The organism is Bradyrhizobium sp. U87765 SZCCT0048, assembly GCF_018131225.1.
Lineage (GTDB): Bacteria > Pseudomonadota > Alphaproteobacteria > Rhizobiales > Xanthobacteraceae > Bradyrhizobium_A.
Genome location: NZ_JAFCMM010000005.1, coordinates 337,776 through 395,446 on the forward strand (window position 1 = coordinate 337,776; position 57,671 = coordinate 395,446).

Annotated in this window: 44 protein-coding genes (2 of these 44 cut by a window edge); 18 read left to right on the plus strand and 26 right to left on the minus strand. The window is 68.8% G+C overall.

Annotated features, from left to right (window positions below):
- Positions 1 to 932, plus strand: partial view of an ABC transporter ATP-binding protein gene (locus tag JQ639_RS28280; RefSeq protein WP_249122827.1) — the 3' portion only. Its footprint begins 142 nt before the window's first position; the window shows 932 of its 1,074 coding nt (coding positions 143-1,074); its start codon lies off the left edge, out of view; its stop codon occupies positions 930 to 932.
- 303 nt (positions 933 to 1,235) lie between these two features.
- A complete protein-coding gene (locus JQ639_RS28285; protein WP_211962676.1) occupies positions 1,236 to 2,087 on the plus strand; it encodes a phosphodiesterase in 852 nt (283 codons plus the stop codon).
- A gap of 183 nt (positions 2,088 to 2,270) precedes the next feature.
- Here JQ639_RS28285 and JQ639_RS28290 read toward each other — a convergent pair whose 3' ends face one another.
- Positions 2,271 to 2,903, minus strand: coding sequence for an HAD family hydrolase (locus JQ639_RS28290; RefSeq protein ID WP_249122828.1), 633 nt, complete (start codon positions 2,901 to 2,903; stop codon positions 2,271 to 2,273).
- A 184-nt stretch (positions 2,904 to 3,087) separates the two neighbouring features.
- Between JQ639_RS28290 and htpG the strand changes: the two genes are divergently transcribed.
- Positions 3,088 to 4,992, plus strand: coding sequence for a molecular chaperone HtpG (gene htpG / locus JQ639_RS28295; RefSeq protein WP_211962677.1), 1,905 nt, complete (start codon positions 3,088 to 3,090; stop codon positions 4,990 to 4,992).
- Between the two features lie 283 nt (positions 4,993 to 5,275).
- Here the strand turns inward: htpG and JQ639_RS28300 are convergent, their stop codons facing one another.
- A complete protein-coding gene (locus JQ639_RS28300; protein WP_211962678.1) occupies positions 5,276 to 6,754 on the minus strand; it encodes a purine-cytosine permease family protein in 1,479 nt (492 codons plus the stop codon).
- A 666-nt stretch (positions 6,755 to 7,420) separates the two neighbouring features.
- On the opposite strand from JQ639_RS28300, the gene JQ639_RS28305 reads away from it, so the two are divergent.
- Both JQ639_RS28305 and JQ639_RS28310 read left to right on the plus strand, forming a co-directional pair.
- Complete coding sequence (locus JQ639_RS28305; protein ID WP_211962679.1) at positions 7,421 to 8,092, plus strand: FMN-dependent NADH-azoreductase; 672 nt, start codon at positions 7,421 to 7,423, stop codon at positions 8,090 to 8,092.
- A 39-nt stretch (positions 8,093 to 8,131) separates the two neighbouring features.
- Complete coding sequence (locus JQ639_RS28310) at positions 8,132 to 9,019, plus strand: polysaccharide deacetylase family protein (RefSeq protein ID WP_211962680.1); 888 nt, start codon at positions 8,132 to 8,134, stop codon at positions 9,017 to 9,019.
- Here the strand turns inward: JQ639_RS28310 and JQ639_RS28315 are convergent.
- The gene (locus JQ639_RS28315) at positions 9,009 to 9,917 is read right to left on the minus strand and encodes a LysR family transcriptional regulator (protein WP_211962681.1); all 909 of its coding nucleotides are present in this window, start codon (positions 9,915 to 9,917) and stop codon (positions 9,009 to 9,011) included. The genes JQ639_RS28310 and JQ639_RS28315 overlap by 11 nt on opposite strands.
- Positions 9,918 to 9,932: 15 nt before the next feature.
- Complete coding sequence (locus tag JQ639_RS28320; RefSeq protein ID WP_211962682.1) at positions 9,933 to 10,574, minus strand: DUF1989 domain-containing protein; 642 nt, start codon at positions 10,572 to 10,574, stop codon at positions 9,933 to 9,935.
- 113 nt (positions 10,575 to 10,687) lie between these two features.
- Here JQ639_RS28320 and JQ639_RS28325 point away from each other — a divergent pair, with 113 nt between their 5' ends.
- The 4 genes from JQ639_RS28325 to JQ639_RS28340 all read left to right on the plus strand — a co-directional run bounded on the left by JQ639_RS28325 (position 10,688) and on the right by JQ639_RS28340 (position 16,830).
- Positions 10,688 to 11,563 carry a LysR family transcriptional regulator gene (locus JQ639_RS28325; protein ID WP_211962684.1) on the plus strand — a complete coding sequence of 292 codons (876 nt, stop codon included), beginning with the start codon at positions 10,688 to 10,690 and terminating at the stop codon, positions 11,561 to 11,563.
- 310 nt (positions 11,564 to 11,873) lie between these two features.
- The gene (locus tag JQ639_RS28330; protein WP_211962685.1) at positions 11,874 to 12,314 is read left to right on the plus strand and encodes a hypothetical protein; all 441 of its coding nucleotides are present in this window, start codon (positions 11,874 to 11,876) and stop codon (positions 12,312 to 12,314) included.
- Between the two features lie 17 nt (positions 12,315 to 12,331).
- Entirely contained in the window at positions 12,332 to 13,693 is a 1,362-nt protein-coding gene (locus JQ639_RS28335) for a lanthionine synthetase C family protein (RefSeq protein WP_211962686.1), read from the plus strand.
- Entirely contained in the window at positions 13,690 to 16,830 is a 3,141-nt protein-coding gene (locus tag JQ639_RS28340) for a lantibiotic dehydratase (RefSeq protein ID WP_211962687.1), read from the plus strand. The genes JQ639_RS28335 and JQ639_RS28340 overlap by 4 nt, the downstream gene beginning before the upstream one ends.
- A gap of 52 nt (positions 16,831 to 16,882) precedes the next feature.
- On the opposite strand, the gene JQ639_RS28345 is transcribed toward JQ639_RS28340, so the two are convergent.
- The 8 genes from JQ639_RS28345 to JQ639_RS28380 form a co-directional block, all read right to left on the minus strand.
- Positions 16,883 to 17,356, minus strand: a complete 474-nt coding sequence (locus JQ639_RS28345) for a hypothetical protein (RefSeq protein ID WP_249122829.1) — start codon at positions 17,354 to 17,356, stop codon at positions 16,883 to 16,885.
- A 286-nt stretch (positions 17,357 to 17,642) separates the two neighbouring features.
- Positions 17,643 to 17,960 carry a hypothetical protein gene (locus JQ639_RS28350; protein ID WP_249122830.1) on the minus strand — a complete coding sequence of 106 codons (318 nt, stop codon included), beginning with the start codon at positions 17,958 to 17,960 and terminating at the stop codon, positions 17,643 to 17,645.
- Between the two features lie 320 nt (positions 17,961 to 18,280).
- Complete coding sequence (locus JQ639_RS28355; protein ID WP_211962688.1) at positions 18,281 to 18,526, minus strand: hypothetical protein; 246 nt, start codon at positions 18,524 to 18,526, stop codon at positions 18,281 to 18,283.
- Between the two features lie 168 nt (positions 18,527 to 18,694).
- Entirely contained in the window at positions 18,695 to 20,521 is a 1,827-nt protein-coding gene (locus JQ639_RS28360; protein WP_211964912.1) for a sensor domain-containing diguanylate cyclase, read from the minus strand.
- 324 nt (positions 20,522 to 20,845) lie between these two features.
- Positions 20,846 to 21,325: a hypothetical protein gene (locus JQ639_RS28365; protein ID WP_211962689.1), complete on the minus strand. Its 480-nt coding sequence runs from the start codon at positions 21,323 to 21,325 to the stop codon at positions 20,846 to 20,848.
- A 356-nt stretch (positions 21,326 to 21,681) separates the two neighbouring features.
- Positions 21,682 to 22,629, minus strand: a complete 948-nt coding sequence (locus JQ639_RS28370; RefSeq protein WP_211962690.1) for a lytic transglycosylase domain-containing protein — start codon at positions 22,627 to 22,629, stop codon at positions 21,682 to 21,684.
- Between the two features lie 220 nt (positions 22,630 to 22,849).
- Positions 22,850 to 24,001 (minus strand): tetratricopeptide repeat protein, encoded by a 1,152-nt coding sequence (locus JQ639_RS28375; protein ID WP_211962692.1) that lies wholly within the window; start codon positions 23,999 to 24,001, stop codon positions 22,850 to 22,852.
- Between the two features lie 129 nt (positions 24,002 to 24,130).
- Entirely contained in the window at positions 24,131 to 24,532 is a 402-nt protein-coding gene (locus JQ639_RS28380; RefSeq protein ID WP_211962694.1) for a hypothetical protein, read from the minus strand.
- 261 nt (positions 24,533 to 24,793) lie between these two features.
- Here JQ639_RS28380 and JQ639_RS28385 point away from each other — a divergent pair, with 261 nt between their 5' ends.
- The 3 genes from JQ639_RS28385 to JQ639_RS28395 all read left to right on the plus strand — a co-directional run bounded on the left by JQ639_RS28385 (position 24,794) and on the right by JQ639_RS28395 (position 32,769).
- On the plus strand, positions 24,794 to 30,211 hold the full coding sequence (locus tag JQ639_RS28385; protein WP_211962696.1) for an autotransporter domain-containing protein: 5,418 nt from the start codon (positions 24,794 to 24,796) through the stop codon (positions 30,209 to 30,211).
- Positions 30,212 to 30,542: 331 nt separating this feature from the next.
- The gene (locus JQ639_RS28390; protein WP_211962698.1) at positions 30,543 to 32,339 is read left to right on the plus strand and encodes a peptidoglycan DD-metalloendopeptidase family protein; all 1,797 of its coding nucleotides are present in this window, start codon (positions 30,543 to 30,545) and stop codon (positions 32,337 to 32,339) included.
- A 214-nt stretch (positions 32,340 to 32,553) separates the two neighbouring features.
- The gene (locus tag JQ639_RS28395) at positions 32,554 to 32,769 is read left to right on the plus strand and encodes a hypothetical protein (protein ID WP_211962700.1); all 216 of its coding nucleotides are present in this window, start codon (positions 32,554 to 32,556) and stop codon (positions 32,767 to 32,769) included.
- A gap of 101 nt (positions 32,770 to 32,870) precedes the next feature.
- Here JQ639_RS28395 and JQ639_RS28400 read toward each other — a convergent pair whose 3' ends face one another.
- Entirely contained in the window at positions 32,871 to 33,545 is a 675-nt protein-coding gene (locus JQ639_RS28400; RefSeq protein ID WP_211962702.1) for a YybH family protein, read from the minus strand.
- A gap of 81 nt (positions 33,546 to 33,626) precedes the next feature.
- Positions 33,627 to 34,382 carry an XRE family transcriptional regulator gene (locus JQ639_RS28405; protein ID WP_211962704.1) on the minus strand — a complete coding sequence of 252 codons (756 nt, stop codon included), beginning with the start codon at positions 34,380 to 34,382 and terminating at the stop codon, positions 33,627 to 33,629.
- A gap of 141 nt (positions 34,383 to 34,523) precedes the next feature.
- Here JQ639_RS28405 and JQ639_RS28410 point away from each other — a divergent pair, with 141 nt between their 5' ends.
- From JQ639_RS28410 to JQ639_RS28425, 4 genes are all read left to right on the plus strand, one after another.
- A complete protein-coding gene (locus JQ639_RS28410) occupies positions 34,524 to 34,862 on the plus strand; it encodes a YdaS family helix-turn-helix protein (protein WP_211962706.1) in 339 nt (112 codons plus the stop codon).
- Entirely contained in the window at positions 34,838 to 35,602 is a 765-nt protein-coding gene (locus JQ639_RS28415) for a helix-turn-helix domain-containing protein (protein WP_211962708.1), read from the plus strand. The genes JQ639_RS28410 and JQ639_RS28415 overlap by 25 nt, the downstream gene beginning before the upstream one ends.
- A gap of 129 nt (positions 35,603 to 35,731) precedes the next feature.
- Entirely contained in the window at positions 35,732 to 36,592 is an 861-nt protein-coding gene (locus JQ639_RS28420; RefSeq protein ID WP_211962710.1) for a hypothetical protein, read from the plus strand.
- Positions 36,589 to 37,185 (plus strand): DUF6456 domain-containing protein, encoded by a 597-nt coding sequence (locus tag JQ639_RS28425; protein ID WP_211962712.1) that lies wholly within the window; start codon positions 36,589 to 36,591, stop codon positions 37,183 to 37,185. Before JQ639_RS28420 ends, JQ639_RS28425 begins: the two co-directional genes overlap by 4 nt.
- Before the next feature lie 582 nt (positions 37,186 to 37,767).
- Here the strand turns inward: JQ639_RS28425 and JQ639_RS28430 are convergent.
- The 4 genes from JQ639_RS28430 to JQ639_RS28445 all read right to left on the minus strand — a co-directional run bounded on the left by JQ639_RS28430 (position 37,768) and on the right by JQ639_RS28445 (position 43,374).
- Positions 37,768 to 38,736, minus strand: a complete 969-nt coding sequence (locus JQ639_RS28430; protein ID WP_211962714.1) for an Ldh family oxidoreductase — start codon at positions 38,734 to 38,736, stop codon at positions 37,768 to 37,770.
- Positions 38,737 to 38,845: 109 nt separating this feature from the next.
- The gene (locus JQ639_RS28435) at positions 38,846 to 39,583 is read right to left on the minus strand and encodes an SDR family oxidoreductase (RefSeq protein ID WP_211962715.1); all 738 of its coding nucleotides are present in this window, start codon (positions 39,581 to 39,583) and stop codon (positions 38,846 to 38,848) included.
- Positions 39,584 to 39,701: 118 nt separating this feature from the next.
- Positions 39,702 to 41,132 (minus strand): aldehyde dehydrogenase family protein, encoded by a 1,431-nt coding sequence (locus JQ639_RS28440; RefSeq protein ID WP_211962716.1) that lies wholly within the window; start codon positions 41,130 to 41,132, stop codon positions 39,702 to 39,704.
- 649 nt (positions 41,133 to 41,781) lie between these two features.
- Complete coding sequence (locus tag JQ639_RS28445) at positions 41,782 to 43,374, minus strand: class I adenylate-forming enzyme family protein (RefSeq protein WP_211962717.1); 1,593 nt, start codon at positions 43,372 to 43,374, stop codon at positions 41,782 to 41,784.
- A gap of 292 nt (positions 43,375 to 43,666) precedes the next feature.
- Between JQ639_RS28445 and JQ639_RS28450 the strand changes: the two genes are divergently transcribed.
- A complete protein-coding gene (locus JQ639_RS28450) occupies positions 43,667 to 44,044 on the plus strand; it encodes a hypothetical protein (RefSeq protein WP_249122831.1) in 378 nt (125 codons plus the stop codon).
- A gap of 144 nt (positions 44,045 to 44,188) precedes the next feature.
- Here the strand turns inward: JQ639_RS28450 and JQ639_RS28455 are convergent, their stop codons facing one another.
- From JQ639_RS28455 to JQ639_RS28475, 5 genes are all read right to left on the minus strand, one after another.
- The gene (locus tag JQ639_RS28455; RefSeq protein WP_211962718.1) at positions 44,189 to 44,590 is read right to left on the minus strand and encodes a DUF930 domain-containing protein; all 402 of its coding nucleotides are present in this window, start codon (positions 44,588 to 44,590) and stop codon (positions 44,189 to 44,191) included.
- Between the two features lie 231 nt (positions 44,591 to 44,821).
- Positions 44,822 to 45,835 (minus strand): hypothetical protein, encoded by a 1,014-nt coding sequence (locus JQ639_RS28460; protein WP_211962720.1) that lies wholly within the window; start codon positions 45,833 to 45,835, stop codon positions 44,822 to 44,824.
- Positions 45,836 to 45,923: 88 nt separating this feature from the next.
- Positions 45,924 to 46,982 carry a ferritin-like domain-containing protein gene (locus tag JQ639_RS28465; protein ID WP_211962722.1) on the minus strand — a complete coding sequence of 353 codons (1,059 nt, stop codon included), beginning with the start codon at positions 46,980 to 46,982 and terminating at the stop codon, positions 45,924 to 45,926.
- Positions 46,979 to 48,886, minus strand: coding sequence for a hypothetical protein (locus JQ639_RS28470; RefSeq protein ID WP_211962725.1), 1,908 nt, complete (start codon positions 48,884 to 48,886; stop codon positions 46,979 to 46,981). Before JQ639_RS28470 ends, JQ639_RS28465 begins: the two co-directional genes overlap by 4 nt.
- A 575-nt stretch (positions 48,887 to 49,461) precedes the next feature.
- Positions 49,462 to 50,613 (minus strand): winged helix-turn-helix domain-containing protein, encoded by a 1,152-nt coding sequence (locus JQ639_RS28475; protein ID WP_211962727.1) that lies wholly within the window; start codon positions 50,611 to 50,613, stop codon positions 49,462 to 49,464.
- A 350-nt stretch (positions 50,614 to 50,963) separates the two neighbouring features.
- On the opposite strand from JQ639_RS28475, the gene JQ639_RS28480 reads away from it, so the two are divergent.
- Positions 50,964 to 51,395, plus strand: a complete 432-nt coding sequence (locus JQ639_RS28480) for a hypothetical protein (protein ID WP_211962729.1) — start codon at positions 50,964 to 50,966, stop codon at positions 51,393 to 51,395.
- Between the two features lie 134 nt (positions 51,396 to 51,529).
- Here JQ639_RS28480 and JQ639_RS28485 read toward each other — a convergent pair whose 3' ends face one another.
- The 3 genes from JQ639_RS28485 to JQ639_RS28495 form a co-directional block, all read right to left on the minus strand.
- The gene (locus JQ639_RS28485) at positions 51,530 to 53,098 is read right to left on the minus strand and encodes an efflux transporter outer membrane subunit (protein ID WP_371744981.1); all 1,569 of its coding nucleotides are present in this window, start codon (positions 53,096 to 53,098) and stop codon (positions 51,530 to 51,532) included.
- 12 nt (positions 53,099 to 53,110) lie between these two features.
- Positions 53,111 to 56,356 carry an efflux RND transporter permease subunit gene (locus tag JQ639_RS28490; protein ID WP_211962731.1) on the minus strand — a complete coding sequence of 1,082 codons (3,246 nt, stop codon included), beginning with the start codon at positions 56,354 to 56,356 and terminating at the stop codon, positions 53,111 to 53,113.
- Between the two features lie 153 nt (positions 56,357 to 56,509).
- On the minus strand, positions 56,510 to 57,671 hold the 3' portion of the coding sequence (locus tag JQ639_RS28495) for an efflux RND transporter periplasmic adaptor subunit (protein ID WP_211962732.1). It continues 41 nt past the right edge of the window; 1,162 of the gene's 1,203 nt are visible here — the last part of the coding sequence; its start codon lies off the right edge, out of view; it ends in the stop codon at positions 56,510 to 56,512.

Consider the following 57,671-nt stretch of genomic DNA (forward strand, 5'->3'; position numbering starts at 1 on the left):
TGGGGCCGTCGGGCTGCGGCAAGACCACCATGCTGCGCATCATCGCCGGGCTCGAGGCGCCGGACGCCGGCGGCCGCGTGCTGTTCGACGGCCGCGACGTCACCGCGATGCCGATCGAGAAGCGCAATGTCGGCATGGTGTTCCAGTCCTACGCGCTGTTTCCCAACATGAGCGTTGCCGACAACATCGCCTACGGCCTCAAGCTGCGCGGTATCGGCCGGGCCGAGCGCGACGCGCGCGTTGCCGAACTGGTGGCGCTGACCAACATCGGCGGGCTCGAAGGCCGCCGCATCGACCAGCTGTCCGGCGGCCAGCGCCAGCGTGTCGCGCTGGCGCGCGCGGTCGCGATCCGGCCCGGCATCCTCTTGCTCGACGAGCCGTTGACCGCGCTCGACGCCGCGCTGCGCGACCGCCTGCGCAGCGAGCTCAATCGTCTGTTGCGAGCGCTCGGCATCACCGCGATCTATGTCACCCACGATCAGGCCGAGGCGATGGAGCTCGGCGACCGCATCGTGGTGATGCGCAAGGGGGCCATCGCGCAGATCGGGACGCCGCGTGACATCTATTTCACGCCGCAGAGCCGCTTCGTCGCCGAGTTCGTCGGCGCCGCCAACATCGTCGAGGCGCCGCTGGAGGGCGTGCATCTGCGTCTGCCCGGCGGCCGTCTCGCGGTCGCCGGCGCGCCCGCCGCCGGCGCCAAGGTGGCGATGATCCGCCCCGAGACCATCCGCATCGTCGGTGCCGCGGACGCCGCGCTCGCCGGCACGGTCGACAGCGTCGCCTTCATCGGCGACCGCCAGCGCATCGTCGTCACGGGTGCAGCGCCGATGCCGCTGACGGTGGACGCGCCCAACACCATCGCCGCCAGGCCTGGCGACCGCGTCGGGCTTGCGGTGGCGCCGGAAGCCGTGCGGCTGCTGCCGGAGGGGTGAGGTAAACTTGACGGAAGAGGCCCGCGATAGCGAACACCAGGCATCAGCATGTGCGCCGGTGCAGCCTGTGCGCTCCGCGCCTTCTCCCTCATGGTGAGGAGCGCGGCATCGCCGCGCGTCTCGAACCATGAGGCCGAGGCGCAGCTTCTGGCTGGTGGGAGCCTCATCCTTCGAGACGCCCGCTGCGCGGGCTCCTCAGGATGAGGAGAAATGCCGGAGTGTGGCGATCCGCCAGCCCTTGCCGGTTCGTGATACAGCTGAACTGATCAATCCCAAGGCCCGTGCAAGCCAAAAGGCCCGTCCATGCCCAAGCCCGTCCTCATCGCCCAGATCTCTGACCTGCACATCAAGCCGCGCGGCACGCGGGCCTATGGCAAGGTCGATACGGCCGCGGCGCTGGCGCGCTGTGTTGACGCGCTGAACGCGCTGCTGCCGCGGCCCGACATCGTCGTCATCTCCGGTGACCTCGTCGATACGCCGCTGAGCGAGGAGTATGAGCTCCTCGCGGAACTGCTGGCACCGCTCAGGATTCCGGTCGTCGGCGTGCCCGGCAACCATGACGGCCGTGCGCTGATGCGCGCCGCGTTTCCGCAGGCGGCCTATGCCCATGTCGAAGGCCCGCTGGACCAGGCGGCTTCGCTCGGCGTGCTCGACCTGCTGCTGCTCGATTCCAGCGTGCCCGGGCAGCCGCATGGTGTGCTCGAGCCGCAGACGCTGCAGTGGCTGGAGGCGCAGCTCGCCGCGGCGCCGCAGCGGCCGGCGATCGTCTTTCTGCATCATCCGCCGTTCGTCGCCGGCATCTGGCACATGGATCGCCAGAACCTCTTCAATGCCGATGCGCTGGCTGCGGTCGTCGCGCGCCATCCGCGCATCCGTCTCGTCGCCGCCGGCCATGTCCATCGCGCAACGCTGACGCTGTTCGCCGGCCGCCCGGCGACCATCTGTCCGGCGCCAAACCATGCCGTCGACCTCGACCTCGGCGAGCTGCGCCCGCCCTCGTTCCGCATCGAGCCGCCGGCGTTTCATCTCCACGCCTGGTTTCCGCCGGTAAATGCGCTCGACGATCCGTTCGGCCATGTCGTGACGCATTGGGTGCCGATCGGCGATTTCGACGGCCCGCATCCGTTCTTCGGGGCAGACGGCAAGCTGCTGTAGGCGGCTGATCGACCGGCGCCGCTGCGGTCGGAGTGTCCTCGCGCCCTTGCTGCCGTCACCATTGTGCTCATCGCCTTGGGGTGTCATCAGCCCCAGGCGTCGCCGCGTTATCAAGGTGCGCCCCCGTCATCGCGGGGTGTGAGCGAGAGAAGGGTAACCTTTCCGGACGCACCGCGGACGGCGCTAGTGGCCCCGCAGCAACCCCAGCGTCACCAACTCCCGCCGCAGCGCGTCGGGGCTGGTGAAATGGATGCCGTGCATGCCGAGAGCGGTGGCGGCCTCAGCGTTACGCTGGTTGTCGTCGATATAGACGAGGTCGGGCGCGACAAGGCCGTAGCGGTCCATCAGCAGGCGGTAGATCGCCGGGTCCGGTTTGACCAGCTTCTCGTGGCCGGACACGACGATGCCCTTGAACGCCTGCATGAAGTCGAACTGCCAGGCATGCTCGAACGTTTCGTGCGACCAGTTGGTGAGTGCATAGAGCGGCGTGCCAGCGTCTTCGAGTTCGCGCAGGATGGTGACCGTCCCGGTGATCGGCCCGGCGATCGTTTCCGGCCAGCGCGCATGGAAGGCGTCGATCATGGCGGCGTCGGCCGGATGAACGGCCTTGAGCGCCGCCGCGCCCTCGGCCCACGGGCGCCCGGCATCCTGCTGCAGCACCCAGTCCATGGTGCAGACGGTGGTCAGGAACCGTTCCATTGCGGCATCGTCGCCGGCGAACAGCTTGCGGTAGAGATGGCGCGGATTCCAGTCGATCAGCACGCCGCCGAGATCGAACACGACGGTGGTCCTGCGCGGGGTGGCGGGGGCGTTCAACGAAGGCTCCAGGGGCGGGGATCGCAACGGCCATTTAAAGAGAAAAGCCGGGGCCGGATCAAGTCGGCGCGGTGACGCGGCCGTGACGGGGGCTTGCGCAACGGAATTCCCGTTCCTAAACAAAGGCAAGCCGCGCTTCACCGCGGCCTCCATCATCATTGCCAACCCAGGGATTTGCCACGCCATGACGACGACTGCGGCCGAGACACAACCCTTCCAGGCGGAGGTGGCCGAGCTGCTGCACCTGATGGTGCACTCGGTCTATTCGGAAACCGACATCTTCCTGCGCGAGTTGATCTCCAACGCCTCCGACGCCTGCGACAAGCTGCGCTATGAGGCGATCGCCCGGCCGGAGCTGATGGCCGACGGCGTCGCGCCCAAGATCAGCATCATGCCCGACAAGACCGCCGGCACGCTGTCGATCGTCGACAACGGCATCGGCATGGAGCGCCAGGAACTGATCGACAACCTCGGCACCATCGCGCGCTCCGGCACCAAGGCGTTCATAGCCCGTCTGCACGCCAGCCAGGAGGCGGCGAAGGACGGCAAGGACGGCGCGAAGGGGACCGGCCTGATCGGCCAGTTCGGCGTCGGCTTCTATGCCGCGTTCATGGTGGCGGACCGCATCGTCGTGACCAGCCGCCGCGCCGGCGAGACCGAGGCGTGGGTGTGGACGTCGACCGGCGGCGCCGGCTTCCAGGTCACGCCGGCAGACGCCGAGGCCGCCGCCCGCGTCTCGCGCGGCACCGAGATCGTGCTGCATCTGAAGGATGATGCCAAAAACTATCTCGAGCCGCACACCATCGAGCGCATCGTGCGTGCCTATTCCGACAACATCCAGTTCCCGATCGAGCTGAAGCCGGAAGAGGGCGAAATCCGCCAGATCAATTCGGCGAGCGCGCTGTGGCAGCGTTCCAGGTCCGAACTCAAGGCCGAAGACTACACCGAAGCGTACCGCACCATCAGCGGCGGCTTCGACGAGCCGGCGATGACGCTGCACTACCGCGCCGAGGGCCGCTATTCCTACGCCGTGCTGCTGTTCGCGCCGTCGATGCGGCCGTTCGACATGTTCGAGGGCGAGCGCAAGGGGCGCGTCAAGCTTTACGTGCGCCGCGTCTTCATCACCGACGAGGCGGAGCTGCTGCCGACCTATCTGCGCTTCATTCGCGGCGTCGTCGACAGCGAGGACCTGCCGCTCAACCTGTCGCGCGAGATGCTGCAGAACAATCCGCAGCTCGCGCAGATCCGCAAGGCCATCACCAGCCGCGTCGTCGGTGAGCTGGAGACGACCGCGGAGAAGGACGCGGACGCCTACATCAAGATCTGGGACGCGTTCGGCCCGGTGCTGAAAGAAGGCATCTGGGAGGACGGCGAGCGCCGCGAGAAGCTGCTGGGCCTGACGCGCTTCACCTCGACCACGGGAGAGAAGCGCTCGCTCAAGCAGTATGTCGACGATCTCAAGCCGAACCAGACCGAGATCTATTATCTCGTCGGCGAGAGCGTCGAGCGTCTCAAGGCCAATCCCAAGTTGGAGGCCGCCGCCGCGCGCGGCATCGAGGTGCTGTTGCTGTCCGATCCGGTCGACGCGCTGTGGACGTCGGCGCCGCTGGAGTTCGGCGGCAAGCCGCTGCGCTCGCTGAGCCAGGGCGACGTCGATTTCGGCCAGATCCCGCTCACGGACGATGCCGACAAGGAGCAGCCGGCGCCGGACAGCGCTGCCGAGGCCACCATCATCGCCGCGATCAAGCAGGCGCTGGGCGAGCGCGTCGCCGACGTGCGGGCGTCGCAGCGCCTCACCACCAGCGCCTCCTGTCTCGTCGCTGCCGGCCAGGGGCCGGACCGCGAACTGGAGCGCCTGCTGGCGAAGCAGAACCGCGGCGCCGGCTTCAAGCCGGTGCTCGAGGTCAACCTGCGCCATGCGCTGGTCGGCACGCTTAGCGGTCTGCCGGGCTCCGACCGGGACAGTGCCGAGCTGTCGCTGCTGCTGTTCGAGCAGGCACAGATCCTCGACGGCGAACTGCCCGACGACCCCGCCGCCTTCGCCAGCCGCGTCAACCGCTTCGTGCTGCGCGGCCTCGGGAAGGCGTGAGGGGCGTTTCCCGCTCCTCGTGGTGAGGAGCGCGGCGACGCCGCGCGTCTCGAACCATGAGGCCGGGGCGCAGCGGCTCCGTGTGGCGGACCCTTCCTGATCACGGCGTCTCGGCGGCGCCTCGGCCTCGCCCTTCGCGATGCCCGCTGCGCGGGCTCCTCAGGGTGAGGAGAGAGTGCGGAGTTGGACGCCGTGTGCAATGCGAAGCATCCTTGGATCCTCATGGTGAGGAGCGCGGCAGTGCCGCGCGTCTCGAACCATGAGGCCACGTATCATCCTCGCCTCACACCGAGGTCGACGGCGCCTCACCGGTAACGGACGTCCGGCTGGTGGCGCCGGCGTCCGCGCCCGCACGCACCGACCCGCATACTGGCTGCAACGCCAGATAGCTCGCACCCGCCGCCACCATGCCGGTCAGCCATGACAGGTCGATGCCGCCGGTCAGCCGCGCCAGCGGGCCTTGCATCGCCGGGATGGTGCCCATCTGGAACGCCCAGGCGGCGATCAGGCCGACGGCAAGCGCGATAAGGCCGGCCCAGTTGAAGTCCGCGAGGCGCGGATCACCGGGCGCGGCATGGAGTGCGGAGACATCGACGCGGCCGCGGCGGACGATGAAGAAGTCGGTCAGGGTCACGCCGGCCCACGGGCTGATCCACACCACCAGCGCCACCATGAAGTTGTCGAAGGCGTGGGCGAAGTCGCCGGACTGCAGGAAGCCATAGAGGATGGCGCTGGCGATCAGCCCGGAGATCACCGACACGATCCAGCGCGGCCAGCGGATGTCGAGGGCGAGGCTCGACAATGCCGCTGAATAGATCACCACGATGTTGGTGGCGATCGGGCCGTGCACCAGCACCAGCAGCACCGGCAGCGCCATCACGCCGAACGCGGCGATGATCAGTTGCGACGGATCCGAGCCGCCGCCGCCGGAGGCGATGGCGGCGCCGAGGAAGGCGAGCCACACCGTCGGCACGAACATGCCAAGGAAGGTCGCGCGGAACACGCGCCCGGCCGGCAGTTCGGGCCTGGTGAAGCGGGTGTAGTCGGAGGCGTAGACCAGCCACGAGATGCCCCAGCCGATGCCGATCGCGGTCATCAGCTGGCTCGCGGCGGCTAGCGGCGAGACCTGCGACGCGCCAACCGTGTGCCAGTGGATGTCGATGCGCAGCGCCGCCAGCACCGTCATCGCCGCCATGATCGCGAGGATCAGCGGCATGGTGTAGCGCTCGAACAGCTTGATCGCGTTGAAGCCCCACGCCGCGATCGCGACCTGCAGCACCATCACCACTGCGGCGATGGCGTATTTCAGCGCGTCGCCGCCATGGATGCCGAGGCGGTCGAGCGCGGCGACGCTGAGGTCGAGCACGATCCAGGTGTTGGTGGCGACCCAGCCCATCGGCATCAGCACCTGGGCGAACGCCGGCAGATACGCGCCGCGGCGGCCGAAGGCGAGGCGTCCGAGCACCATCTGCGGCACGCCGGTGCGATGGCCCATCAGGCAGGCGGCGCCGAACAGCGCGGCGCCCAGCAGGTTGCCGACGACGACCACGGCGAGCGTCTGCGCGAGGCTGAGGCCGAGCTGTATGCCGAGCGCGCCGAGCACCCAGTTGATCGGCGCGATGTTGGCGCCGGTCCAGATCCAGAACTGGTCGAACGGCGAGGACGTGCGGTGGGCTGTCGGCACCGGCGTGATGCCATGCGCATCGAAGGTGACGTCGAAGGCGGCGTCGGCTGCCGCGATGGTCGTGTGGGCGTTGGTCATGTCTCCCCCGTGTCGGCCTGTTTGAGCGTGGCCGAAAGGCGCCATGTCAGGCCGGCAGGCGTGCGAGCGTGAGTGAGAATTGCTCAAGGCGTGATGAGCGCAAGTGGAGAGTGGAGGAGGGGTGAAGTGGGTGGTGGAATGAGAGTTATTAGGTGCTCTTGCAACCGTTGGAATGCGATGTGTCGTCCATAGACTCCGCGTCATCACCAGGCCGGCGCCAACGGGTCCGCGCAAAGCGCGGCCCGATGACAGGCTCCGCGCCGAGACAGCGCAAGCCGGATGTTTCCGGCTTGGGCCATTTAGAGAACGCAACTCGGCACAGCCGAGTTGCTATGGATCCAGCTTGATGAAGCTTGTGCTACGCCGTGAGGAAGCTGGATTGCCGGGTCAAGCCCGGCAAGGACGCCGTGGGGAGGATGCGCTGAGGACATCAGGGACGCTGTCGAGCAGATCCAGCAATGACGCAGAGAAATGATGCAGAGAGGTCGGACGCTTCGAAGACCTGCCGGGCAGCCGTGACGCTGAGCTTCGCCTTCACAGTTGCGAATTTCTCAAGGGCTCTGAGACATTCGTCACTCACGGCAGCACGATGCAATCGGCATCATGGTGGCCGACGCTTTCCTCGCATCCCCGCGATGCTCCTCTCCTTTCGAACGGAATCCCGCGATGACCACGCTCCTCCACATCGATTCCAGTCCGCGCGGCGAGCGCTCGCTCAGCCGCAAGCTGTCGCAGGCCTTTGTCGACCAATGGCGGGCGCGCGAGCCGGCTGCCGACGTGATCGTGCGCGATGTCGGCCGCAACCCGCCGCCGCTGATCACCGAGGCGTGGATCGCCGCTGCCTTCACGCCGCCGGACGCACGCACGCCGGCGCAGCGCGACGAGCTCATGCTGTCGGACGAATTGATCGCCGAACTCGCGCGCGCCGACATCATCGTCATCGGTGCACCGATGCACAATTACGGCATGCCGGCGGCGCTGAAGGCGTGGTTCGACAAGGTCATCCGCATCGGCCAGACCTTCTCCTTCGATCTTGGCCGCGGCGACTTTCCGCTGGAGCCGATCATGGCCGGCAAGACGCTGGTGGTGCTGTCGTCGCGCGGCGAGTTCGGTTTCGGGCCCGGTGGGGTGCGCGAGGGCATGAATCATCTGGAGACCCACATCGCCACCTGCGCACACTATCTCGGCGTGCAGGAGAGCCATCTCATCGCCATCGACTACCAGGAGTTCGGCGACGATCGCCACGAGCGTTCGGTGGCCGAGGCGTTCGCGGCCATTCCGGCGCTGGTCGACCAGTGTCTTGGACTTACGGAGGCTGATAAAGTCGCGGCCGAGTAGGCCGCCGATTCCGGCGCAACGCGAGACGATCGACACGACATGATCCAGAACCCGATTCCCTGGCCGAACGGCGCGCGCTGCGCCTGCGCCATCACCTTCGATGTCGATGCGGACAGCCTGATCCACATCGCGCGGCCGGCCGACAGTTTTGACCGGCTCTATCCCATCACCATGGGGCGCTACGGCCCGACCGTCGGCGTGCCGCGCATCCTCGACACTTATCGCCGGCTCGGCCTGAAGCAATCGTTCTTCATGCCGGGCTGGACCATGGAGCGCTATCCGCAGACGGTCGAAGCCATCCTCAGGGAGGGCCACGAGATCGGCCATCACGGCTACATCCACGAGGACCCAACGGAAATCTCCGCGCCGGCGCAGCGTGCGGCGTTCGAGCGCGCGCTGGCGATCCATGTGGCGCTGACCGGCCGCATGCCGCGCGGCTACCGCGCGCCGGTCTACAACGCCAACCAGGCGACCATCGACCTGCTGATCGAGCATGGCTTCGCCTACGATTCCTCGCTGATGGCCGACGACATTCCCTATCTGATGAAGACTGCGCGCGGCCAGCTCTATGAGGCGCCGCCGCACTGGGGCTCCGACGACTGGCCGCCGTTCGCCCACTATGCCGAGATCGGCTACATGATGCCGGTGAAGGCGCCGAGTGAGGGTCTTGCCGCGTCGTTCGAGGAGTTCGAGGCGCAGTACGAGGCCGGCGGCTTCTGGATGGGGATCTGGCATCCCTTCCTCACCGGGCGGCTGGCGCGCTGGCGCGTCGTCGAGCGCTGGCTGGAGAACGTGCTGGCGACGCGCAGCGTGTGGTTCGCGCCGCTGGAGGAGATCGTCGCCTACGTCGACGGTCTGGTGGCGGCGGGGCGTTATCAGGTGCGGACGGAGACGCTGCCCTACTTCACCGGGCCGGTCATGCCGTGAGCCGTGCGGGGCCGTCGCGGAAGGCGGCGGCCTCGTCGCGCAGCCAGGTGGTGAAGGCATTCACCGCGCGGCGCTTGCCGGATGTGGCCTCGATCAGGCGGAACGAGAAGCCGTCGAGGGCCGGCCCCTCGATCCGCCGCAGGGTGCCGGCGGCGAGCTGATCACCGACCAGGGCGTCGCTGCACAACAGCGGTCCCAGGCCGCGCTCGGCGGCATGCAGCGCCAGCGGCTCCTCGCTGTACCAGGAGATGCGGAAATCGCGCCGGCCGCTGCGCGCGGTGCCGGCGAGCCAGGTCGACCACGCCGGCGAATCCAGCGCTGGATTCTTCCATTTGTAGGCGAGCAGCGGCCGCGCGTGGAAGTCGTCGATCACCGGCGGCGCGTCGCCGGCGCACAGGCCGGCGGCCGCCACCGCGATGTAGCGATCGTCGAACAGCACGCCGGCGCGCTGGTCGCGGCCGTAGCGCACGGCGAGATCGATGCCGTCGACGCCCGGCGTCGCCACCGCCTCGGTGGCGTCGATGTGCACGACGATGTCGGGCATCGCGGCGTGGAACGCGGCAAGGCGCGGCATCAGCCAGCGCTCGGCGAACGCGCGGGTGGTCGAGACGGTGACGGCGTCGCCGCCGCCCGGCGGCCGCAGCGTCGCGAAGGCATCGGCGAGATGGTCGAAGCCGTCGCGCAGCAGCGGGAAGATGGTGCGTCCCTCCGCCGTCAGCACCACGGCGCGGCCCGAGCGCTCGAACAGCCGCACGCCGAGGGTGGCCTCGAGCTGGCGCACCTGGTGGCTGATCGCGGTCACCGTCACGCACAGCTCGCTGGCGGCGGCAGTGAAGCTCTCGTGGCGCGCCGCGGCCTCGAAGGCGCGGATGGCGTTGAGCGGCGGCAGCTTGCGCATGGGCGCGTCTCCGGTTCAGGCGATCAGGAAATGGGCGTCGGTTGGCTGCATGTCGTTCACCGGCATGATGTCCTGCGGGCAGGCGGAGAACGCGACGACGAGGTCCATCTCCGCGCGCAGCGTGATCGACTGGCCGGCCTCGCTGACCGGCGCGACAAAGCGCACCGCGCCATCGGCGCCGACCGGCACGTTCATGAACAGATTGAGCGGCGCCGGCGTCAGCGCCGCGGCGAGGCCGAGCGCCTCCAGCGCATGGGCGAGGTTGTCGGTGCAGTTGTCGTGATGGTCGTGGACGCCGAGCTGGCGATAGCGGTGAATGTCGCAGGCGGCGATCAGGGTGTCGTGCACGCCGGGCGTGGTGTCGGCGGTGACAGTGAGAATGCCGCGGCGGCGGTTGGTGACGAAGGTGTCGCCGACCCTGGGGATCAGTCGCAGCATCGCCGTGCGGCTGTGTTCCATCGACATGAATTCGGTGGTGTCGGCGGCATTGAACGCCCAGGTGTCGACCACCTGCTTGCCATGGGTGTTGATCACGGTGACGGACTGCCCGGCGGCGAGGCGCGCGGCGACGCCGCGGCGCGCGGGGATGAGGTGGAGGCGGGGTTCGCTGTGCGAGGCGGTGAGGTGGGCGGCGAGCGTTGCGGTCTGGGTGGTCACGAGGGGCTCCGGGCGGTGGCGGCGATCAATCCAGCGATCATCCGAGCACCCCGGCCGATGCAATTCCAATAATATAAATTGCAGCCATTATATGATTTACTTATAGTCTGATCATGCGCCTGCGCCAGCTTGAGTGTTTCCGCGCCCTGATGCTCCACGGCACCATGACGCGGGCGGCCGAGCTGCTGGGCATGTCGCAGCCCGGCATCAGCGCCATGATCGCCAATCTCGAACACGCCACCGGGCTGACGCTGTTCGTGCGCCGCGGCGGCCGGCTGCAGCCGACGCCGGAGGCGCGGCTGTTTTATGTGGAGGCGGCGCGGGCGCTGGAGGCGGTGGAGAACACCGCGCGCATCGCCAGCGAGATCCGCTCCGGCCGGCGCGGCCACCTGGCGATTGCCGCCTATCCCAGCGTGTCGATCAGCCTGCTGCCGCGACTGCTCGCCGACTTCGCCGCCAAGCGCCCCGACCTGCAGATCAAGATCATCACCCGCGCCTCGGCGTCGGTGCGCGAACTGATGTCGACCCAGCAGTTCGATATCGCGGTGGCCGAACTGCCGCTCGACTATCCGACCGCGCACATGGAGGTGTTCGCCTACGAATGCCTGTGCATGCTGCCGAAGGGCCATCGCCTCGCGAAACTCAAGCAGGTGACGCCGGCCGATCTCGATGGCGAACCGTTTGTGACGCTGTTTCGCGGCGATCCGATCTACCAGCAACTGGCCTCCGCATTCTCCGAATACGGCGCGCGCTGGAACGTGGTCGCCGAGACCGAGTTCTTCTCCACCGCCTGCGAGCTCGTCGCCGCCGGGCGCGGCGTCGGCCTCGTCGATCCCGTGGTCAGCCGGCCCTTCACGGCCAATGTGGTGCTGCGGCCGTTCAAGCCGGCGATCAACTATCAGGTCGCGCTGCTGTTTCCGGTCAACGAAGCGCTGTCGCAGGTGGCGCAGGAATTCGTCGATGTGCTGCGCCGCCGGCTGCGGCCGTGACGGCGCGGCGGGATTGAACCGTTCGGCGGCAGGCGCAGACACACGGGGAAGCGGCCTTGCGACGGTTGCTGCGCGCCGCGCGGCAATCCATGGATCGCCGCCTTGAATGGTGCGGAGAGCTGTGATTACATTTCCGCACTGTTTTTGATGACGAAGCGTTTTTTGAAACCTGCGGCCATTTGAACGCCGCGTCGACGACCGATCCGCAGTTGTCCGAACCGTGCATGCGGCTCCATGGGCCGTCTGTCGCGCCGACCGGCTGCGGCCGTCCGCCCGTGCGCCGGCGTCCATCGTTTGGGAGCACCAGATCATGGCAAGGAAGGCGAAGAAGACCGTCAAGGCCAAGAAGACCACGGCCAGAGGCCGCAAGCTGATGGACGATTTCGATCTCGACGTGCGCGTCAAGATCGTCAGCCTGAAAGTGCCGTACTTCACCGACGACGATACCGCGAGCTGCGCCAGCACCTGCGGCGACTGCAGCACCAGCAGTTGCGCCAGCACCTGCGAGGGCGGCTGCACCGAGACCTGTGCGACCTGCGAAACCTGCGGCAGCTGCACCTCGGAGTGCAACATGGACGCCACCACCGGGGCGTGCTTCCCGGAACTGACGTTCTACAACGATGTCGTCGAGCTCGAGATCAGCCGCCTCGCGACCGCGGTGCGTCCCGGCGCCGCGCGCAAGGCGATCGGCAAGCCGATCGTGCATCGCGAGGTGATGCGGCGCGTGGTGCGCAATCCGAAGCCGCGCTAGCGCCGGCGATGGAGGCGATGGGCGTGAGCGGAGGCGCGCGAACGCAGGCATTGGCCGGGCGCCCGCGCGCCTGGCCGGCGGCGGTGCGCGACCGTGCGCTGATCGATCGGGTACGGCAGGTTACCGACGAACTCGCGGCGCGGCTCGCCGATGTCGATGGTGTCGAGGCGGCGGCCGCCGCAGCCGTCGCGGCCAACCCCGATCCACGCGCGCCGGTCTGGCATCCGCCGGGGCTGGCGCTCGGCCATGCTGGTCTTGCGCTGGCGTTCGGCTATCTCGACCTCTGCCGCCCCCGCAAGGGCTGGGATTATGTCTCCCATGACTATCTGACACGCGCAGCGCGCCATGCGGAGCAGGGCGGCTTCGGCTCGCTGGCGCTGTTCAGCGGTGCGACGGGCCTTGCGTTCGCCACCCACTATCTCTCGCGTGGCACGGACTATCGCCGTCTGCTGGCCTCGATCGACGAGGCCTTGCTGGACAGCCTGCGCCAGCAACTCGCTGATGCGGGGATGCCGCACGGCCTCGCCAGCGCCGGCTTCGATGTCATCTCCGGCTTCTCGGGCGTCGCGGCCTATCTGCTGCGCCGCCGGGACGAGGCCACGCATCGCGCGCTGTGCGACGACGTGCTGCGCTGGCTGATCGCACTGACCGCCGAGGTCGACGGCGTGCCGCGCTGGCACACGCCGGGCCCGTTGATCGCGGACCGCATGATGGCGGCGCGGCATCCGCAGGGCGTGCTGAATTGCGGGCTCGCCCACGGCATTGCCGGTCCGCTGGCGGTGCTGGCGCTGGCCCGGCTGCAGGGCGTGCGGCTCGCCGGGCTGACCGAGGCGATCCGGCGCAGCGCGATGTGGCTTGCCGCCCGGCATGGCCGCGATGCGTGGGGCGTCGGCTTTCCCGCCGCGGTGCCGCTGGTCGCCGATCCGTCGGCGGAGATCGTTCCGGCGCGCGATGCCTGGTGCTATGGCGCGCCGGGGGTGGCGCGGGCGCTGTGGCTCGCCGGGCGGGCCCTCGACGACCCGACGCTGGGCATGTTCGCCGTCGTCGCCATGGCCGGGGTGATGCTGCGGCCGGTGCCGGCGCGGCGCATCGATGGGCCGGGCTTCTGCCACGGTGTCGCAGGGCTGCTGCAGATCACGCTGCGGTTCTCCTGCGACAGCCGCGAGCGCGTGTTTCGCGACGGCGCACAGCTGCTGACGCAGCAACTGCTCGATCAGTTCGAGCCGCAGGCGCCGCTCGGCTATCGCAGCCTGGAGGTCGGCGGCGTGCGGCTCGACAAGCCCGGCGTGCTGGAGGGCGCGGCCGGCGTGATGCTGGCCCTGCTCGCGGCGGTGTCGCGTGTCGATCCCGCGTGGGACCGGCTGTTCCTGCTGTCATGAGCACCGCCGCCCAGCGCCGCGCGCGGCCGCCGGATGCCGGAGCGGGCGATGAGCCGCTGTTCGATCCGTTCGATGTGCTGATGGTGCGCGCGCCGCTGCTGCCGCTGCGGCGGGAGGACGGCGCCGGCGCGACATTCGCCGGGATGATCGACGATCCGGCGGTAAGCCGCGCTATCGCGGTCGCCAGTCGCACGCTGGCGGCGTCCGCGCAGCGTCCGGCGCGCGACGCGCGGGCGCAGCGCCGCCGCGACGCCAGCCTGCTGCGCTACTTCCTTCGCATGACCAGCCGGCCGACGCCGTTCGGCCTGTGTGCGGGCGCCGCGCTCGGCCGCTTCGGCGCGCACACCGATCTGCGCCTCGCCGATGCGCCGCCGGTGGTGCGCAGCCGTCCCGATATGGTGGTGCTGCATCAGGCGATCGACGCGCTGGAGGCACAGCCGGCGATCCGCAGCGGCCTCGCGGTGGTGGCGCATCCCGCGGTGACCGTGCGGCGCGGCCGCGCGACGCTCGGCGGCATCGAGGCGCAGCACACGGCAGCGGGGGCCGCGCGCATTTCGATGCGCGCGACGCCGGCGCTGCGGCGGGTGCTGGAGCTGGCGCGCCAGCCGATCGGCTGGGCCGAGCTTGCGGCCGCGCTGTGTGCGGCGACGCCGGGCGCGACCATGGAGAAGGCCGATGGCCTTCTGGAAGAGCTGCGGCGATGCGGCTTCCTGATCACCGACCTGCGGCCGCCGCTGACCGCGGCCGATCCGTTCGGCCATGTCGTGGCGCGGCTGCGCGCGATCGCGTCCGCCACCGACGTCGCCGGCCGGCTCGCGGCGCTGCAGGCGCGCCTCGCCGCATGGGACGCCGCGCCAGCGGCCGCTGCAGCGGCCGACTTCGCGGCGCTCGCGGCCGAGGTCGAGACGGCGCTGGGCGTGCCGTTCCGCACGCCGCTGCAGGTCGACATGCGCTGGCCGCTCGCCGGCGATGGCGTCAACATCGCGGTCGGGCACGAGGCGGCGCGTGCCGCCGAGCTGCTGCTGCGGCTGACGCCGTTTCCGTCGGGACTGACGCCGATCCTTGCCTACCGCGAAACGTTCAGCGCGCGCTATGGCAGCGACCGCGACGTGCCGTTGCTGGAAATGCTCGATCCGGATCAGGGCATCGGGCCGCCGCCCGATCCCAACGACCTCGTGCCGCTGCGGTCGCCGGCGCGCGACCGGATGCTGATCGACATCGCCGCCCGCGCGCTGCACGACCGCGCGCGGGTGGTGGAGCTGACCGGGACGATGATCGCCGCGCTGCAGACCTGGTCGCCGCGCCGCGCCGATGCGCCGGCTTCGCTCGATCTCTATGTCGCGGTCGCCGCCGCCTCGGCGCTGGCGATCGATGCCGGCGATTTCGCCGTTGTCGTCGGTCCCAATGTCGGCGCCGCGGCGGCCGGCCGCAATCTCGGCCGCTTCGCCGAGCTGCTCGGCACCGAAGGCGGAGCGGCGCTGCGGCGGATCGCACGGGCCGAGCAGCGCCAGCGCCCGGACCGGGTGTTCGCCGAGCTGATCTTTCCGCCGGAGCGTGCGCGCACCGCCAACGTGGTGACGCGTCCGCAGACCCGCGATCACCAGATCGGCCTGCGCGCCAGCGCCCATCCCGACGGCATGCGCACGATCCCGCTCGACGAGCTGGTGGTGCGCGTCACCGCGGGCCGCTTCGCGCTGCTGTGGCAGGCGCCGGGCGCGCCGCCGCGCCGGGTCGAGGTGTGCGCCGGCCATATGCTCAACCACAAGCGTGCGCCTGCGCTGTGCCGCTTCCTCGCCGATGTCGGCCGCGACGGCATGGTGCAGCTCAACGGCTTCGACTGGGGTGTGGCGCGCGACTTTCCCTACCTGCCCCGGCTGCAGGCGGGACGGGTGGTGCTGCGGCTGGCGCAATGGCGCATCGATCCGCTGCATGGCGATCTCGCCGCTGCGGATGACGTTGCCTTCGGCGCGGCGCTGGCGCGCTGGCGGGCGCACTGGAACGTGCCGCGCCATGTCTTCCTCGGGAGCGGCGATGGCCCTTCCGACCATCGCCTGCTGCTCGATCTCGACGACGGCGCGCAGGCCGCGATCCTGCGTGAGGAGATCGGCCGCCTTGCGTCCGGCGGCCATGTGCTGCTGCAGGAAGCCTATCCGGCGCCGGATCAGGCCTGGCTGCAGGGGCCCGGCGGCGGCTATGTCGGCGAACTCGTGGTGTCGCTGCTGCGCCGAAGCGGCGAGGTCGCGAGCGAGACGGTGGCGCCGGTGTCGGCGCCGGTGCCGATGGCGCAGCGGCTGCGGCCGCCCGGCAGCGACTGGCTGTATCTCAAGCTCTATTGCGATCCGGCGGTCGAGGATGCCCTGATCGGCGAGGCGATCGCGGATTTCGCCGGCGCACTGCAAGCGCGGCGGCAGATCTCGGGCTGGAGCTTCCTGCGCTACAGCGATCCGGCGCCGCATCTGCGGCTGCGCCTGCATGGCCGCTCCGGCGGGTTGCGGCGCGAGGTGATGGCGCAGGCCTGTGACTGGGCCGCCGGGTTGATGCGTGACGATCTCGTGGCGCAATTCGCCGTCGACACCTATGAGCGCGAGGTCGAGCGTTATGGTGGCATTGCCGGCATGGCCGCGGCCGAGCGTCTCTACGCCGCCGACAGCCGTGCGGTCGCTGCGTTGCTGGCGCTGGCGCGCGACGAGGCGCTGCCGTTCGACCGTCTCGCACTGTCGGCGGTGTCGGTCGACGACCTGCTGGCGGGCGTCGGTCTCGATGCAGAGGCGCGCCGGGCGCTGTATCAGCGCCATGCCGATGCGGCGGGACCCGCGGCCGCGCGCGAGGCGACGGAAGCCTATCGTATCCGCAAGGCCGACCTGATCGCGCTGCTGCGGGCGCCGCTGCTCGGCGGCGTCAGGCACGCAGGACCGGTGCGCAGCATTCTGGCGCGGCGGGGACGCGCGCTGGCGCCGATCGCCGCGACCCTCGCGGACGCTGCCGCCCGTGGCGCGCTCGGCCGCGATCTGCCGACGCTGTGCGCGAGCTACGCGCACCTGCACTGCAACCGCCTGCTGGGCCGTGACCGCGCGCGCGAGCAGCACGTGCTCGCGCTGCTGCTGCGCGTGCGCAAGAGTCTCGACGCGGGTGCGTGATCGCTGAAGATACGTGATCGCAGGTGATCGTGGCAGGTGATCGCGAGCGGCGTCAGCGCCAGGCACAGATGCCGCTGTTGCCGCGGCATGGCCAACTCTGCGGACGTGCATCGAACGCCTGCGCGTCGAGCGGGTTGCCATGACGACGCGTCGCGACGCGCCGCACGGCAGGCTTGCCGCGCGGCTTCGGCGTGATCTCCGCGGTGCGCGAGACCTCGCCCTTGCCGTTCTTGTCGACTTGAGGCGCGAGCGCGCGGGCAAGGTGCGCCGTATGCCCGCCGGTGTTCGGCAGGGTTTCGGTTCTGGCCTCGACACCGAACGGCGCGAAATGCGTCTCCGGGCCAAGACGGCGCGGCGACAGCGCCGCGCGGTTGAGGTCGAGCGTGAGAAAGTCGTCGGGGCGGTAGGCGTCGATCGGCGGCTGGGTCTGGGCTTGGACGGTCGTGGCGCAGCACAGCGCGAGCAGCACGAGGCCGGCGATACCCCGCCGTCGTCCGCGATCTGTCGATGGGCTCCGCGTCGTCATGTCAGCCTCGTGTCACCTTCGTTTCTGCAGCGTCCCGCCTCATGCATGACATGTATGTCGAAGGCGGTCGTTTGCCAGATCCGCAATCGCGCCCGTGGCGTCCGGATCGCGCCATCCGGACGCCAGGCCGAATCTGTTCGCTGGCGGCGTGCCGAATGCACAGCCTACCAACGCCGGGGCCGCAAGCCGGTTCCCGGGCGGAACAGGCTTGCGGCTGGTCTCGGCGGCACAAACGCAAAGGGCGGCCCGCAGGCCGCCCTGATGTGGACTGTCGTGGTGAGGCGTCTCACCAGTGGCGATGATGCCAGCCACCGTGCCAGCCGCCACCCCATCCTCCGCCCCAGCCGCGCCGATAACCCCAGCCGCCGCCATAGTAGTAACGCGGTCCGCCGTAGTAACCGTAGCCCGGGCCGTAGCCGTAACCATAGTAGTAGTTCGGGCGCCACCAGCAGCGCCAGGGGTTGCACACCCAGCGCACCTGATCGGTGTGGACCGGCGTCTGCACTCCCTGCAGCCCGTTCGGCATCGCTGCCGATGCGCCGCTGCTCGACAGCGCCATCCCGATCGTGGCCACGCAGGCCAGCAAAGCCAATCTTGCCTTCATGATCATCTCCCGGTCTCGCATTCTGCGTCTTGAAATCCTGCTTGCTTCGGCAAGGTCACGGCCGCAACTCCTCGCGGACGGCACGTTGCGGGGCGATCATGGCGAAGTCTTGATTACTCCTCCATGAACAGCGCGTTCATGTCGCTGAACGCGGTGTTGCCTGCGCGCATTGCGATCCAACCGGCCGGGACCGATCGCCGGCTCCATTGTTGTCGGCTGCGTCAGTACGTGCCGTCATGGTGATGGCACGCCGCGCTGAGCGTCGGCATGGCGGGCGGCCCGAAAGCCGCCCGCCTGGAATCACGCGTCGCCGTGACGAATTACCAGTGATGATGCCGCTTCTTGATGATCACCACACGGTCATGGTGGCGATCCCAGTCGTGGTGGCGATGCCAGCCGCGGTCGCGGCGCCAGCCATGGTCGCGGCGCCAGCCATGGTCGCGATGCATGTCGGCATACGCGCCGCGCCGTCCATCCTTGATCACCACGGTCTCCGCGCTCGCGAGCGACGGCGCGGCGATCGCCAGCGACAGCGCGGCGGCCATCACATAACCCATCGTCTTCATGTGCTTCTCCTCCAGTGTTCAGCGAACATCGCTAGTCACATGCGCAGGCACAACCGTCTCGCTGCGAAGGCGTTCCCCGCGCAGGGCTGCAAACACATGAACGGATGTTCAGTTGCGGTGTGGTCGCCATGCGGATGCGTGGCGCTGCAGCTGCGTCCTTGCGTGACGTCAGGCGCTGCGTGAACCCGGCCAGGCGATGACCGCGCCCGACATCACCATGCAGTCGCGGCCGCGCTCCTTGGCGGCGTAGAGCGCTCGATCGGCGGTCTCGATCAGCGCCGCGCCGTCGGGGCTGCCGGAGATTGCATGCTGCGTCGCGCCGCCGATGCTGACGGTGATGCGGCGTGCCGGCGGATTGTGGACGTGGGGCAGCGCCAGCTCCTGCAGTGCCCTTAGCACCGCTTCGCCGCGCTGGGCACAGCCCTCGGCATCGGTGTCGGGCATCAGCAGCGCGAATTCCTCGCCGCCATAGCGTGCGGCGAGGTCGGCGGGCCGGCGGGCGTGAACGGCCAGCATCCGCGCCACCGCGCGCAGCGCATCGTCGCCGGCCTGGTGGCCATAGTGATCGTTGAACGGCTTGAAGTGATCGACGTCGATCATCAGCAGCGATAGCGGCGTGCCGTCGCGCCGCGCGCGGGCCCATTCCTCGGCCAGTCGCTCGTCGAAATGTCGGCGGTTGGCGAGGCCCGTGAGGCCGTCACGCGTGGCCAGCGCAGCGAGGCGCTGCTCGAGGTCCTTGTGCTCGGTCATGTCGCGCGTGATCGCGACCACGCCGTCGATCAGACCGCCGGTGGCGCGGGTGACGCGGAGCGCGCTCTCGACCCAGATATCGCCGCGCTCGCGATGGCGAGTGCGGTAGATGATGCGCGCCTCCTCGGCGCGACCATCCCTGAGTGCGGCGACACGCGCGCGCACGTCGGCGAGATCGTCGGCATGGACCCCGGACAGCGCCGGCCGGCCGGCGAGCTGCTGCGGCAGCCAGCCGACGACGCGCGCGGAGGAGGGCGAGGCGTAGAGGATCAGCTCGTCGAGGCCGATGCGCATCACCATGTCGCCGGACTGTTCGGCGAGAAGGCGAAAGTCCGCCTCCTTGGCCTCCAGCGCCGCGGCCATGCGCTGGCGCTGCGCGAGCTGCAGCACCAGCATGAAGCCTGCGAGCGCGATCAGCGCCACGAGGCACACCACGACCGCGAGATGGATCAGTGCCTCGCGGCGCCACGGCGCGAGCACGTCGTCGCGCGCCTCCGTCGCCAGCATCAGCACCGGATAGCGGCTGCTCTTGCGATAGAAGCTGAGCCGTTCGATGCCATCAAGGGGCGAGGTGAAGACGTAGGGACCGGCGGCGGGGCGCTGCGACAGCTCGCGCATCAATTGGCGATGCGACATGTCGCGCCCGACATAGCTGCCGTCGTCCTGGCTGCGCGCCAGGATGACCCCGCCCGTCGACAGCAGCGCGATGGCGCCACGCGCTCCGACGTCGAACTGGCGGTAGAAGTTCGCGAAGTAGTCGACGTCGATGGTGAGCAACGCGACGCCGGCGAAGCGGCCGTCGGTATGGTTGAAGCGCCGCGATGCGGTGATGATCCACTGGCCGCCCGAGCGGCTGCGCACGGGATGGCCGATCAGCGTGCCGCGTTCCGGTGAGGTCTGGTGTCGCTGGAAATAGTCGCGGTCGGCGTTGTTGAGGGCGGCGAGGTCAGCGACCGGCTCGGTGGTGGCGAGCCAGCGGCCGGTCTCGTCGAACACGAAGATGCCGTGCACCCGGCCGGCCGGATTGCGGCGGGCGAGGAAGGTCTGCACCTTGGCCATTGCGGTGGCGCCGGTGCCTTCGAGCTCGAGCTGGTTGACCAGCACGGTCAGCGTATTGTCGGCGATCTCGAAGGTGTCGTCGGCATGCTGGGTCAGCGAGCGCGCGAGATTGGCGAGATCCGTCTCGGCGTTGTCGAGGTAGCTGGTGCGGGCTTCCCACTCGCGCCAGGCGCTCAGGGCCAGCATGGCGAGGCAGGCGAGCGCGACGAAGCCCGCCGCCAGCAGCGGCGGTCGGATCGGTCCGGATTTATGCCACACCGTGGCCACGACGCTCGCCTCTTCGCTCACACCGGCGAGCTTCCACAGTCGGCGTTAACGAGCCGTTGTTATCCACATGCAGGGCTGGAGGCCGCGCGCGTTCGTTGCAGCGGGAACTCGCTGTGATGCGCAGGGAACAGCGGTGGTTGCCGACAATTATCGGCGGAACCGCGGCACGTGTTTAACCGGGCAATGAAGGCAACGGCGGGGATGAGAACGTGGAACCCGACCACGGCATGGCCGCGACGGCGGTCAGCGTACCTGCCAGCCGCCGAAGAAGCTGGCGAACAGCGGCGGTGGCTGCTGCGGACGCGGCAGCATCGCCACGCGCGCCGGTTGCGCCGCGCGGCGCTGCGCATCGTTGCGTGCAACCCTGGCTTTCGGCTTCTTCGGTGAAGCCGCCACCGGTTTATCGGTTGCCGTCGGCATCTGCGCGTAGGCGTCACGCGTGTCGGCGTCCGCGACCGCTTCGGTCGCCGGGCGCGTTGCCGCGCGCGCCGGCTGGATCTGTGCCTGGGCGACGTCGACCGACGGAACAATGGTCGGCAGCGAGGCGTCGATCTCGACGCGCTCGGGGCCCTTCTGGCGGGAGGCGATGCGGATGGTCGACTTGTCGATGCCGTTCGTCTGCTGCTGGAGCGGCGCCTGCGGTGTCGGCAGATAGACGTTCGCGATCAGCATCAGCGCCAGAAGCGCACCGCCAACTCCGACAAAGTAACGTAACAGGGGCATCACACACCGTTCAGACTGAATTCAAGACACGAAACACGAACTGCGACCGATCCAGCACGGCTGGCTGTAGGGCGAGCCGCTGAGGTCGATCATCCCAGGTGGCAGGAGATGGCCGGCACGTTGCCGCCAAAAGCTTGCCCCCTCGGGCGAGATCAGGTGACATGACATGGAACATGTGATCCGCCGCGCCCGCCTCACGAGATCGTCATCCACAACCACATTCACAAGGCGGTTGCGGGGCCGATCGTGGTCAATTCCCTGCGATCGGTTTGGTTCCCGTGCGCGTGGTTAACCGCAAACGGACGGCGCGCACGTTTTGGTGATTGGTCGGCGGCATCACCAGAAAGGTTCAGGAGTTAGCGACTCGCCGTGGCGATACGCATTGCGCGTGGTGCCTGTTTGCCGGCGAGACGCGTCTTGCTGCGGCCCTCGAGGCGCCGGTGGGCCTGTTTCGCGGCCTGCGCCCGCGCCGCGCGTGCCGCCTCGCGGCGAGCTTGCTGCAGGCTGTCGCGCACGTCGGGCGCGAGTGCGACCGCGACTTCGACCGGTGGCCGTCCGCGCGACAGGCCGCCAATGCCTTCGCAAGGCGCCTCGCGCGGCAGGTGCTGGACGAGGCCGATCGTCTTCGCCTCGCGCAGCCAGTTCTCGGCGGCATTGCCGGTGATGCGGTGCACGTAGTTGCGCGTTTCCGCGGGCAGCGCTGCGCGCCGCGCCACCCAGTCCTGGATGCGGCCGGGGCCGGCGTTGTAGGCTGCCGCGGCAAGGCCGAGGTTGCCGAGGCGGTCGCGCAGCTTGCGCAGCAGGCGCGCCGAGGCCGGCAGCGCCTTGCGCGGATCGAACGGATTGTCGAGGCCTTCCTCCGCGGCCGTATCGGGCATGAACTGCGCGACGCCCTGGGCGCCGGCGTGGCTGACTTCGTCGGACTTGAATTGGCTCTCCTGCCAGATCAGGCGCGCGAAGAAGCTGACGGGAATGCCGGCGTCGCTCGCCGCCGTGGTCAGCGCTGCGCAGAACTCCTGGGTCGACAGCGCGGCGGGATCGCCGTCGTCCGGCGCGGCATCGTTCCAGCCGCTCGCCGGCGCCAGCGTGAGCGGCGCTACCGGGGCGGGCGCGAACACGGCCAGCATGGTGCTGCCGCGGTCGAAATCGAATCGCGCGGTGTCGAACGGCATGGTTTCCGCTTCGCTCTTCGTCGTGTCGATCGAGAGCTGCGGCAGATGATATGTGGAATTCACAGCCGGCCTGACCGCGACATCCGCCAGCAGCAGCGGCGCAGCAGCCAGGGCGGCGATCAGATATCGCATCCCGAGACAGACCCTGTGACAACCTTCCCCAAGGCGTCCGGCGCGGGCCCGACTTGTGCGTCAGGATTTCAGCCTCGCGACGGGCGCGAGAACGGAGTTGCCGCGCCAAGCCGTCGCTTTGATGAGCCGAATGCGGCGAAATGCGGAAACGCTGTGGTGGGTGCAAGGCGCGGGAACCAGTGGGTTCCAGATGATACCGCGGACGCGCCGTGCGGACGCGTCAGTTGCAGTCCTTGTCGAGCATGCAGGCGCGGATCGCCTCATGGCTGTCCGCCGGTGCTTCCTTCGGGGCGGCTGCGGCGCGGTAGCGGGCGGCGCGCTGCGTCGGCGGCGTCTCGGACCGCGCGTCGATGGCGGCCTGCGGAGCGGCATCGGCGTGCTCCGTCTCGTCGAGCTGGCGATGCATGCGCGCGCGCATCAGCAGCGCTTCGCTGTTGTCCGCATCGCGCGACAGCACGGTATCGAACGCAACCTGGGCCTTTTGAAAGTCGCGCTGGCGGACATGGACGATGCCTTTGGCATAGAAGGTGTCGGCATCGATCGAGCCGAGCGCGATAGCCTTGTCGAGGTCGGCGAGCGCGTCGGTTTCGCGGCCGCGCTTGTAGGCGAGGTACTGGCCGCGCGCGGCGAACGCCTGCGCGACCGGCCGGTAGGCGATTGCCGCATCGAGATCGCGCTCGGCGAGTTGCGCCTCGCCGCGCGCGTCGCGAACCTGGGCGCGGTTCTGCAGGGCGATGATGTGGAAGTCGAGCCGGTCACCGTGCTCGTCGAGATAGCCCTGGCGGTTGACCACCGTCGGCACGATCGCGACCAGGGCGTCGGCGTCCCTGAGCGCCGGATCGAACTGGCCGCGACCGCGGTACTGCCGGCTGCGGAACAGGAGCGCGTAGGCCTCGATCGGATCGGCGGCGAGCGCCAGCGTGAAGTAGCGGGTGCTCTGCGCGCCGTCAGTAAAGGTGCCGGCCATGCGCAGCGCATGCGCGTTCGCCGGTTCGATCGCCAGCGCCTGCTGCAGCATGTCGGTCGCCTCGCGCCAGCGATGGCCGCGCGCCGCGACATTGGCGCGGGCCACGAACAGCTCGGCGTTGCGCGGCGTCAGCTTGATCGCGGCGTCGTAGTCCTGCTGCGCGAGGTCGAGCCGCTTGCTGTTGTGATAGGCCTTGCCGCGGATGAACAGCGCGAAGCCTTTGGCGGCCGGCGGCGTCGACGGGTCGTCGATGATCGCCGAGCACGGCGCGATGACGCTGGCGGGGATGGTCTGGACCTGCAGCAGGGTGCACGGCGTGGCGGCGAGGGCCTGCGTGGCGCCGGCCAGCGCGAGGCCGGTCAGTGCGGCGGTCGACAGAGCCTTCAGCAGACGCAGGCCGCCCATCGTCTCGTCCCCCGTGCAGCAAGCACGCAGGACGACCTAAGGTAGAGCCCTGAAGATGCCGTCAATAAAATGCCGACAATTGTCGCGATCGCCGGCCGGCACGCGCGCCATGCCCGCAATTCACTGAAGTCACAGCGCCCGCAGCGCCCGCAGCGCGCGGCGGCGGTCGGCGCGGGTATCGGGCAGGGCGTCGCGGTCGAGCGCGAGCTGATCGATCACTGTGGTCTGCACGCGCGCGCGCCACTCGTGCTCGAGGCGGTGATAGATGCGCAGGTACAGCGGATCGCCTTCGTCGAGCGCCACGCTGTGACGGGCGAAGGCCGGCAGGCTGCGGCCGGCGCGTGCCGCCGCGATGATCTCGTGCGGCGCATGCGCAAGGCGCCGCGCGCCGTCGAGCGCGATGGCGCGGATCGTCCATGCGCCGTCGCCGTGATAGGCGATCTCCGCCGAGCCGGTGACGTCGCCGGCTTCGATGCCGCCGTCGATCACCAGTGGCAATTCCTCGAACTGGAAAGTGAGGGTGCGTCCCACGCGGCCTCCGCTGCTTGCGAACCGAAGCGCCACTGTCACTGAAAATTCAGTTGGTCTCAACAAAATGCGCCGGACCGTGAATAAGTTGTCGCCGGCGCGCTGGCGGTACCATCGTCATGCCGCTGTCATCGGTCTCCCCTAAAGCAACCCTTAACAAAAGATGAAAGCTCTTTTGGGATAGCGGGGGCTATGGTGGTGTTTGTGAAGGGTGGCGTCAGCCGCCGGCGTTCGGCTGTGCGCGTGCATGGTCAGGAAATGGGAATGATGTCGGCGCCGCAGGCGGCGTCGATGAAAGCAGGTCAGGCGAAGCGGGAGCCGGCGGGGGCCGGGATCGCGCTCTGGACAGCGGCGGGGGCGTCGCGACTGGCTGCGGGGCTGCGGCGCGCGGCGCTGCTGGGGTCGGTATCGCTCATCGCGGTCGCCGCGCTCGCACCGGTGGACCGCGCGGTCGCCGGCCAGCTGCCGCAGTCGGCGTTCCAGAACTATGATCCCTCCACGGCCGGCAGCATCCTGCCGGGGCCGTTCTCGCTCTACCAGGTGCCGCTGAACAGCCTGCGGCCGACCCAGATGAATGTCGGCACGTTCGAGATCGGCAAAAAGATGGCGGGCTGGGATCTGCTGGCGCCATCGGCACTGACGTCGACGTTGCTCGGCGACATCGAGCCAGTGGTGATCGGTCCGGGCGGCGTGCTCTATCTCACCGACGGCCATCACACCTTCCTGTCGCTGCTGCTATCGATCTATGGGTTGTCGAACGCGAGTGGTGCGCAGAACCCGAACGTCTTCGTCGACGTCATCGCCAACTACTCCAACCTGACGCCGGCGCAGTTCTGGGCCAAGATGCAGGCCAGCAATTTCCTGCTGCCGCTCAATAACGGCGTCGTGCAGAGCGTCGATCCGCTGACCGGCGCGCCGATCCCGACCTCGTTCCTCGGCATGACCAACGATCCCTATCGCGGGCTCGAATACGCCATCCTGAAGAACAAGAATTCGGTGCTGTTCCCGACGGCTGCGAACATCACCGGAGTCGCCGGCTCGTCGAAGCCTGGCCTCGACAAGACCGCGGCGTTCTATTCCGACTTCATCTGGGCGCAGGCCTATCGCAGCGCCAATGGCGGCCTCGGCCTGCCGTATCTGTCGCCCGCTGACATTGCCATCGCCACCCAGTGGAATTTGAACGGCAGCAACGTCGTCAATATGCCGGGGGCACCCGGCGTGACGACCGTGGCGCAATTGCCCGGTTATATCCTGCCGACCGGCAAGACCATCACCATCACCGGCTCCATCAGCGACGCGACGCTGGCCAACGGCGTGCTGGACGGCACGAAGACCGGTACCTTCGATCAGGTCAGCAGCTCCGCATCGTTCAATGGCCTGCGGGGCCTCAATCTCGGTTCGGTGACCATCGGATCGTCCGCGCCCGGCTTCATCATGCAGCTTGGGGCCGATCTCAATTCCAGCGTTGCAACCGTGACGCTGTCCGGCGCCAACACCTACACCGGCGGCACCACCATTCTCGCCGGCACGCTCAACATCACCAGCGATGCATCGCTCGGCGCGGCGAGCCCGGCGGGTGCGGTGATCGATCCCAGCAGAATCGCCGCGAGTATCGCGGCCAACAATGGCATCGTGTTCAACAGCCTGAGCGAGGGCTCCGGCACGCTGAAAATAAGTCCGTCCACGACAGCCACGCCGGCGTCGCCGTTCGTGCTCAACCGGCCGATCGCGGTCAGTGGCGAAACGGCGGCCCTCGATCCCAACCGCAACGCAGTTCAACTCACCGGAACGATCATCTCGCTCGGCGGCGGCGGCACCGGCATCGGCAATGCAACGGGAGTATCCGACCTGTCCATTAAGGACAGCTCGTCCCAGGCGGATGGCACAGTCATCCTGGCACCCGCGAGCGGCAGCAATCCATACTTCTACGGCAACTGGATCATTTCCAGCGGCACCCTGCAGGCGTCCAGCGACGCCGCGCTCGGCAACGTCACCGGCCCGTCCTACACCATCGGCCAGATCGTGCTCGATGGCGGCACGTTCCAGGCCGGCGCGTCATTCAGTTCGGTGCGCAGCCTCAACCTGACCGGCGGCAGCACGTTCGACACCAATGGCTTCACCACCAGCTTCGCCGGCACCATCACCGACGTACAGCGCGTGCTGACGATTGCCAACAGCAACGCCACGACCGCCGGCGCGGTGACGTTCGGCGCGCTGAACATCGGCTCCACCGCGACGCTGGCCCTGAGCGGCGGCGCGGCCGGCGAGACCGTCACCTTCACCAATGGCATCAACCGTGGATCGGCGGCGACGCTGCTGCTGCAGCCGTCGAGCGCGACCTCGCTCGGCACCACCGAGAAGGTGCTGTTCGGCACCGCGCCGACGCTCGCCAACGGCATCGCTGCGCCATGGATCGTGGTCACCTCGGGCGCGGCCAACAACCCGTATGACTTCGTCACCTACGGTGCGAACGGCTTCACCACGGCGACCTACAATTCGACCAACATCATCACGGCGACCTCGTCGAGCGTGGTCAAGCAGGGCGCCAATGCGACGCTGGCCGGGAACACCCAGGCCTATGCGCTCAACATCCAGAAGGGCTTCAACGTCACCATCGGCGGCGGTAACACGCTGACGCTTGGTGACGGCAGCAATCCGGCGGGCCTCATCCTGAACGGCGGCAGCGGTTCCGGGATCACCGGCGGCACACTGGCCTTCGGCGCCAGCGAGGGCGTGATCTGGAACAGCGGCAGCAGCACCATCACGTCGGTGATCACCGGCACGGGCGGGCTGACTTTCGCCGGCTCCGGCAACACCACGCTCAGCGCCGCTTCGACGCAGACCGGTGCGATCACCATCGATTCCGGCACGGTCACCCTGACCACCGCCAACGTGTTCGCCGGCAGCAGCGCAGGCGTCACGCTGTCGGACAACAAGAGCAAGCCTGCGGCGGCAACCCTGGCGATGAGCGCCAGCAATGCGTTCTCTGCGCTGAGCGGGGGCACCAACAGCAAGATCACGCTGAGCAACGGTGCTGCGCTCACCATCGGCGACAGCCAGAATCTGGCGTCGACGCTGTCCTCATCAGTCGCACAGAGCGGTACGGCCGTCGCGGGCGCCATCACCAAGAACGGCACCGGCCTGCTCGACCTCTCCGGCATGAAGAGCGGAACGCTGTCGTTGCTCGGCGGCAGCAGCATCATCGTCAATGGCGGCGTGATGCGGGTCAGCGCGGCGAGCTTCGCCAACCCCAACGCCATCGTCCTCAACAGCGCTAGTGAACTGCAGTTCGCCCAGAACGGCGGCGGCACGTTCGGCGGCGCGATCTCGGGCAACGGCATGGTCCACCTCATCGGCGGCACGCTGAAGCTCACCAGCAGCGGCAACAGCTGGTCCGGCGGTACCTTGATCGAAGCCGGCTCGACGCTCAGCCTGACCACGGCGAATGTCTCCAGCGGCAATGCCAACATCGCCAGTTCCGGCGGTTATGTGGTGTTCGACCAGGCGACCAGCGGCACCTACAGCGGCGTCATCAGCGATGGCAAGCAGATGGGGTATGGCCTGTCTGCCGCCGGCACCCTGATCAAGGACGATTCCACCGGGGCAAGCGGCGGCAACGTCACCCTCGGCGCGGTGCAGACCTATAGCGGCGGCACCTATGTCGAGGCCGGCACGCTGACGCTCGGCGTCGCCAACGCCATCGCGGCGAGCGCCGGGGTCGATCTGGGCCGCATCGGCGGCACCGCCGCCGGCCAGACTTCGGCGAACACCGCGACGCTGGCGCTCGCCGCCGACAACACCATCCAGGGTCTCAAGAGCGAGGCTGGCAATGTCACCGGCGTGCAGCTCGGCGGCAACACGCTGACCATCAACACCGCTGCGGGCACCCAGTGGAGTTTCGGTGGCACGATCAGCGGCAGCGGTTCGCTGGTGGTCGGCGGTCTCGGCACGCAGGTGCTCACCGGCGCCAACACCTTCACCGGCGGTACCACGGTCAACGGCACCCTCGGCATCGGCCCGGCGGGCTCGCTCGCGGGCGCGGTGCAGGTCAACAGCGGCGGCGTGCTCGCCGGCAACGGCACCGTCGGCGCGACGACGATCGCCAGTGGCGGCGTGCTGGCGGTGACACCGCTGTTTGACGGCTCGGCGACGCCGAAGCAGACGCTGAACGTCACCGGCAGCCTCGCGTTGCAGAGCGGCGCGCTGTACATGACCAGCCTGTCGCCGGCGGCGGCGATGCAGACTGTCGTCTCGGGCACGGCGACGCTCGGCGGCAATGTGCTGGCGACGTTCGCAACGGGCGCCTACACCCAGCTGCCGAAATCCTACACCCTGCTGTCGGCGGCGGGCGTCAACGGCACGTTCGCGAACTTCGCGACCGTCAACATGCCCGTCGCGCTGTCGGCGAGCCTCGGCTACACGCCAACCAGCGTGGTGCTGAACCTCACCTCCGCGCTCGGCCAGGTCAGCGGCCTCAACGCCAACCAGCGCGCCGTCGGCAATGCCATCGATGCGGCGTTCAACAGCGGCAGCGGCGGCGTCTCCGGCGGCTTCGCGACGCTGCTCGGCCTGTCGGCCGCGGCGCTGCCCGGCGCGCTGTCGCAGGCCTCGGGCCAGCCCGGCGCCAGCCAGCAGCAGTCCGCGCTCAACGCCGCGACCCAGTTCATGTCCACCATGACGGACATGGGCATCGCCGGCCGCAGCGGCTCGACCGGCGGCGTCACGGCCTACAGCGACGATCCCGGCGAAGCCTACGCCTATGCGCCACGCGGCGGTGCGGAACGCGAGGCCTATGCCGCGATCCCGACCAAGGCGCTGCGCCGCGTCGACGCCTTCATCCCGGCATGGAGTGTCTGGGGCGCCGGTTATGGCGGCTCGTCGACCACCAGCGGCAACGCCGTCGTCGGCAGCAACACCACCACCAGCACGCTGTGGGGATTTGCGACCGGCGCCGACTACCAGGTGTCGCGCGATCTCGTCACCGGCTTCGCGCTCGCCGGGGGCGCGTCGGCGTTCTCGCTCGCCAATGGCCTCGGCAGCGGGCGGGCCGACATGTTCCAGGCCGGCGCCTTCGCGCGCCAGCAGATCGGCGCTGCCTATGTCACCGGCGCGCTGGCCTATACCTGGCAGGACGTCACCACCGATCGCACCCTCACCATCGCCGGCGTCGATCGCCTGCAGGGGCGCTTCAACGCCAATGCGCTGTCGGGCCGTGCGGAGGCGGGCTATCGCGTGCTGACGCCGTGGCTCGGTGTGACGCCCTACGCGGCGGTGCAGTCGACGCTGTACATGCTGCCGGGCTATGGCGAGCAGGCGGTGTCGGGGGCGAACACCTTCGCGCTGAACTATGCCAGCAAGTCCACGGCGGCGACGCGCAGCGAACTCGGCTTGCGCCTCGATCGCTCGTTCACCCTCAACGACGGCATCCTGGTGCTGCGCGGGCGTGCGGCGTGGGCGCACGACTACAACCCCGACGCCAGCGTGACGGCGACGTTCCAGAACCTCGGCGCGGCGTCGTTCGTGGTCAATGGCGCGACGCCGGCGCGGGATGCGGCGCTGACCACGGTCTCGGCCGAGAAGATCTGGGCGGGCGGCTTCTCGCTCGGCGCGACCTTCGAGGGCGAGTTCTCCAACACCACGCGGTCGTACGCCGGCAAGGGCATCGCGCGCTTCACCTGGTAACGAACAAGGCGGTTGGGTGATCTGATGGGGCAGCATGTGTGGCGCCTTGCCACACTGCTGCCCATCTTCCCCCCGACAAAGCGGCGTCGAAGCCCGCCGTCCTGTGTTCGAATCGGGACACCCGGAAGCCATCAGGGAGCCGCCGACACACGTGGTCCGCCCGGACTGCGGGCGGAACTGCGTTGTCCGAGACTCCCCAGCAGGTTTGCCAGCAGGTTTGCCAGCAGGTTCGCGTCGCCCGTTGCACGCCGGCGATCCGGCCGTGGTCGCCGCCGTTGCGCGGTCGCGGCGTGCCGGTGGGCGCCGGAGCTGCCGTCGTGGCGGTCGCCGCATGACGCGGACTGCGGGGCTGGTCGAGGGCGTGCCGGCGCTGAACGGCGCATGGCCCGATGTCGACATCGAGGCGCCGCTGCCGCATCCCCATCTCTTCGGCCTGCCGCTGAACCCGCGCTGGCTCACCGCGGTGCTGCTGCTCGCCGCCATTTCCGCGGCATTGATCTTCGGTACCCTGTGGTCGGTGCTCGGCACGCGCGGTCACTTCGCCGCCGCGCCGGTGTTCGCGCGCCGGGCGGTCGGCGAGGGCGAACTGCCGCGCGGCGATCGCCTCGCGGCGGTGCCGGCGCCCGAGAGCGCCGCGGCGGGGGACAACGCCATGCTGCGCTCCCGCATCGAGCAGCTCGCCGATGGCGAGCTGCGGCCCAAGCCCTTCACCCATGTCATCGCGGGGCTCGCCGACCTGCCGGTCGCGCCGCCGCAGGGCGCGCCGCCGGCGGAACATGCGTCGCCGCCGGCCAATGTTGCCGCCGCCGCGCTGCCGCCGGTAATTCGCTATGGCGGCGCCAGGCCGGCAGGGCAGCAGCGCGCCAGCGCCTACGCCGCAGCCGACGACGGGCTGCAGGGCACGCTCGCCATTCCGCTCGACGCCATCAATCTCACGGTGATCCGCAAGCATGCGCAGGATGCGGCAGCGCGGCCGCAGCGCCGCGTCATCGTCGCGCGCGCCGGCGACACCCTCGACCAGATTCTCACCGCGCTCGGTGTCGCGGCGTCCGACGCCGAGGCGATCGCGACGCTGCTGATGCCCCGCAAGTGGTTCAGCCGCGATGCCTTCGCCGGCGGCGAGGAGGTCACCGTGCTGCAGGACGCCGCCGCGGCGCAGTCGCCGGAGCATGCGGCGGAGCGTGTCACGCCGCCGCTGCGTCCGCGCATGGTGCGGCTGGCACGGCCGGAGCGTCCGGACGTCGCCGCCGCGCTGTCCGATGCCGGGCGCTATGTGAGGGTCGCGGCCGCGCCGCCGGAGCCTGCCCGTGGCAGCACGACCGCGACCGCGCAGCGGCTGCGGCCTGCGACCGGTGCGAGCCTGCGTGACAGCCTGCTGGCGCTGGCGCAGGCCCATGACATCGACCGCGCAGTGGTCGACGATGTCGGCCGGTTGTGCGAACACGACGTCGATCTCGACGCGCCGGTCGGCGCCGACGACAAGGTCGAGCTGCTGTTCAGCCCCAACGCGCTCGGACAGTCCGAACTGGCGTTCGCGGCATTGACGCTCGGTGGCAAGACGCGGCGCTACTACCGCTTCGACTCGCCCGACGACGACAGCTCCGACTATTACGACGAGGACGGCCGCTCGGTGACCAAGTCGCTGCTGCGCAAGCCGGTCGCGGCTGGCCGGCTCGGTGATGGTTTCGGCTGGCGTACCCATCCGGTGCTGCAGGACCGCCGCTTCCATGAGGGCGTCGACTACGCCGCGCCGATGGGCTCGCCGATCGCGGCCGCGGCCTCCGGCGTCGTCGAGAAGATCGATCAGCAGTGGGGCTACGGCAAGTACATCCGCATCCGCCACGACTACGGCTACGAGACGACTTACGCCCATATCGCCGGCGTGCCGCACGGTCTCAAGGTCGGCGACCGCGTCCGTCAGGGCCAGACCATCGCGATGATCGGCTCGACCGGTCTGTCGACCGGACCGCACCTCTATTACGAGGTGCGCATCAACGGCCGCAATGTCGATCCGCTGCGCGTCAAGCTGCGCGCCGGCCGTGTGCTCGACGGCAATCTTCTGACCGCGTTCGAGACCACGCGCAACCGCACCGATCAGTTGTTGCAGGCCTCCGGCGCGCCGCGCTGAAGAAGCGGGTTCGTCGCCGCATGTGTTGCGCTGCGGGACGACGCTGACGCTTTTCGCGCCGGCCGCGCGATCTGACGAACTTTTCAGCACGCCCGTGTTGTCTGTTGCCGGGGTTTTGCGCCGGGATCATAGTCGGCGTTGCCGGGCCACCGAGGCCGGCGAAACACGTTGCGATTTGCTCGGTTGCGATCCGCTCGAACAACAGGAGCGTGCAATGATGAGACGTGTCGTGATGATCACCGCCGCGTTGACGATCGTGTCGCTGGGCGCCATTGGAGGCGCCGAGGCCGGAGCCTCCGCCAGCGCGCCGTCGAAGTACAGCGCCCGGACGCACGCCATGACCGCGAGCCAGCCGACGACGGTCCGCCCGGCGTCGGTGCGGACCGACGAATTCTCGTCGGCGGCGCGGACGCGCCAGCCCGGTCACTGAGAAGGGGCGCCATCGCCCGTGCCGCGCAGCGCATGCGCGGCCATGCGATGGCGTGCGCCGGTCTGGACCTGGCGATGAAGCCGCCGCGCGGCTGGACGGCTTCAGCGCGCCTGCGCCACGACAAGCGTATCGGCGTGGCGATGCACCAGCTTCCACGCGCCATCTTCGCGGCGAAAGATTTCAGTGACGCGCAGATCCATCGGCATGGCGTCGGTCTTGCCGTGCAGACGCACGGTGGCGCGCTGGATCCCCGTCCAGAACGCCAGGGTGCCGCTCGCGCCCTGCTGCAGGATCTCGAGATGCGTCCGACCATCGCCGGCGAACATGGCCGCGCCCGCCTGATACGCGCTCGTCACCGCCGTCGCGCCGGTCAGATGGCCGCCGCTGGGACCGAAGAAACTCACCGGATCGGTGGTGGCGGCGAGCTGTGCGAGCGGCGCGGCATCACCGCCGACATAAGCGCGCGCGGCCGCCTCGCGCTGCGTCATGAAGGTCGTGAAGTCATGGGTCGAGCGGTCGGTCATCGGCATCTCCGGAACGTCGGGCCGGCACGCGGGATGCGTGCGGTCGGCCGGACCTGACGGCGACGCCGTGCCAGTTTCTGTCAGCAGCGCTCGCAGGGCAGTCCAATGATGTCCGAATGATCGACCTGTGCTGTGGCCAGGCGCCGGCGTTGAGGACGCAACGGCTTTCGCACTTTCCGCGTCATGCGCGGGCAGCGCGATCCGTCTTCGACGGATCGCCAGGACCAAGGTCACCCGCGCATCCAGCTTCACGAACTCGCCCCCGGGAGGAAAAGCTGAATTGCCGGATCAAGTCCGGCAATAACGCTCGGGGTGTCGCCAGCTGCCTTGCCCTCAATACACCGAGAAACGTCCGACATAGCGCCCGAACACGGTCACTTCCTCCGGCGCGAACGACTGGTCGGGATACATCTTGTTGTCGGACTTCAGCACGTAGCGCAGGCCGCTGTCGGTGCGCTCGACCGAGACGCGCTTGAGTGTGCGGCCGAGGCCATAGTCGACCGCCCAGATGCCGTCGGGCTCGATCTGCTGGCGGCTGGTGTCGACGAACACGACATCGGTGCGCTGGATGGTCGGCTCCATGCTGTCGCCGTCCATGACGAAGCCGACGGTGCGGGCGACGTCGGCGCGGGCGAGGCCGCGCAGCACGGCGGCGGGAATGCGCCACCAGTCGGCGACCTCCTCGCGCGCCTGCATCTCGCCGACGTCGATGGTCAGTACCGTGCCGGTCGAGCCGCCGCCGATGCGGCCGCGCATCTGCGGCAGCGCGTCGGGGAAGGGGCGGTCGAGCTCGGTGGTCGGCGCGTCGATCTCCGGATCGGGCTCGAACTCCTCACCGGCGGGCACGCGCTTGGGCTCGCTGCCATGCTCCTCGCCGCCGCGCCGCCACAGCAGCCAGTCCTCGCTGGTGGCGAGGGCGGCGGCGATCTCGCGCAGCAGCCGCGGCCGCTTCACGCGGCCTTGCTCGATGGCGTCGATGCCCTGCTGCTTCATGCCGACACGCTCGGCGAGCATCTCCTGCGACAGGCCGAGCTTGGCGCGGCGCAGCCGCATGCGGCGACCGAACGCTGCTGCATCCACTTCCTTCATGATGACCTCCGAGGTGCGAGCGACCGGCTCGGGGATGGCGGGGACGGGAGCGGCGACAGCGCCGGCTCTACCAACTTTTCGGTTATCCACTGTACTGATTTATCAGTTGCGGTCAACCGATCTTTCAGTGATGGTGAATGCATGACCGATAACAACCAGTCCTTGCAGGAAACGTCACTGCCGCCGCTGACCGCCGCCGACGCCGCCGGTCAGGCCGCGTCCGATCCGTCCGCGTCCCACAAGCTGGCGTTGCAGCGAGCCTGCGACGCCGTCGGCGGCCAGAAAGCTCTCGCCGCCCGTCTCGGCACCTCCCAGTCCAAGGTCTGGTACTGGCTCGCGCGCAGCCGGCGCGGCGTTCCCGGCGAGTTCGTGCTGGCGGTGGAAGCCGCGAGCGGCGTCAGCCGCCACGACCTGCGTCCCGACATCTATCCGCAACCGACCGCCATGGAGCCGTCATGTCCGCCGTCCGCGCGCCGCTGATCGCCGCACCTTCCCTGATGCCCACCGACGCCGCCGGTGCGGCGCTGACGCCGGCCGACGACCGCACCCTGCTGCGGCTGTGGGCCGAGCGCCACGACACCTGCGACATCGCGCGGCGCATGCACCGCAGCGAGGCGCAGATCGCCAACCGCCTCGCGCAACTGCGCGACGAGGACGGCATGGCGATGACGCCGACGCAGTACACGCTGCATCACGCCCGCAAGCGCCGCCTGGCGCGGCTGGCCGCCGCGGCGAAGCCGCAGCCGGTCGAGGCGCGCGCGGTCGCGGCGATCGCCGATGACGATGATCTGCCGGCGCGCGCCACGACGCCCGCGGTGGCGCGGCGCAACACCACGGTGTGCACGCCCGATCGCGCTGCCGCCGCGCGGCTGGCGCAGCTCGCGGTCGCAGCGTCGCTGCCGCCGGCGCCGAGCGCCCGTGCGGTTCAACTGGCGGTATGCGCCTATTACGACGTCACGCTGCAGGACCTGCTGTCGCCGCGGCGTCATGCGGAGATCGTGCGGCCGCGTCAGGTCGCGGTCTATCTCTGCCGCACGCTCACTGCGCTCTCGATGCCGAAGATCGGCGCGCTGTTCGGCGATCGCGACCACACCACCATTCTCGCCGCGATCCGCAAGGTCAGCGAGCAGCTGCAACGCGATGCCGACCTGCGGCTCGACGTCGATGCGCTGACCGATCAGTTGCTGACCGCGCTCGAGGCCGGCGAGCCGATGCCGTGACGGCGATTTCCGGGCCGCCTGCTCCTTGCGCGGGACGCGAGCGCGACGGGAATCGTCGCCGTCGCGGGGGCGCGAGGGGCGGGCGGCCGGGTGTGGAGCGGCCGCCAGGGCGGGCCGGGCAGTGACCGCATGCATCAATGGTTTCGAGTCTACAACACGCTGGTGGACGATCCGAAAGTGCAGCAGCTTCCGAGCGCGCTGTTCAAGGCGCTGATCAATCTGTGGTGCCTTGCCTCGCAAAGCGGCGGCGTGCTGCCGCAGATGAATGTCGTCGCCTACAAGCTGCGGATGACGCCGCGCAAGACGGCCGACATCGTCGCGCGCCTCGTCGCCGCGGGACTGATGGAGAGCAGCGGCGGCGCCGTCGTGCCGCACAACTGGAGCGGCCGCCAGTTCCAGTCGGACTGTTCGACCGAGCGGGTGCGGCGCTTCCGCGCCAACCGCCGCCATGCGCGCAAGGCGGCGGCCGGTGCGGACGCGCTCACGCCGGAGGCCGCCGACGGCTCTGCTGTCGCGGCGCCGCTCGCCGACGCCGCGGCGCAGGAAGCGGCGCTGCGCGGCGAGATCGCCCGGCTGTTCACTGCGGCGAAGGCGCCGGCCGTGCCCGACATGGCGCGGGTGCGGCTGTGGCTCAGCCAGGGCTATGACGTCGGCATCATCCTCGCGGTGGTGTCGGAGATCGTGGCCCGCAAGCCCAATCTCTCCAGCCTCAACTATTTCGACGCCGCGATCCGCGAGGCCCATGCCTCGCGCGCGCCGCCGCGCGTCACGCCGGGGCCGCCGGGGCGGCTCGGCATCGAGGATGCTGTGCGGCTGTTTGCCTCGACGCGGCACTGGTCGCGCTGGGCCGGCCCCGCGCCCGGCCTTGCCGGCTGCCGCGCCAGCGACGAACTGCTGGCGCGCTTCGGCCTTGCGCCCGACGGCATGCCGTTCGTGTCGCCGGACCATTCGACGCCATCCCTCACTATCAACGAGAGCACGACGCCATGACCCACTTCCACATTCCGCCCAAGGGCGACATCAAGCTGAACAAGGACGGCAAGAGCCGGCCCAAGCGCCGCCGCGTCGGCCGGCTGCGCACTCCGCGCGAGCCGCTGGGCACACCGACGCAGGAGCGTCTCGCGAAAGCCGATGGTCATGTCGACGTTGGCGACGACGCCCAGGGCACGCGCATCTACACGCTGCGCGATTCCCCGCTCGAGCGCCTCAATGCCCGCGGCGGCATCGATGGGCGCGAGTACTCGGCGCTGATGAAGTTCAAGCAGCACTGGCATCATGCCGGCCTGCAGCCTTCGGTCGGCAGCGTCGACCTCAGCCGCGTCTTCTCGGTCGACCCCGCCGGCTATTCCGGCATGGCGAAAACCGAGCGCCAGGTGTTTCACCGCCAGCGCTATCGCGAGGCGGTGCAGCACATCGGTCTTCGCGCGGCGCTGGTGGTCGAGCGGGTGGTGTGCACCGAGCAAACGCTGGAGACCGCGGGCATGGCATTGAATTGGCGCACCCCGGCGCAGGCTCGCGCCGCGGCCACCGAGCTGCTGCGCGACGCCGGCTATCGCCTCGCGCAGCTGTGGGGCATCGGGTGAGAGCGATTTTGAGGTGCCCACGGCAAATGGGCACCTCACGGGAAATCAGGCTACAATAGATCGAACTGCGCCGGCCTGATGGATGGTGATGATGGTTGGGGGCATTCGATGGATGGACAACGTTCGCTTGCCGACTGGCTGCGCGTTCTGCCTTTGCGCTGGTTATGCCTCGGCAAGTCGGCAAGGCCGTGCTGTGTGGTGTCGCATTCGGCATTTACGTCGGGGGCGTATTCCCGGGACAGGATTCGCGTTCAAGGGACACGCTTGACCACTTGGGGGCCCATCTGTCCAACGCATTGGACCATGCTTTGCTGGCGATCCCTGTTGGTCTCGCCGTCGGCTTGTTTTTGAAGCGGAATCTTGCCCGCCGGCTCGGCAGTGCGCATGCAGCGTCTGCGGCAGACGCCGCACTCTGATTCTGACAGAGGATGCCTCGTGTCGGAGAGAGGCGCGGGGCGGCGTCGGAGGCCTGTGAAGGTTGCCGGGCAGCATGCTTGAGCGAACGAGCCAAGGCGAGCGTGAGCTCGCAGGAGTGATATCCACTCTCGCGCAAGGCTGGTTGGCGAGGAGTTACCGCGTCGCTCAGGCGTCTTCGTCTGGTGTAAATTCTGCCGGCAGCTCCAACTGCTGCTTCGCCTCCTCGGTGATCTCGCGCCGGCCGGGAATATGAATCCCGGCGGCGGCGAGGCGGGCGATCTGCTGCACCAGCCGGGCTGGAAAATCCGGCGCGAGCACCGCGGGCGCGATCGCGAGAATGAAAAGGCCGACGCCGGGCGTTGCGTTGCCATCCGCAAAGGATGGTGCGTCGCATGACCAGTTGGCGCCGGTCAGGCCGGCGGCCATGACCTCCGCCATCAGGGCGATGTTGGCGCCGCGCGTGCCGCCGAACGCCAGCAGCAATCCCTTCATGGCCTGCCGCGCGTCGGTGGTCGGCGCGCCAGCGGCGTCGATGGCCCAGCCTTCGGGGATCGTGCCGCCTTCGCTCGCGGCGCGGCGGATGTTGACGAACGCGGTCGCACTCGACGCCTGGTCGATCACCAGCGCCGGCCCATCGGCGACAGGGGCGGCGAACGACAGCGGATTGGTGCCGTAGACCGCGCTGCGGCTTGTGCCGGCTGTCACCAACGCCGGCCCGTTGGACACCGCGAACGCGACGAGGCCGGCCTCGGCGAGGCGGCGCGTGTAGTAGCCGAGCTCGCCGGCGGTGTAGCTGTTGGTCTGGGCGAACATCGCAACGCCGTAGAGAGCGGCCCGCGTGCGCAGCTCGTCGAAGGCCAGATCGAAGCCGAGCTGGGCGATGCCGCCATGCGCATCGACGCGGATGGTCGCGGGCGTCGGGAATGCGATCCCCGGCTGCGCCGTGCCGGCGATGCGGCCCGCGGCGAAGCCGGCGAGATAGTCGGGCAGGTGGGCGAAGCCGACCGAGTCGCGTCCGCTGATCTCCGCGGCGACCGTGGCGTTGGCGAGCGACGTCGCGGCGGCCTCGTTTGCCCCCGCGCGTCGTGCCGCGCGCCGTGCGATCTCGCGGGCCTGCTCGATGGTGATGCGCATGGATGTTCCCGAGGAGGAGCGCGCAAGGCCTGTCAGCGAAACGCAGGTCCCGCGTGCGAGGCCTGCGCTGCCCGTGAGACGCTGGTGACGATCTGCGGTGGCGCGCCGCTCAGGTCGGCTGCGCTGTGGGCCGCACCAGAATCTCGTTGATGTCGACGTCGGCGGGCTGGCCGATGACATAGGCCATCGCCTCGGCGATGGCGCGCGCCGAAATCGACACCTTGCGGCGCTCGGTGACGCGCTGGCGCAGCGCCGGATCGGAAATGGTTTCGGCGAGCTCGGACTCGACCGCACCCGGCGAGATGATGGTGACGCGGATCTTGTCACCGGCTTCCTGGCGCAGCCCCTCGGAGATCGCACGCACCGCGAACTTGGTGCCGGCATAGACCGCACTGTCGGGGCCGACGCGGTGGCCGGCGACCGACGAGATGTTGATGAAATGGCCGGCCTGCTGCTTGCGGAACACGGGCAGGGCGGCGGCGATGCCCCACAGCACGCCCTTGATGTTGACGTCGACCATGCGCTCCCACTCGTCGACCTTGAGCTGGTCGAGCGGCGACAGCGGCATCAGCCCGGCATTGCTGACGAGCACGTCGAGCCGGCCGAAGCGCTCCTGCGCATGTGCCACGAAGGCGGCGACGTCGTCGCGCCGCGTCACGTCGAGCGCGCGAAAGGCGGCCTTGCCGCCGTCTGCGGCGATGTCCCCGGCGATGGCTTCGAGCCGGTCGGTGCGGCGTGCACCCAGCACCACGCTGGCGCCGGCCTGCGCGAGCAGGCGCGCGGCGGCTTCGCCGATGCCGCTGCTCGCGCCGGTGATGGCGACGACTTTACCCCTGATGTTCGACATCGATGCTCTTCCTTGTCTGACAGCACTGTGCCGGCCGCGCGATCTGCGGGGCCGGCACGGCACTGGTGTCATATCCTGTCGGCGTGGCGGCGCCGCCGGCATTGTGCCGGCGCGGCGCTTACGCCGCGTTGAAGCCGGCGATCGCCTTGACCTCGAGATATTCCTCGAGACCGAACTTGCCCCACTCGCGGCCGTTGCCGGACTGCTTGTAGCCGCCGAACGGCGCGGAGCGCTCGTTGGGCACGCCGTTGAGGTTGACGTTGCCGGCGCGCAGCTTGCGGCCGACCGCGCGGGCGCGCTCCACCGTGCCGGCGGAGACGTAGCCGGCGAGGCCATAGGGCGTGTCGTTGGCGATCTTCACCGCTTCGTCCTCGTCCTTGGCGCCGAGGATCGCGATCACCGGCCCGAAGATCTCCTCGCGCGCGATGGTCATGTCGTTGGTGACGTCGGCGAACACGGTGGGGCGGACATAGAAGCCCTTGTTGACGCCCTCGGGCAGGCCCGGGCCGCCGGCCACGAGGGTGGCGCCCTCGTCGATGCCCTTCTGGATCAGCGCCTGGATCTTGTCCCACTGGATGCGCGACACGACGGGGCCGATGGTGGTGTCGGCCGCGCGCGGATCGCCCGCCCTGGTCTTGTCCGCGACGCCCTTGGCGATCGCAGCGACCTCCTTCATCTTCGACAGCGGCACGATCATGCGGGTCGGCGCGTTGCACGACTGGCCGGAGTTGTTGAAGACGTGGGCGACGCCGCCGCTCACCGCCTTGGCGAAGTCGGCATCGTCGAGGATGATGTTCGGCGACTTGCCGCCGAGCTCCTGGCTGACGCGCTTCACCGTCGGCGCGGCGCGCTTGGCGACGTCGATGCCGGCGCGGGTCGAGCCGGTGAACGAGATCATGTCGATGTCGGGATGCTCGCTCATGGCGGCGCCGACCTCGGGGCCAAGGCCGTTGACGAGATTGAACACGCCTTTCGGCACGCCCGCTTCATGCAGGATCTCGGCGAAGATCAGCGCCGAGGTCGGGGTGAACTCGGAGGGCTTGAGGATCATGGTGCAGCCGGCGGCGAGCGCGGGCGCGACCTTGCAGGCGATCTGGTTGAGCGGCCAGTTCCACGGCGTGATCATGCCGATGACGCCGACCGGCTCGCGCACCACCACGGCCGATCCCAGCGGCTCCTCGAACTGATAGGTCTTGAGCACCTCCAGCGTCGACATGATGTGGCCGAGGCCGGCGCCGGCCTGGAATTTTTCGGCGAAGCCGAGCGGCGCGCCCATCTCGTCGGACACGGCGGCGCCGATGTCCTTCATGCGGGTCTTGTAGACCTCGATCACCTTGGTCAGTAGCGCGACGCGCTCCTCGCGGCTGGTCTGCGAAAACGTCTCGAATGCGCGCCTGGCGGCGGCGACCGCCTTGTCGACGTCGGCCTTCGAGCCGACCGCGACGTCGTACAGGGCTTCTTCCGTGGCGGGATTGACCACCGGAACGGTCTTCTTGACGGCGGGATCGACCCAGGCGCCGTCGATGTAGAATTGCAGGCGATTGACCATGATGTCCTCTTTCGACGTTCGGCCCGTTCAGGCGGGCCCTTGTTCGATTATGGGGGGCGGTGAAACGATGTTGGCACAACAGCCGCGGCCAGTGCAAATCACGCCATGGCGGGAAATGCCATTTCCATGCGGCGAAATGCGGCGCGGCGGCGTTGCATGACAGCCATTCCGCTCGCAGCGCGGCTCCACCCATCCGTATGGCAGGACGATGACGCTATGTCCCGCGGGATATAGCGCGGGTGATGAGGCGGTTGTGAAGTGGATGAATAGCAGATCAGGCCACATCTGCTGCGTCATGGCCGGGCCTGACCTTTGTCATTCTCCTCGTCCTGCGGAGCGGGCGAAGCCTGCGTCTCGAAGGATGAGGCCCGTGTGGCGGCGCCGTGGCCTCATGGTTCGAGACGGCGCATACGCGCCTCCTCACCATGAGGGTTGAATGCTCCGCGTCCGATCGAGGGCCACGTCGTTGAATGCGTCGTCCGGGGCAGGCGAGGACACAGGTAAAAACCTCAGCGTTGGCCCCGCTTCGAGCTGGGCACGTTCGATGAACTGAGGTGTTTCCATATCGGTCATTTTTGGCCGATTATTTGGCCGATCGTCGTGGCCTGGCTTTGATCGATCCATCCACCACAGCCGCAAGACGCCCCCCTTACGCCGCCGCCATCCGCTCGCGCAGCTGCTTCTTCATCACCTTGCCGTTGGCGTTGCGCGGCAGCGGCTCGATCGTGATGTCGAAGGTCTCCGGCACCTTGTAGTCGGACAGTTGCGTTGCGCAGAGCTGGCGCAGGCTGTCGGCGGCGAGGGTGGCGTTGCGGGCGACCACGATGGCATGGACACGCTCGCCGAGCACCGGGCAGGGCCTCGCGACGATCGCGCTCTCGATGACGTCGGGATGGCCGGCGAGCACCGACTCGACTTCCGCCGAATAGATCTTGAGCCCGCCGCGGTTGATCATGTCCTTGGCGCGGTCGAACACCCGCACGAAGCCGCTGGCATCCACCGAACCGAGATCGCCGGAGTGCCAGTAACCGGCCGTGAAGCTCTCGGCTGTCGCCTTCGGATTATTCCAGTAGCCCTTGATGACCGAGCCGCCATGAATCCAGAGTTCGCCGACCTCACCCGGCGGCAACTCGCGCCCCTGCGGATCGACGGCGATGATGTGGGCGCCCGGGCAGGCGAAGCCGACGCTGTCGAGATGCTGCGCGGTGAACTGCGGCGGCATGATGGTCGAGGGCGAGGTGGTCTCGGTGGCGCCATAGGCATTGATCAGCTTCAGACCCGGCAGCGCCCGCGCCAGCTTCTCGATGGTCGCGGTCGGCATCGGCGCGCCGCCATAGCCGCCGATGCGCCACGCCGAGAGGTCATGGTCGGCGAAGTCCGCCTGCAGCAGGCAGAGATTGTACATCGCCGGCGCCATCACCGTGTAGGTCGCACGCTCGCGCGCGGCGACGCGCAGGTAGTCCGCCGCCTTGAACTCGGCGACCACGATCAGCGTGCCGGCGCAGCGCACCATGCTCATGATGTTGGCGACGACCCCGGTGACATGGGCGAGCGGCACCGCGGCGATCGAGCGGTCGGCGGCCGTCAGCCCCAGGCAGGCCTCGTAGATCATCGCCGAGTGGATGAGATTGCAGTGGGCGAGCATGGCGCCCTTGGGCCGGCCGGTGGTGCCGGAAGTGTAGAGGATCAGCGCGGTGTCTTCCTCGCCGACGCGCGCCGGCGGCGCCGAGGGCTCGGCCGCCATGAGGTCGGGAAAGCGTGCGCCGTCGCCGCCGACGGCGATGCGCCCGGCCAGCGCCGGCACGGCATCCGCATGCGGCAGGCGGTCGGTGAGGCTGCTCTCATGGACGATCAGCCGCGCGCCGCTGTCGTTCAGCGCATAGGCGAGTTCGGGCGTCTGCTGGCGCGTGCTCAGCACCACGCTGACAAGGCCGAGCCGGGCGGCGCCGAACAGCGTCAGCATGAATTCGGTGCGGTTGCCGAGCAGCAGCGCGAGGCGGTCGCCGGTTTGAAGGCCCTGCGCAGCCAGCCCGGCGGCGACGCGGGCGGAGCGTGCCCGCACCTCGGCCCAGGTCAGGCGGTCGTCGCCGCACACCAGCGCCTCGCCGTCGGGGCGGCGGGCAGCGGCGTCCTCCAGCATCTGCCACAGGCTGGCCGGCCGGTCGGGGAAAGCGGGAACGATGCGGTCGCCGAATCGCGTTTCGTGCCGCAGGTCGGGAAGTGCGAGGCCGAACCAGTCCATGATGGGGGCGTTTCCAGATCGTTGTCAGCTTTGTTGCCGTGTTCGTTACCTTGGAACCTAGCGGTGGCGCGCTGCAGCGACAAGCGGACGCGCCGCGGCGCAGGGTTTCGCCGCGCCGCCTTGACAGCGGCGGAAGATCCGCGCCGCAGTTCCCGGCATGTCCGTACGCGGCGGTGCACAACTGCCGGACGGAGCAGCGCAGCATTTGACGCCGCGACGGAATTTCAGTTTTGTCGTCCGGACCGCCGGTTGCGGCTCGTCCCGTCATCCGCTCCGAAACAGGGCCGTCGTCTTGCGTTTGTACCGTCGTTCTCTTCGCATCGTCCCGCTGATCGTCGCCGTGCTCAGCGTCGCGATCGACTCCGTGCCCGCGTCCGCCGACATGTCGAAGGACACCTCGACCAGCGCCGGCTCGTTCTTCGCCGCCGCGTTGCTGTGCGAGGGGCACGATCGCATCCCGCAGGGACAGACGAAGCAATTGATGAAGGACCTCGAACCTTACCTGTCGCCGCGCAACAAGAGCTGGATGCAGGAAGGCTTCGAGCGCGGCCTGAAGGACCAGTCGGTGTTCATTCCCAAGAGCGGATGGGTGAAGCTGACATCGGACGAGGCCGAGTGCTACCGCGTCCAGGGCGTGCTCGACGACTACCGCTCGCAGATCAACGAGTAGCGACCGCAGCCGGCGAGGTGGCTGCCTGCCGGCGCTCAGGATTCCAACCAGACGGCAGGCGGCGTCGACACGCGACGTCGCGCCATTCAGGATGCATGCGTCAGAACGCGTGCGTGAGACGCCGTGCGTGTTGCCCGCGCGCGATCAGCGCCACAGACCGTACTTCGCCCACTCGGCTTCGGGGATCAGCTTGCCGGTCTTGTAGGTGAACGACGTCACCTTCATGTGATCGGGCGTGGTGACGCAGCTGTAGGACAGCTCATACCAGCGGCCGTGGCTGCGGAACGCGCCGCCGGTGGTGTTGACCGAGTTGGCGGTGCGCTTCGGCGTCGAGATCACTTCCGCCTTGGCGCGGTCGGGATGATAGGGGCTGGCGTCCTGGTCGATGCGGCGCATCGCCTCGTAGTCGCAGACCTGGTCCATCCGCGTGTCCGGATCGAGCTTCCTGAGGCTGGCGTAGAAGCGTGGATCGCCCTGGCTGCCATTGGCGAAGGCGGCGCAAGCGAAGGGGATGGCGAGAAGGCAGGCGAGAAGACAGGATTTCAAGATCGGAACCCGGGCAGCAGGAGGTGGAGGGACGAGGCGGGCGGCATTGGCCTTGCGGCACGAATGCGACGCGCGCAAGGCAGATGCCACACAGACTGTGGATGCCGCCTCGCCCGGCGAGTGGCCCCCGCGCCCGCAAGCGCGTGTCCGCCGCACCCCTCGGGGCGCTTGTCCCGTCGCTGTGATCGCCGCGCACCGCCGGCGGCGATGCGCGGGTGTGATCGTCGCGGCTCAGCGCTTGCGGCCGATGTCGCCCCAGGTCGGCGCACGGGCCGCGGGCGCGGCGGCGGCGACGCCGGGGGTGGATGGCGGATCGAACAGCTGGCACGCCGGCAGCGTCTTGACGTCGAGCTTGCTGACCTGGTCCCACGTCTTCGCCGGATCGGGCTTGATCATCGCGAAGTCGGTGTAGTTCTGGCTGACGAACGGCGCATTGGCCGGCGGCAGCGGATAGCCCGAGAAGTAGAACGACTGCGGATGGCGATAGGGCTTAGCCTTGTGATCGACGCGGTCCGGCGTTTCCTTGCTGTCGAAAGCGTAGCCGAACATGATCCAGTTGTTGGTGGTCGGCACCGGCTTGACGCCGGTCTGCATCGGCTTGCCGGTGGCGGCGTCGACCCAGAACGAATAGCCCTGGACGCGGAAGTCGAGCTGCGCGCTGTCGCTCCTGGCGTAGGGCAGGTGGCTGATGAAATCCGTGCGCGGCGGATGGTTGAGCGGCGAGAACAGGCACACCGGCGGCATGTCCTTCGGCCGGTCCTCCTTGTAGGTGACGAAGAACGCGACGTCGCCGAGCGAGATGAACGAGCAGGTAAAGGTGTTGGGGATCGGGAAGATCGGCAGGCAGCGTTTCTCGTAGTGCTCCATCATCGCGCCTTCGCCGGTCGTCCCGCGCCAGGTGCTGTCGTAGTAGGTCGCGCCGCGGGATTCCTCGTAGTCGACGCCGCGCTTGAGCTCGCGTGGCGGCTCGCGGTCATAGGGCGGCGGATACTGTGTCAGCAGTTTGGTGTTGAACACGCGGAACATGCGCCAGTGCGAGCTCCAGTACGTCGGATAGAACGGATCTGTCGGCTCGCCCGGGCCGCGCTTGTAGACGCAGCTGGGATCGGCGCAGGGGCTGTCGGACGGCGGATTGTGTACGCCGTAGGTCTGGTAGACCTGCGCGGCGGCGGGCGTCGCGCCAGCGGCGGCGAGCAGCAGTGCGGCGGCGAGCGCGGGAATGGCGCGGCGAAGACGGTGATCCATGACGGGGCTCCTCGACGAGGCCGGATATCGCGGCGGGATGGGCGAGGCCGCCGGCGGTGAACGCCGGCGGGCATTGTGATCGAGATCGTCAGACGCCGGTGCGCGGCGGCCGCTCCGGCCCCGACGCGGTGATGTATTCGAAGCTCGGGCCGACGGTGGCGCCGCCGAGGCCGGGGATCGGCGTCGTCATCAGGCGCGGCGCGGTGACCTTGAGCTCGTACATCAGGCCCATGACGTCGTTGATGGTCTCGGGCCGGCCGTTGAACGTCTCGTGCAGCGCGTTGAGCAGGTTGCTGTAGCTCAGCGCGAACTCGCGGATGCGCTCGCCGGCGAGGCTGTCGGCGGGGAAGTCGGCGATCTTGCAGTTGCTCTTGATCGGATGGACCCCGGCGGGGTCGAACGGCACCGCCTTGCCGCCATAGGCATAGCCGTTCGGCGTCTGGATCAGCTCGCGGCCCGCGGCGATCTCGCCGAACTTGTAGTAGTGGGCGGGATCGCCGGGACTCTGGAACGGATCGGTCGATGTGCCCTCGCCCTGGTCGACGATGATGTCGATGCCGGCGCAGGCGCTGCGCACGTCGACGATGGGAAACAGCTCGGCCGGCGGAAACCAGCTCAGCATCTGCTTGTCGGGACCGACCTTGAAGATGCCGTCGCCGAGTTCGTGGAGCTTGTCCTTCACTGCGGCATAGAACTCGCCGATGGTGGCGTAGGCCGGCAGCGCCAGTGTCGTGCGATCCTTCACCGGGATCGGATGCTCCGGCTCCTCGATGGTCATGAAGATCTTGCGCACCAGCTCGATCGAGAACGGCGCGATGCCGACCTCGAAGCCGGCGCCGCCGATCGACATCGGCAGTGGCCCGGGGTAGGTCGGCACGAAGCCGGGGACGTTGATCGCCGGATGCCCCTCGATCGCGATCAGGATGTTGGCGGCGATGCTCATGTGCAGCATCTCCTCCACCACGATCGAGCGGATCAGCCGCCCGATGCGGTCGTTGACGCCGGGCGTCAGCGACAGCATCGCCGTGAGATAGGGCGGGATGGTGGCGTGTTCGAGCTTGATCGCCTGCTGCAGGTAGTCATGCAGGTCCGACGCCTGCCGCGCGTTGCGGACGCCGTCGACGAGTGCGCGCTGAATGCGGATCATGACATCCTCCTGATGATGCCGCGCACCTTCAGCTCCATCAGCACCGCGGTCTTGCCCTGCTGCTGGATCGGATGGAGGTCGAGCTTGACCGGCGCCATGGTCGACAGCGGCGCGATGCTGCGCGCCCTGGGCGCGGGGGCGCCCTTCAGCGGCAGGCCGTCGGGACCCTTCTGCGTCATCCAGCGCAGGATGATCTCGCGCCGTCCGGCGGACAGGTCGCGCGTCACCGGCATGTGGTTGGGGTCCTCCGCCGGCAGGCGGAAGGCGAACTCCAGGATCTTGAGGTTGTGGACCACGGTGTCGTAGTCGTCGATGCGGAACAGCCGCTTGCTCATGATCGGGTAGAGGTTGGCGTATTGCTGCATGATCGGCTGCACGTCGCCGAACCAGGTCGGATGCTCGGGCACGTCGACCGGGCTGAACACCAGCACGCTGGTGAAATTGAACGGATCCTGCACCGCGTTCGCAGGCTCGTCGGCGAGCGCGTAGCCGACGCCGTAGAGCTGGCCGTCGATGTAGCCGCGCGGCACCGGCGGATCGAGCCGCGCCGCCGTGATCGCCAGTTCGGCGCGGCCGTCGCGGTCGGTCTCCAGATTTGGCCGGAAGCCGACGCCGTTCGGCGGCACCATGACGTCCGGGGTCGGCACGCTCGGCGGGCCGCCGCCGCCGGTGGCGCCGAGCAGGCCCTGCGTCGGCGCGCAATTGATGACCGCGCCGGCATACGGCTCGCCATAGCGGGTGGCGTAGAGGTCGATCGCCTGGGTCTCGCCGGGCTCGAGGCGGTACACGAAATTGTCGGCGCGCAGGAACAGTCCGGCAAGGGTTTCCTGGGCCAGCACGGTGTAGAGGTCGCTGCCCGCGGGCTGCAGCAGCAGCAACGGCCGCTCGCCGATCAGCACCGCCGCGTCGGGGTTGGCGGCGTAGCTGAAGTCCTGGATGCCGCCCATGGTGTTGAACCACGCCGGCTCCTGGTACCTGACCGCGCCGAGCACCACGACTTGCGACTGGGTCACCTGGGTCAGCAGGCTCGGCGTGTCGTCGCGCAGCACGGCGAGATAGACCGGGCCGAAATTGGCGATGTGGCCGCCGGCATTGACGATCTGGAAGCAGTTGCTGAAGTCGGCGGTGACGACGCGGCGGTCGCGGTCGACCTTGCACACCGACCAGTCGACATAGTTCGGCGGCGGATTGTTCGGCGCCGGAATGCTCGGCGCCAGCTGCCGGCCGCGCGCGAAGCGGCGCGGCTCGCCGCGGCGATAGGGCCCGATGCAGCCGACCAGCTTGCCATAGGTGTAGCGCGGGATTGTCGGGTCGCGGCCATAGCCGAACGCGCTGAAGGTGATCGACAGGCTGTCGTCCTCGCAGACGTCGCGCAGGCGGTGCAGCACCTCCGAGTGCGGCAGCTCGCCCCAGCGCAGCCGCGCCACGGTGGAGCGGAACGCGGCGGCGAGCGTCTGGTCGGACGGCAGGCCGCTCTGCTGGCGCTGCCACAGATTGAAGAACGGCCCCGGCGTGTAGTCGCCCGCGAACGCCGCCGCGGTGCCGCCGTCGGTCAGGCGCACCTTCATGCCCCAGATCTCCGAGCACATCTGCTGCTGGGGGTCGAGGTCGGCGAGCTTGCCGAAGACATGGCTGTCGGCGTTCTCCAGCGCCATGCCGATCACCGGATCGGCGGCAGCGTCGGTGATCCAGCGATCCGCGAGCGCCGCGGCGGTGATCTTGCAGTCGACGAAACGGAAGAAGCCCGTGCCGTCCGGATTCCAGCCACCGCCGTTGGAGCCGGGCTCCTGGTAGGAGGGCTGGAACGCGGCGTTGTCGTAATAGGCGACGGTGTTGTTGATGGTGGAGACGTCCACCTGGAAGCTGCCCGTGAAACACAGGCGCGGCAGGTCGAGATAGCTCACGGCTCTCCCCTCTGGTCACGACCGGTCGCGGGCGGCGATCGGTCCGGAAACGGTCAGCGGTGGTGTGGCGCGGTCAGCAGCGGCGGCAATGGAACGATCGAGCAATGGCAGTGGTGCAGCAATGGCAGTGATCGTGATCGAGTGATGGAGCGGCGGCCTCGGCAAATGCCGCGGCGTCGAAATCAGGGTGCTGGCAACGAACAGACATCGGGAGTGAGCACATCAGGCGCGGACAATCAGAAAAAAGAAAACCAGAGCGAGAAAATCAGAAATACGGAAATCAGAAATACGAAATGCGACAATCGCAATGGACGGGTCAACGCCCCGCAGCGGCACCAAAACCGCAACAATCACACGTGCAACAATGATCGTGTCATGCAAACAGCGCGAGAAACAATGCCGCCGCTCGCGCCGACGATGCGAAGCTAGTCCGCGTCCCGCCGGCCGTCAAGCAGCGGCCATGTCGCGGGTGAAAGTTTGCGGAGGTTTGCAAAAAGTTGGCAGCGTGTTGTCGCCGCCTGCACATCGACCGGGCACCGTGCGCGGCGATGTCGGCACCAGCGGCGTCCGCGCCGCTAGTCGCCGAACTGGAAGCGCGCGAAGCGGTCGAGCTCCTCCTCGATGCGGCGCTTGAGTTCGCGGCGCGGACCCTTGTCGAGCCAGGTCCACTGTTGCATCAGGAGTTTGCGTTTGGCGCGGTCGGCCTTGAGGTCGATGGCGGCGACGATGCGGTCGCCGGCCAGCACCGGCAGGGCGAAGTAGCCGAGCTTGCGCTTCTCCTTGGGCACATAGGCCTCGAAGCGGTGGTCGTGGTCGAACAGCAGGTGGGTGCGCTTGCGCTGGATGGTCAGCGGATCGAACGGCGACAGCAGGTGGACGAGATCGGTCGGCGCATGCCGCTGTTCCAGCGCTTGCGGCGTCACCCAGTGCTCGTGCCTGCCGCCATCCTCGATCGCCACCGGCAGCAGTTCGCCGCGGCGCATTCGCGTCTCGATCAGCTTGCGCACCGCCGCCTTGCGCGGCGCGTCGAGATGGCAGATCGAATCGAGACTGACGACGCCCTGGGTGCGCAGCGCGCGGTCGAGGCGGTAGGCGGTGATCTCGGCCTCGCTCGCGGCCTTCGGCGCGCGGTCCCAGCCGAAGTGCCGCGGCGTCAGGTCGTAGGTCTTGAGCATGCCGTCGCGGGCGCTGACCGTCACGGTGCCGCCATAGAAGGCACGCTGCAGCGCGCGCTTCGACGGCTTTCGGCTCGCCCAGGGATGGATCTTGTCGACCAGCACGTCGTCGTCGATGTCGCGGATGGTGAGGGGGCCGCCGTTGCGCAGCAGCGTCATCACCTTGCGGGTGTCGGCCGGCGTCACGCTGGTGAACCACTGGGCGGGGGTGCGGCGGTGTTCGCGCATCGCCGGCAGGAAGAATCTGAGATCCGCGGTCGGCACATAGGACAGCGCATGGGTCCAGTATTCGAACACGCTCTTGTCGTGGCTCTGCGCCTGCACGAGATCGGCGCGGCGGTAGGACGGGATGCGGCTGAACAGGATGTGGTGGTGGCTGCGCTCGATGACGTTGATGGTATCGATCTGGACATAGCCGAGATGGGCGACCGCCGCCGCGGTGGCCGCTGGCCCGTCGCCGAACGGGGCTGATGTGTCGAGGCGCTGGGCGTGCAGCCAGATGCGGCGGGCCTGCGCCTTGTCGAGGGGATGGGGTGTGCGGGCGGATGGCATGGCGCCATGCTAGCGCAGATTCGCCGGCCGCAGCGTGGCGTGCGCATCAGCGGAGGCATGCGCGGCGCTTATGCCGCGCCTATGAAATCGACTGCCGCGTCCCCTCGAAAGCCGGCGCGGCGGCGGCCATTGTCACAGACATGCGCAAGCCGACGCCGGCGTGGCCGCGGCCATGGCGGCCGGCGTCGCGGGGCCGCCGCACCGCTCCGGTTCCAGTGGATGCGGTGCGGCCGGCGCGCATCGCGAACCTTTTCGCGGACCTTTGGGCGGCGCCGCGCGTTGACCTCCCGTCGCAGGGGCGATCGCGTGACGTCCGACAGACAAGCCGGACCGGGACAAGCGAGGCCTGCATGAACGAGCTCTCACCGCTGGCCGCCGAGCGGCAGATCATCGAGACGCTGGTGCGGCTGACGTCGCCGCCGGCGCGCCGCCATGTGGTGGTCTGTGGCGACGATGGCCTGTGCGCGGCGCTGGTCGCTGGTGGCGTCCATGCCTCGCTCGTCTCCGACGACGGGGGCCGCGGCGGTCATGCCGTCGGCATCGTCGGCGGTGCGCGCTCGCGCGATGCGCTGGCGGGATCGATCGCGCGGATCATGCCGTGCCTGGCGGAAGCTGCGACGGTGGCCGTGGTGATCGCCGGCGATTGCGGCGGCCTCGGGCCCCAGGCGGGCGCGCTGCTGGCGCCGTTCGGCTTTCGCATCGATGCCGGGGTGCGCTGCGCCCGGGCCCTCGTGCTGTCAGCCCATCGCGGCGCCGCGGCGGCGATGGCGGCCGCGGCGTAAGATCGACGGATCGTCAGAGGCTTGTCGCCAACAGACTTGTCGTCAACAGGCTTGTCGTTAGCAGACTTGTCGTCAACAGGCCTGGTCGAGAGGCTTGCCGTTAGACGGCGAGGGCGCCTCGACCGCCGGCGCAGTTACTGCGCCGGCTTCGGCGTGCTGGCCGCCACCTGGACGTCGTCGAATACGCAGGTGCGCCAGTCATTGCTCGGGCAGTCCGCCGGCCAGCCGCCGCCGAGCGCCATGAACAGCGCTGCGGTGTCCGACAGGCGATTGGCGTCGGCCTGCACGCGGGCGATCGCGGTGTTGAAATAGGCTTGCTGGGCGTTGAGCAGGGTCACCTGGTTGATCTGGCCCAGCGCGAGCTGCTTCTGCACGATGTCGAGGCTCGCCCTGGCGGCATTCTCGGCCTTGATCGCCGCCTGCACCGAGCGGGCGTCGGCCTGCAGGCTGCGCAGCGCGTCGGCGACGTTCTGCATCGCGGTGATCACCGCCTGGCGGTACTGCGCCTCGGCCTGCTCCAGGCCGGCCTCCGCGGCCTTCTGCTTGTGGTACAGCGTCATGCCGTCGAACACGGTCTGGGTGGCGCTCGCCGCCACGGTGTAGAACAGCGTGCTTGGCGTGAACATCGCAGCGAACGAGGGCGCCGCAACGCCGGGATTGGCCGAGAGGGTGATGTTCGGCAGCCGCGCGGCGACGGCGACGCCGACCTGGGCGCTGGCGGCGTGCACCGCCGCTTCCGCCGCGCGCACATCCGGGCGCCGGCGCACCATGGTGCCGGGCAGGCTGACCGGCAGGTTGGCCGGCAGCGTCAGGCGCTGCAGGTCGAATTTCTGCAACACCTCGTCGGCGGAAAACTGCCCGGCGAGCGCGGTCAGGAGGTCGCGCTGCACCGCCAGTTGCTTCTGCAGCGGCGGCAGCGCCTGCTCGGCCTGCGCCAGCAGCGTCTCCTGGGTCAGCACGTCGACCTGGGCGATCTGGCCGGCATTGAACTGGTTCTTGAGGATGCCGAGAATGTCGCGCGCGATCTTGATCAGGCGCTGGGTGGCGGCGATCTGGCCGCGCAGCGAGGCTTCCTGGATCGCCGCGGTGACGACGTTGGCGGTCAGCGTCAGGTAGGCCGCCTCGAGCTGGAACTGGGCCTGCTCGGTCTGGGCGTCGAGGCTCTCGACCGCGCGCCGGTTGCCGCCCCAGATGTCGGGTGTGAAGCTGACGTTGAGCTGGGCGGTGTGCAGCGAGTATCGCACCTGATCCTGCTGGGGCGTCGTCGCCAGCTGCTGGTCGGTGCCGGTGTAGTTGATGCCGAGCTGCGGCAGGAACAGGCCGCGCTGCGCCAGCGCATTGAACTGGGCGACGCGGATCGCGGCTTCCGCCGACTGCAGCGATGGATTGTGATCGACCGACAGGCGGATCAGGTCGTTGAGCGGCCGGGAGCGGAACGCGGCCCACCAGCGCGTCGGAATGTCGGCTCCGTTGGCGAAGCGCTGGCCGGAGATGCGTGGTCCGCCCTCTGCGCTGCGCGGCGAGGTCAGCGCCTCCGGCGTGTAGCCGGCGACGTCCGGCGTCGGCGGCGAGGCGAAGTTCGGGCCGACGGCGCAGCCGGCGAGCATCAGTCCGCCGGCGCAGGCACTCAGGCCGGCCAGCCGGCGCAGGCGACGGCGAACCGTGCGCGCCGAGGGAAGGGAAGGGGCTCCGAGGTTACGCATCGATCATTCCCCTCAGTGCGCCGCTTCCGGCGGCGCGGCCGCCGGTTCCCGGTGCGCGGACGCGTCGCGCGACAGGAAGATCTTGCGCAGCGCCGGCGCCACCACCAGCAGCAGCAATGGGCCGATGAACATGCCGCCGACGACGACGGTGGCGAGCGGCCGCTGCACCTGGCTTCCGATACCATGGGACAGCGCCGCCGGGAACAGGCCGACGCCCGCCGACAGCGCGGTCATCAACATCGGCCGCATGCGCTGTTCCGAGCCGTTGAACACCGCTTCGGCGATGCTCATGCCGGAGGCGCGCAGCTCGCGGAAGTAGGTGATGTTGAGAATGCCGTCCATCACCGCGACGCCGAACAGCGAGATGAAGCCGATCGCCGCCGAGATGCTGAAGTCGAGGCCGGCGAGATACAGCGCGATCAGGCCGCCGCCGATCGCGAAGGGAATGCCGGCGAGCGCCAGCAGGCTGTCGCGCATCGAGTTGAACAGGCCGTACAGCAGCACGAAGATCAGCAGCAGCGTGATCGGCACCACCACCACCAGCCGCGCCTTGGCGGCCTGCAGGTTGTCGAACTCGCCGGACCAGATCAGGCGGTAGCCGCTCGGCAGCTGGACCGCGTCGGTGACGCGCTGCTGCGCCTCCGCGACGGTGCTGCCGAGGTCGCGGCCGCGCACGCTGAACTTGATCGGGATGTAGCGCTGGCTGCGCTCGCGGTAGATGAAGGAGGCGCCGGTGTCCAGCGAGATGGTGGCGAGCTCGCTGAGCGGGATGTAGGCGTTGGTGCCGGCCGGGGTCTGGTAGGCGACCTTGATGTCGCGCACCGCGTCGATGCTGGTGCGGAACTTGGGATCGAGGCGGACCACGACGCCGAAGGTGCGGTCGCCTTCCAGCACGGTGGTGGCGCTGGTGCCGGCGAGCGCCGCCTGCACCACGGTGTTGACGTCGCCGGTGTTGAGGCCGTAGCGCGCCGCCTTTTCGCGGTCGATCCTGATGTTGAGGTTGGGCTGGCCGAGCAGGCGGAAGATGCCGAGGTCGGCGACGCCGTTGACCTTGGCCATCTCCGCCTCGATCTGCACCGCGAGCTTTTCCAGCATCTCGAGGTTGGGGCCGATGACCTTGACCGAGTTGGCGCCCTTCACGCCGGACAGCGCTTCCTCGACGTTGTCCTGGATGTACTGCGAGAAGTTGAACTCGACGCCGGGCAGTTCGGCGGCGAACTCCTGCTGCAGCTCCTCGGTGAGCTTTTCCTTGGTCAGGCCCTTGGGCCACTGGTCGAACGGCTTGATCGGCGCGAACAGCTCGACATTGGAGAACGCCGAGGCGTCGCTGCCGTTGTCGGGGCGGCCATGCTGCGACACCACGGTGATGACCTCGGGATGGCGCAGCAGGATCTCGCGCATCTTGGCGACGTAGGGCTTGCCGGCATCCAGCGACATGGTCGGCGGCATCGCCGCGCGGATCCAGAAGTTGCCTTCTTCCAGCGCCGGCAGGAATTCGCTGCCGAGGCGGCTGGCGCACAGGCCGCTGAGCGCCAGGAAGATGCCGCCGGCGGCGACCGCGATCTTGGCGTGGTCGAGCGACCAGCGCAGCACGGGGGTGTAGAACGCGCGCAGCTTGCGCACGATGAAGGTCTCGACCTCCTCGATGTCGTGCTTCATCAGCAGCGACGCCAGCACCGGGGTGACGGTGAAGGTGGCGAGCAGCGCGCCGGCCAGCGCATAGCCGTAGGTGCGGGCCATCGGGCCGAAGATCTGGCCCTCGACGCCCTGCATGGTGAACAGCGGCACGAACGCGGTGACGGTGATGGCGGCAGTGAAGAACACCGCCTTGTCGACCTGCAGCGCGCTGACGAAGATCATGCGCAGCCGGTCGGTCCATGCCGGGGTCGAACCGTCGCCGCCGGTCTTCGACGTCGGATCGGGGCCCCAGTAGCCTTCGGCGAGATGCTTGAGCACGCGCAGGCGGTTCTCGGGCGCGGACTGGAAGTTGCGGAAGATGTTTTCCATCATGATGACGGCGGAATCGACGATGATGCCGAAGTCCACCGCGCCGAGGGACAAGAGGTTGGCGTCCTCGCCCTGCAGCACCAGGATGATGATGGCAAAGAACAGCGCGAACGGGATGTTGGCGCTGACGATCAATGCGCTGCGCAGGTCGCCGAGAAAGATCCACTGGATCATGAACACCAGGATGCAGCCGAAGATCAGGTTGTGCAGCACGGTGTGGGTGGTGACGTTGACCAGCGAGGAGCGGTCGTAATAGTTCACGATCTTGACGCCGGGCGGCAGGCTGCCGTCGCTGTTGAGCTTGGCGACCTCCTCCTCGACCTTCGGAATGATGTCGTTGGTGTGCTGGGTGCGCCCCATCACCACGATGGCCGCGGCAACGTCGTTGTCCTTGTCGCGGCCGGCGATGCCGAGCCTCGGCACCGAGCCGACCGTGACCTTGGCGACGTCCTTGATCTGGATCGGAAGGCCGGCGGACTGGGTCAGCACCACGTTCTCGATGTCGCGGACGCGGTAGCCCTGCGTGACGTCGTCGGCGCCGCCGGAATCGATCAGGCCGATGCCGCGGATGTTGACCGACTGCTGGCCGATCGCGATCTCGCGGCCGCCGACATTGATGTTGGCGTTGCCGAGCGCCTGCACCAGCTGCGGCACCGTGATGTTGTAGGCCTCCAGCTTCTGCAGGTCGGCCTCGACGCTGAACTGCTTGGTGGTGCCGCCCCAGGCGTTGATCTGCACCACGCCGGGAATGGTCATCAGCCGCCGCGCCACGACGTAGTCCTGCAGCGTGCGCAGGTTGGTCAGGCCGAAGTTCGGCGGGCCGACCAGCTCATAGCGGTAGATCTCGCCGACGAGGCTCGACTGCTGGATGGTCGGCACGAGGTTGTTGGGCAGCGTGATGTTCTGCTGGATCGAGTTCGCCGCCTGGGTCAGCGCGAAGTAGTAGTCGACGCCGTAGCGGAAGGTGACGCGCACGAACGACAGGCCGTAGAACGAGGTCGAGCGGATGTTGACGACGCCCGGCGTCGGGTAGAGGCCGACCTCCATGGGGATGGTGTAGTACTTCTCCATCTCCTCGGCGGACAGGCCCGGCGCCTGCGCCGTGATCTCCAGGATCACCGGGGCCGGGTTGGGATAGGCCTCGATGTTGAGCTTGCTGAAGGCGACGATGCCGGCGGCGCAGAACACAGCCAGTCCCAGCACGATGATCGCGCTGCGGGTCAGACCGAACTCGATGAGGCTCTTGATCAAGGCGGCGTACTCTCAAAAGGCGGCTGGGCGGCGGAGCGCGAGGTCGCAGGGACCTGCGCGCCGCCGGCGGCACCGGAGGACTGGCCGGCGCGCGCCCCACGATGGGAAGCGCACGAGGCGGCTCGCCGCAGTCATGGCGATCCGCCCGGCCGGTCAGCCGGTGACGGCAGTGGCGAATTTGTTGCTGAGGAAGATCGCCCCCGTGGTTGCAATCAGTTCCCCCGGATTCAGTCCCTCGACGACCTGGCGAAAGCCATCCTGCTCCAGGCCGATCTTGACGGTGCGGCGCGCGAAGCGGCGGCGGTCGCTGGTCACCCACACCGTCATGGTGCCGTCGCCCTCGCGCACGATGGCGGCGAGCGGCACGGCCGGCGACTGCTGCGGGGCGGCGACCTCGATGGTGAAGCGGGCCAGCATGCCGGCGCGCAGCAGGTGCTGGGGATCGTCGATCACCGAGCGCACGAGCTGGCGGTGCGAGCCCGGATCGATGTTGAGGCCAAGCGTCGAGACGCGGCCGCGGAACACGGTGTCGGGATAGGCCGGCACGCGCACCTCGACCGCCTGGCCGAGCTTGTAGGCCGGCGCGTCGCTCTCGATGACATTGGCGATCATCCACATGGTGGAGATGTCGGCGAGCGCGTAGGGCGCGGGCGCGGCGCCGGGCTGAACATAGAGCCCCGGCGCGGCATTGCGGCTGATGATGCGGCCGGTGATCGGGCTCGGCACGATCAGGATGGAATCGACCTTGCGGTCGTTGAGAATGCGGTCGATCTCGGCCTCGGACTTGCCGAAGATGCGCACGGCGTCGCGGGCGGCCTTGAAGTTGCCCTCGGCGGTCTGCTGGTCGGAGGTTGCCTGGTCGACGTCCTTCTGGGCGCCGCCACCGGCTTTCAACAGCTGCTTGACGCGGTTGAGGGTGCGGGTCTGCAATTCCAGCACGCCGGCGGTCGCCAGCAGGTTGGACTCGGCATTGAGCAGGTCGGGGCTGTCGATGGTGAACAGCGGCTCGCCCTTCTTCACCTCGTCGCCGACGTTGTAATAGGTGTCGACGATCCGCCCGGCGTTCGGGGTGAAGGCCTGCACCAGCATGTTCTGGTTGAAGTCGATCGAGCCGACGGCGTTCTTCAACACCTTGAATTCGCGGCTGTCGGCCGGGGCGACGGCGAAGCCCGCCGCCTGCTGTTCGGTGACCTCGACGATCTGCCTGGCGATATCGACCGAGCTCTTGCCGTCCGTCTGCTGAGCCCTGGCGACCGGGGCGTCGCCGCCGCGCAGGGCGAGCCATGCCCCGACGACGCAGACTGCGACGACGGCC

Bases quoted from the DNA above. Each gene is read 5' to 3' on its own strand.
- JQ639_RS28285 (WP_211962676.1), top strand. From the start codon at position 1,236: ATGCCCAAGCCCGTCCTCATCGCCCAGATCTCTGACCTGCACATCAAG.
- htpG (WP_211962677.1), top strand. From the start codon at position 3,088: ATGACGACGACTGCGGCCGAGACACAACCCTTCCAGGCGGAGGTGGCC.
- JQ639_RS28300 (WP_211962678.1), bottom strand. From the start codon at position 6,754: ATGACCAACGCCCACACGACCATCGCGGCAGCCGACGCCGCCTTCGAC.
- JQ639_RS28305 (WP_211962679.1), top strand. From the start codon at position 7,421: ATGACCACGCTCCTCCACATCGATTCCAGTCCGCGCGGCGAGCGCTCG.
- JQ639_RS28310 (WP_211962680.1), top strand. From the start codon at position 8,132: ATGATCCAGAACCCGATTCCCTGGCCGAACGGCGCGCGCTGCGCCTGC.
- JQ639_RS28315 (WP_211962681.1), bottom strand. From the start codon at position 9,917: ATGCGCAAGCTGCCGCCGCTCAACGCCATCCGCGCCTTCGAGGCCGCG.
- JQ639_RS28325 (WP_211962684.1), top strand. From the start codon at position 10,688: ATGCGCCTGCGCCAGCTTGAGTGTTTCCGCGCCCTGATGCTCCACGGC.
- JQ639_RS28330 (WP_211962685.1), top strand. From the start codon at position 11,874: ATGGCAAGGAAGGCGAAGAAGACCGTCAAGGCCAAGAAGACCACGGCC.
- JQ639_RS28335 (WP_211962686.1), top strand. From the start codon at position 12,332: ATGGGCGTGAGCGGAGGCGCGCGAACGCAGGCATTGGCCGGGCGCCCG.
- JQ639_RS28340 (WP_211962687.1), top strand. From the start codon at position 13,690: ATGAGCACCGCCGCCCAGCGCCGCGCGCGGCCGCCGGATGCCGGAGCG.
- JQ639_RS28345 (WP_249122829.1), bottom strand. From the start codon at position 17,356: ATGACGACGCGGAGCCCATCGACAGATCGCGGACGACGGCGGGGTATC.
- JQ639_RS28350 (WP_249122830.1), bottom strand. From the start codon at position 17,960: ATGAAGGCAAGATTGGCTTTGCTGGCCTGCGTGGCCACGATCGGGATG.
- JQ639_RS28355 (WP_211962688.1), bottom strand. From the start codon at position 18,526: ATGAAGACGATGGGTTATGTGATGGCCGCCGCGCTGTCGCTGGCGATC.
- JQ639_RS28360 (WP_211964912.1), bottom strand. From the start codon at position 20,521: ATGCTGGCCCTGAGCGCCTGGCGCGAGTGGGAAGCCCGCACCAGCTAC.
- JQ639_RS28365 (WP_211962689.1), bottom strand. From the start codon at position 21,325: ATGCCCCTGTTACGTTACTTTGTCGGAGTTGGCGGTGCGCTTCTGGCG.
- JQ639_RS28370 (WP_211962690.1), bottom strand. From the start codon at position 22,629: ATGCGATATCTGATCGCCGCCCTGGCTGCTGCGCCGCTGCTGCTGGCG.
- JQ639_RS28375 (WP_211962692.1), bottom strand. From the start codon at position 24,001: ATGGGCGGCCTGCGTCTGCTGAAGGCTCTGTCGACCGCCGCACTGACC.
- JQ639_RS28385 (WP_211962696.1), top strand. From the start codon at position 24,794: ATGATGTCGGCGCCGCAGGCGGCGTCGATGAAAGCAGGTCAGGCGAAG.
- JQ639_RS28390 (WP_211962698.1), top strand. From the start codon at position 30,543: ATGACGCGGACTGCGGGGCTGGTCGAGGGCGTGCCGGCGCTGAACGGC.
- JQ639_RS28395 (WP_211962700.1), top strand. From the start codon at position 32,554: ATGATGAGACGTGTCGTGATGATCACCGCCGCGTTGACGATCGTGTCG.
- JQ639_RS28405 (WP_211962704.1), bottom strand. From the start codon at position 34,382: ATGAAGGAAGTGGATGCAGCAGCGTTCGGTCGCCGCATGCGGCTGCGC.
- JQ639_RS28410 (WP_211962706.1), top strand. From the start codon at position 34,524: ATGACCGATAACAACCAGTCCTTGCAGGAAACGTCACTGCCGCCGCTG.
- JQ639_RS28415 (WP_211962708.1), top strand. From the start codon at position 34,838: ATGTCCGCCGTCCGCGCGCCGCTGATCGCCGCACCTTCCCTGATGCCC.
- JQ639_RS28420 (WP_211962710.1), top strand. From the start codon at position 35,732: ATGCATCAATGGTTTCGAGTCTACAACACGCTGGTGGACGATCCGAAA.
- JQ639_RS28425 (WP_211962712.1), top strand. From the start codon at position 36,589: ATGACCCACTTCCACATTCCGCCCAAGGGCGACATCAAGCTGAACAAG.
- JQ639_RS28430 (WP_211962714.1), bottom strand. From the start codon at position 38,736: ATGCGCATCACCATCGAGCAGGCCCGCGAGATCGCACGGCGCGCGGCA.
- JQ639_RS28435 (WP_211962715.1), bottom strand. From the start codon at position 39,583: ATGTCGAACATCAGGGGTAAAGTCGTCGCCATCACCGGCGCGAGCAGC.
- JQ639_RS28440 (WP_211962716.1), bottom strand. From the start codon at position 41,132: ATGGTCAATCGCCTGCAATTCTACATCGACGGCGCCTGGGTCGATCCC.
- JQ639_RS28445 (WP_211962717.1), bottom strand. From the start codon at position 43,374: ATGGACTGGTTCGGCCTCGCACTTCCCGACCTGCGGCACGAAACGCGA.
- JQ639_RS28460 (WP_211962720.1), bottom strand. From the start codon at position 45,835: ATGGATCACCGTCTTCGCCGCGCCATTCCCGCGCTCGCCGCCGCACTG.
- JQ639_RS28465 (WP_211962722.1), bottom strand. From the start codon at position 46,982: ATGATCCGCATTCAGCGCGCACTCGTCGACGGCGTCCGCAACGCGCGG.
- JQ639_RS28475 (WP_211962727.1), bottom strand. From the start codon at position 50,613: ATGCCATCCGCCCGCACACCCCATCCCCTCGACAAGGCGCAGGCCCGC.
- JQ639_RS28480 (WP_211962729.1), top strand. From the start codon at position 50,964: ATGAACGAGCTCTCACCGCTGGCCGCCGAGCGGCAGATCATCGAGACG.
- JQ639_RS28485 (WP_371744981.1), bottom strand. From the start codon at position 53,098: ATGCGTAACCTCGGAGCCCCTTCCCTTCCCTCGGCGCGCACGGTTCGC.